This is a genomic window from Microvirga sp. P5_D2 (assembly GCF_054049475.1).
On sequence record NZ_JBFUMH010000035.1, the window covers coordinates 1 to 41,632 of the forward strand.

The window sequence follows — 41,632 nt, forward strand, 5'->3', positions numbered from 1 at the left end:
CGACAAGCTACGTGCTCAGACCGGCCAGCGCCCGCACGGCGAAGACATCCATCCGCGTCCGGAACCGCCGGCTCATCCGGCGGAGTGAGGTTGATTGCTCAAACAAAAACCCCGGCAGTGATGCCGGGGTTTTTGTTTGGATCGAGAAGTAGCAGCGATCTCAGGCGGCCGCCTTCGACGCAGCCTGCGTCACCGCATCCACCACATCGTCCACCACCTGCGTGACCAGATCGGCGTTGTCGCCCTCGCCCATCACGCGGATCACCGGCTCCGTGCCGGAGGGGCGAATGACGAGGCGGCCGGAGCCGCCGAGCTTTTCGCGTCCGGCCTCGATGGCCTTGATGACGGTGGCTTCCTGCAAGGGCTTGCCGGATTTGTAGCGCACGTTCTTGAGGATCTGCGGCAGCGGCTCGAAGCAGTGGCAGACCTCCGAGACGGTCTTGCCCATGCTCTTCACCACGGCGAGAAGCTGAAGCGCCGCGACGAGGCCGTCGCCGGTCGTCGTATAATCGGACATGATGATATGGCCCGATTGCTCGCCGCCGAGATTGTAGCCGTGGGCGCGCATGTGTTCGAGCACGTAGCGGTCGCCGACCGCCGTGCGCACGAGGTTGAGGCCCATGCCGCCGAGATAGCGCTCGAGGCCGAGGTTGGACATGATCGTCGCGACGATGCCGGGCTGCGCGAGGCGGCCGTCTTCCTTCCAGGAGCGCGCGACGACGCCCATCAGCTGGTCGCCGTCGACCTTCTGGCCCTTCTCGTCCACGATCAGCACGCGGTCCGCATCGCCGTCGAGCGCGATGCCCACATCCGCGCGCAATTCGCGCACCTTGTGGACCAACGCTTCGGGAGCGGTGGAGCCGACCTCGTGATTGATGTTGAAGCCGTTGGGCTCGACGCCGATGCTCACCACTTCGGCGCCCAACTCCCACAGAGTCTCGGGCGCGACCTTGTAGCCGGCGCCGTTGGCGCAATCGACCACGACGCGCATGCCTTCCAGATCCATCTGGCGCGGCAGGGTGCGCTTGGCGAATTCGATGTAGCGGGCGTGGACGCTCTCGATGCGCTTGGCGCGCCCGAGCGCGGCGGAGCCGGAGAGGCGCGGCGTGATATCGCCGTCGATCAGCGCCTCGATCGCCATCTCCACTTCGTCGTTGAGCTTGAACCCGTCGGGCCCGAACAGCTTGATGCCGTTGTCCTCATACGGATTGTGCGAGGCGGAGATCATGACGCCAAGGTCGCAGCGCATGGAGCGCGTGAGCATGGCCACGGCTGGCGTCGGCATGGGGCCGAGCAGCAGCACATCCATGCCCACCGAGGTAAAGCCTGCCACGAGCGCGTACTCGATCATGTAGCCGGACAGGCGCGTGTCCTTGCCGATGACCACCCGGTGGCGATAATCGCCGTTCTGCTGGAACATGAGGCCTGCAGCCTGTCCGACCTTCAGGGCGAGATCCGGCGTGATGATGCCGTTCGCCCGTCCCCGGATGCCGTCGGTCCCGAAGTATTTCCGCATGGGTTTCGTCTCCCCATTCCCTTGCGCCGATCTGCGCTTTGGTCTTGTCAAAGCAACCTCTTCCATCAGGGTCAAGACTTCGGGCCGGTTCAGCTCATCACAAGAAATAAGCGAATATTACAGAACGCCGAGTCTATATCTCCAAAGGAAGGTAGAAGCTTCAGGTAAACAAAAAAGAACGCTCGCCGAGATAGCGAGCGTTCCGGGTCATTCCTATGACTGGCTTTTAAGCCTGCGGCTGAGGCTCCATGCCCCCATCGTTCTCACGAGGACGGCCAGGGCGCGTGGTCGGTACGGCCGAGCCGCGCGCCGGATTGACCGGATCGCCGCCCGCATCCCTCACCGGCGGCTGGCCGTCGAGCAGGTTGCGGATCTCGTCACCCGACAGGGTCTCGTATTCGAGAAGACCGCGCGCCAGAGCCTCGAGCTCATGCTCCTTCTCGGTGAGAATACGGCGGGCGTCGATGAGGCCGCCCTCCACGAGACGACGAACCTCGGAGTCGATCTTCTGGGCGGTCGCCTCGGAGACGTTCTGCTGGCGGCCCATCTGCATGCCGAGGAACACCTCATCCTGGTTCTCGCCGTAAGCGACGGTGCCGAGTTCGGGCGAGAAGCCCCACTTGGTGACCATCATGCGGGCAAGACGCGTGGCCTGCTCGATGTCGGACTGCGCACCCGAGGTAACCTTCTCCTTGCCGAAGATCATCTCCTCGGCGATACGGCCGCCCATCATGATCGCGAGACGCGAGGTCATCTGCTCGTAGCTCATGGACAGCTTGTCGCGCTCCGGCAGCTGCATCACCATGCCCAGCGCGCGGCCGCGCGGGATAATGGTGGCCTTGTGCACCGGGTCGGTGGCCGGAACGTTGAGGGCAACGACCGCGTGGCCGGCCTCGTGATAGGCGGTCAGGCGCTTTTCGTCGTCGGTCATGACCAGCGTGCGGCGCTCCGCACCCATCATCACCTTGTCCTTCGCGTCCTCGAACTCCTTCATCGTCACGATGCGCTTGCCGCGACGGGCAGCCAGCAAGGCCGCCTCGTTGACGAGGTTCATGAGGTCGGCACCCGAGAAGCCGGGCGTGCCGCGGGCAATCACCTTCAGGTCCACATCGGGAGCGAGCGGAACTTTGCGCACGTGAACGCGCAGGATCTTCTCGCGGCCCATGACATCCGGATTCGGCACCACGATCTGACGGTCGAAGCGGCCCGGACGCAACAGCGCCGGATCGAGCACGTCAGGACGGTTGGTGGCGGCGATGATGATGACGCCCTCGTTGGCCTCGAAGCCGTCCATCTCCACGAGGAGCTGGTTGAGGGTCTGCTCGCGCTCGTCGTTGCCGCCGCCGAGGCCGGCGCCGCGATGACGGCCGACCGCATCGATTTCGTCGATGAAGATGATGCAGGGCGAGTTCTTCTTCGCCTGCTCGAACATGTCGCGCACACGTGATGCGCCCACGCCGACGAACATCTCGACGAAGTCGGAACCGGAGATGGTGAAGAACGGCACGTTGGCCTCACCCGCAACCGCACGGGCGGTCAGCGTCTTACCGGTGCCGGGAGGGCCTACGAGCAGCACGCCGCGCGGAATGCGGCCGCCGAGGCGCTGGAATTTCTGCGGATCGCGCAGGAACTCCACGACCTCCTGCAGGTCCTCCTTGGCCTCGTCGATGCCGGCCACGTCGTCGAAGGTCACGCGGCCATGGGCTTCGGTGAGAAGCTTCGCCTTGGACTTGCCGAACCCCATGGCGCGGCCAGCGCCGTTCTGCATCTGGCGCGACAGGAACACCCAGGCGCCGATGAACAGCGCGATAGGCAGGATGTTCATGAGAACCGCGATGAACCAGGGGGTAGAATCCGACTGCGGACGGGCCGTGATCTGCACGCCCTTCTGCTGCAGCTTCGTCACCAGGTTCGGATCGTCAGGAGCGTAGGTCGTGAAGGTGCGGCCGTCCGTATAGGTGCCGCTGATCTCGGGTCCGGAAATGACGACGCTCGTAATGCGTCCCGAATCCGCCTCGGTGAGAAGCTGGCTATAGGCGATGTCGCTGCCGCCGCCTCGTTGGCCGGGGCTCTGGAAAAGGGTCACGAGCGCCAGCACCAGGAGGAAAATGACAACCCACAAGGCGAAGTTGCGGAAATTTGAATTCATTTGATCAGGTTCTGCCCCAGAGGGAGATGATGCACGAGAAAATGGAAAGGCCTCCCCGCGCGGTTAAACTCAATGTAGGCACACCCTATCCCCTTGCCAAGGGAATGAGGCGCACATGCGGCATCATCCGAAAGGATTGGCTAAGAGATTTGGCTAACGACCGCGTGATCGGGGTGGCTCCCGGCTCACGACAAGCCGCCCGCTGCGATCGAGGGCAATCAGCGCGCCCGCCAGCGTCATCCGTGAGCCCTCCCCTGCCTGGAGCGCGCCGCGCAGGCGCTCGGTGCCCGTTTCCAGTCGGGCGAGGCGGGCATTGTCGAGGGGCAAGCCGATCCGCTCCAGCGCCTGCGCCAGCACCCGAAGGGCGATCTCGAAGGGCTCGTCGGCGAGGCAGGCGGCGTTGAAGGAGAAACCATTTCCATCCTGCTCGGGCCCTGCGCCCGCAAGCGCCTCCCGCGCCTTTGCGTCCAGCGCCTCGTCGGCCTGGGCCACACGCCCGGCCAAGCGGGCCAGCCGGGCGGCGGTGAGCCCCTCAGCGGCGAGAAGCGGCAGGAGCGCGCGCCAGCGGACGCGGGCGAAGCGGTCATTGGCGTTGGACGGGTCGGTGATGAAGGGCCAGCCGTTCTCCCGGCAGAGATCCAGCAGTGCCATCTTTGGCAAGTCGAGAAGCGGCCTTGCATGGCTGATCCCCTCCCTGTCGCGCTCGCGGCGCATCCCGGCGAGGCCCTTCAGGCCGGAGCCTCGGGCGAGGCGCATCATGATTGTCTCGGCCTGATCGTCCTGGGTATGGGCGGTGAGGAGATGGGAGGCTCCCGCCTCCTTGGCGCATTGGACGAGGAGGCGATAGCGCGCCTGGCGGGCGGCTTCCTGAAGGCCAGTCTGCGGCTTTTCGCCGGTCCAGGCGAGGGTATGATGGGGAAACCCGAGAGCGGCCGCCTCCCGGCCCACGAAAGCCGCCTCCTCGGCGGCCTCGGGGCGCAGGCCATGGTCGACGGTGGCAACGATGATTTGCGGGCGGCCCGGCACGTCCCATCGGGCGAGGAGGTGCATCAGGGCCATCGAGTCGGGCCCGCCGGAGACGGCGGCGACGATACCCTTGGCATCACTCAAATGAAAAAAAAGATGCCCCGGATCGGTGTCCAGGGCCGAATCGGCAGGAGGTGAAGGAGCGGCCACGGGGCGGGTGCTCGACTTCAAATTAGCTGCACTTGATGCGCTTCTGCTCGCGCTCGGAGCCTTGGCGCACACTGGCGGAGGCCTGTGGGTATTTACGGTCGAGCTCGGCGTAGACGGCGCAGGCCCGGTCGCGGGCGCCCATGCCGTTGAGGGCCATGCCGAGGCGCAGCAGGGCATCAGGGGCCTTCGCCGCATCGGGATGCTCGGAGGACACGTTCAGGAACTGCTCCGCGGCCTCGCGGTGACGGCCACGCTGGAGATAGGTCTCGCCGAGCCAGAACGTGGCTTCCGGCACCAGCCGGTCGCGGGGGTTCGATTGCAGGAAGCGGCGGAAGCCCATTTCGGCCTGGTCGTATTGCTTCTGGCTGAAGGAGGCATAAGCCGCATCGAATTCGGAGCGCGGGTTGGTCACGCTGGTGGCCGCTACGCTCGGTGCCGTGCGGGGCGGTGCGCCCTGTGGTGCCCCCTGCAAGGGCAGTGCGCCCTGTGGGATGGGCATGGCCGAAGGTCCGCCCGGAGCGGGAGCCTCGGCGAACTCGTCCTGCTCGATCAACTCGCCGATGCCGCCTGCCTGATGGCCGGGAGCATCCATGGGCTCCCCCTCCTCCATGGCGGCGAGCGGCGCGGAGGGTGGCGTCGCGCCCAAAGGACGCGGAGCGCCCGGGGCGCTGGGATCCTGCGAGGGATCGAACAGGTCGCTGCGCCGCTGGGGAGCCTGGGGTTGGGGCTGCGCCTGCGGCTGGGCCGGGCGGGACGGAGTCGCGGCCGGGGGGCGGGAGCCGCCGCGGCCCGAGTTTTCCTGGAAGCGGAATTCCACGTCCTCCTGGAACTTGCGGACTTGGTCCTTGAGCTGGCGGTTCTCGAACTGGAGCTGCTCGATCTGGCCCGACATCTGCCGCATCTGGCTCTCGAGCCGGTTGATACGCACGATGGCGTCGGAGGCATCCTGCGCAGCGGCGGGAGCGGCCAGAGCTAGGCTCAAGGCGAAAAAGACAAATAAGCGTCGAAACATGCTGGATACCGTGAAAGGTCTTGAACGACCGTGCCGATAACACAAAAGCGCCGCCACGGCGATAATGTGGCGGCGCTTTAAGGTGTCACGAAAGTGTGCCTGAGAACTTATGCCCCAGCGCCACCGCCCAATACGGTCACCGCACGACGGTTCTGCGACCAGCACGAGATGTCGTTGCAGACCGCGACCGGACGCTCCTTGCCGTACGAAACCACGCGGAAGCGCGAGGCATTGATGCCGCGCGAGACGAGGTAGTCACGCACGTTCTGGGCGCGGCGGGCCGAGAGCGAGAAGTTGTACTCGCGGGTGCCGCGCTCGTCCGCATGGCCTTCGATGATGAAGGTGTAGTTCGGATAGCGCTGCAGCCACTGGGACTGCTTGTCGAGGGTGGCGACAGCGGTGGGGTTGAGATCGGTCTGATCGGTCTCGAAGAACACGCGGTCGCCGACATTGACGACGAAGTCCTGGGCGCTGCCAGGAGTGGCGGCGCCACCGGCACCGAAACCGCCGGACCCATCGGCCATGCCATCTTTATTGGAAGAACAGGCGGCCGCTCCCAGGGCGAGAACCATAGCAGCGGCGAATTTGACGGCGCGCAGCGTCATCATGGCATTACTCCTTACACATACGTTTGCCGAACGTTGTGGTTTTTATATCGGGCGGATGGTTAAGGGAGGGTTCCGTCAACCTTAAGAGACGATGCCGGATCTAGGTGAATTATGGCCAAGTTGTGGAAGTTCGGGTTAAGGTAAATGAAGGGTGAATGGCTGTTGCGGAGGTAAAGGCCCTCCCGTTAACCAGAAATCCCAAGGTTTTCCTCACTTTCAGGGCTGAACGCCCCGCCGCCGCGCCGATAAGATTTTTTACTTAGCGATGTCCCTTGCCCACAAGCATCGCGGTTCTCCCCTCTGCGGGAGAGGGAATAGCGGCAGCGCTCCATTATGCAGGCTCCCAAGAATCAACCTCTGGCGATTCAGCGCTACGATCCTACCTTTCCAATAGAGCCCTCACTCATCCGATGAAACTTGGCAGCACCATGATGCCTTATGCCCTGCTCATGCGTTGAACGGACATGAATCTCCTCACGAACCAGCCCGGCCCCTCGGTCCTGCCCTATCGCGCCGCGTTGGACGACCTGCGCATGGAGCGCGCCTTCGCGCGCATCGCCGACAGCGACCTACGCTTAGGGAACAATGTGGCCCTGCTCCGCGACTCGAAGGAGAACTACCCGGCCTGGATCGAGGCGATCCAATCCGCCGAGCGGATCATCCATTTCGAGAACTTCATCATCGCCGACGACAAGACGGGCCACCTCTTCTCCGAGGCTCTCATGGAGCGGGCGCGGGCGGGGGTGAAGGTGCGCGTGCTCTATGACTGGCTCGGTTCCTCCTTCCGCGCCCTGCCCCCGTTCTGGCGTCGCATGCGGGAAGCCGGCGTCGAGGCACGGGTGTTCAACCCGCCTCGCCTCACGGACCCGTTCTGGATCCGCCGCAACCACCGCAAGCTGATCACGGTGGATGGCCGCGTCGGCTTCGTCTCGGGCCTTTGCATCTCCGACAGCTGGGTAGGCGGCAAGGAGGTGGAGCCCTGGCGCGACACCGGCATCTCCCTCGAAGGCCCCGTCGTCGCCGATCTCGATGCGGCATTCGCGGAAAGCTGGGTGCTGGCGGGCATGAAGCCCATTCCGAAAACCGAGCTGCCGGATGCTGATTCGATCGCTCCCCTCGGCTCCACGGCGGTGCGGCTGATCAGCGGCGAGCCCGGCATGTTCCGCACCTATCGGGTGGACCAGTTCATCGCGGCCACCGCCCAGCGCAATCTCTGGCTCACGGATGCCTATTTCGTCGCCACCACATCTTATGTGCAGGCGCTGGGTGAAGCCGCGCGCGACGGGGTGGATGTGCGCCTTCTCGTGCCTGGATCGAGCGACGTGCCGGCGCTCCAGCCTATCGTGCGCGCGGGCTACCGCTCTCTCATCGAGGCGGGCATCCGCGTGTTCGAATGGAACGGCTCGATGCTCCACGCCAAGACCGCGGTGGTGGATGGGCGCTGGGCCCGCGTGGGCTCTACCAACCTCAACATCGCGAGCTGGGCCACCAACTGGGAACTCGACGTTGTGGTGGAGGATGCTTCCTTCGCCGAGGCCATGGAGACGATGTATCTGGAGGATCTCGCCAACGCGACCGAGATCGTTCCCGGATGGCAATCCAGGCGGCGTCAGGCCAGACGCATGCGCTCGCGCCGGGACCGCCGTTTCAAGCGCGGTGGAGTGCGCCGCCTCGCCGCCGGCGCGCTGGCATTGTCGAGCAGCATCGGCAAGGCCATGGGCTCGCGCTCGCTCACCGCAACGGAGGCGAGCAGCATCGCGATTATCGGCTGCGTCGTGCTCGCGCTGGCGGTGCTGATCACATTATTCCCTGTGCTCATCATTTCGCCCATTGTCATCGGCCTCATCTGGTTCGGGCTTGCCCTGCTCATCCGCGCCTTCCGCCTGAAGCGGCGCGTGCGCCTGCGGCACCGCAAGCTCCAGCTCCGGCGCCGGTTGAGCCAGAGGAAGAAAACCGAAGCTACCTCCGGCGAGTAATGGACATCGTCTGCCACGCTTCTAATTGCGTCGGGGCCCTCTTCATCGAAGCCTGAACCAAGGAGACGACGATGGCCACCGGAACCTCCAGCCCTCCTTTCGGCACCCACGACCGCGTGGAAGCGATGAGCGCGCTTCTCGCGCAGAACTGGTGGGCCGTGGCGCTTCGCGGCGTCTTTGCCATCATCTTCGCGCTGATCGCCTTCTTCTGGCCCGGCGCGACGCTACTGTCCTTTGCGATCTTCTTCTCGGCCTACATGCTGGTGGACGGCGTGTTCGGCATCGTCTCCGGCATCCGCGCCGCATCCAACAACCAGCGCTGGGGCCTCTTGATCCTGGAAGGCATCCTCAACATCCTGGTCGGCGTCATTGCCTTCCTCATGCCGGGCCTGACCATCGTGTTCTTCGTCACGCTGATGGCGGTCTGGTCGCTTATCACCGGCATCCTGATGATCGTCGCAGCCTTCAAGCTGAACCCGGATTACGGGCGCGGCTGGCTCGTCTTCGGCGGCATCGTGTCGGTGCTGTTCGGAGTGGCGCTCCTGGTCGCGCCGCTCGTCGGCGCCGTGGTGCTCACTTGGTGGCTCGGCGCCTATGCGCTGTTCTTCGGCATCGCACTCGTCGTTCTCGCTTTCAAGCTGCGCAGCCACAAGGACGACGTCGTGGGCGGCGCTTCGCTACGGGCTTGATGGCCTTCTCCTCACCGTCATGGCCGGGCTTGTCCCGGCCATCCCGATCCGAAAGGCTCTGCGCTCCAATGCATCGGGATCACCGGCACAAGGCCGGTGATGACGTGTGGTGAATATCATCCGCTTCAACGAAAAAGGGGCGCCGTGAAACGCCCCTTTTCAATTCTTACTGTTTTGCCTCGCTCAGCAGCGGGGACCATGTCGGGTCCGATGCGAACGACGGTGTCGGGACGGGCTGTTCCACGCGGCCGGTGATGTCAACCATGTAGAGCTTGCCGCCTGACTGGCCGCCGGGATCGCGGAAGAAGATGATGTACTGGCCGTTGGGAGCCCAGACGGGGCTCTCGTTGTGGAAGCCTTCCGTCAGAATGCGCTCGTTCGATCCGTCCGGCTTCATGATGCCGATGGCGAAGCCCCCGGAATGCTGCTTGGTGAAGGCGATGTAGTCGCCGCGCGGCGACCATGCCGGCTGCGAATAGGCGCCGTCGCCGAAGGAGATGCGGCGCTGGTTCGAGCCATCGGCATTCATTGCGTAGAGCTGCTGCTTGCCGCCGCGATCGCTCTCGAACACGACCTGTGAACCATCCGGCGAGAAGGACGGGGACGTGTCGATGGCGTTGGTCGAGGTGAGGCGCGTGGTGGCCTGCGAGCCCAGGTTCATCATGAAGATGTTCGCGTTGCCGCCCTGCTGCAAGCTCATGACGATGCGCTGACCGTCCGGCCCGAAGCGCGGAGAGGACGTCATGTCGGGGAAGTTGCCGACGACCTGGCGTGAGCCGGTATCGAGATTGATCACCTGCACGCGCGGCTGCTGGCCTTCCGTCTGTGACATGAAGGCGATTTCCTGCGTCACCGGCGAGTAGCGCGGCGCCACGACGGTGTTTTCGCCTTGAGTCAGGTAGCGCACATTGGCGCCGTCCTGATCCATGATCGCGAGGCGCTTGCGGCGGTTTTCCTTGGGCCCGGATTCATCCACGAACACGATGCGCGTGTCGAAGAAGCCGCCGAAGCCCGTGACCTTGGTGTAGACCGCATCCGAGATGATGTGGCCGACGCGGCGCCAGAAATTGGCGTCCGTCACATATTGCTGGCCCGCCAGCTGCTGGCCGGATTCGATATCCCACAAACGGAACTCCGCACGCAGGCGGCCCGAAGGATCGCGCGAGACGCGGCCCGTGACGAGAGCCTGCGCACCCGCCATCTTCCAGGCATCGAAACGCGGAGCCGCGTCAAAGGAAGGACGCTCCGGGAAGCGCCCCTTGTCGAGCGGCATGAAATAGCCCGAGCGCTGCAGATTGTTGGCGATGATGCCCGAGACGCGCTGGCCGAGATCACCCTCGCCCGAGAAATCGGCGATAGCGATCGGCATGGGCTGGAACTGCCCACCGGGGCCGACGCGGAACGACAGCTGCGCGTGAGCCGCAGGCGCAAGCGCCGCCATCGGAAGGACAACAGCCAGGGCAACGAGAAGACGGGAGACGAGGCGAGTGATCATAAGGGTCATATCTCAAGCGTGATGGGCTTTAAGATCAGGAAACATCGAAGCCGACGTTCAGATGTTTCCAGTCGTTGAAGTACGGAGTGTACGTCGCGGGGATCTTGTAGGGAGCGCAGCGCCGCACGGCGCGAAGAGCTGCGTCGGCGACGGCGCGGTCCGTCGATGAATTTCCGGATGTGACGATGCTCGGCTGAGCGGCCAGGGAGCCGTCTGCGCTGAGCTTGATGTCGATGAGCGGTGGCGTCACCTCACCGCCCGAGGCGCTGATCGGCACCGTGTAGCACTGCCGCATCTGATCCTGCAGGAGGCCGATGAGACCATCGCGCATGCTGGGGCTAAGCTTCGCTGCCGTGCCGGTTGCGGTGCCGAGAGACGCAGTCTTCTGCGCTTCCGATCCGGTTGCGCCGCTGGACTGGTTCTTTTCCTTGTTGTCGAGGAACTGCTTCAGGTCGCCCATGTCGAGCTTCTTGGCGAGCTGAGCTTCCTTGCGCGCCTTCGCCTCGGCTTCCGCCTTGGCTTTGGCTTCCGCGACCTTCTTGGCTTCGGCCTCTGCCTGGGCCTTGGCTTCGGCTTCAGCCTTCGCTTTGGCCTTCGCCTCCGCAACGCGCTTGGCCTCCGCTTCGGCGTCGGCTTTCGCCTTGGCCTCGGCGCGCGCCTTGGCTTCGGCTTCGGCTTTCGCCTGCTCGGCGGCCTTGGCTTTTTCGATGGCTTCGGCTTCCGCCTTCTCGACGGCCTGCCTCTCGGCCTCGGCCTTGGCTTCGGCCTGAGCCTTTGCCGCAACAGCAGCCTTTGCGGCCGCGTCCGCCTTGGCCTGTTCTTCGGCCTTCGCTGCGGCCGCCTGAGCTGCGGCCGCTTCCTCGGCGACCTTCATGTCTTCAGGGCGTTTGGGTGGTGCGGGGGTGTCGCGCTTTTCTTCGCCGGCTTCGCGCAGCTCGACCTTATCGGCAACGCGGTCAACGCGGGGCTTCTGATCGGGCGTCACGGCCTTTGCAGTCTTCTCGCCCTTGGTGATCTGCGAGAACTGGTTGTCGGTGATGACCTCGACGGGAATGCCTTCCTGCGCGTCGGGGAATTCGGCAGCGGAGGAGAAGCCGATCATGGCAGCAACAAGCACCGCCGCATGCGCGACGCCCGAGACCCAGAAGCCCGGTTCGGAGGGGTTGAAATGATCCTTCAACGCCACTTGCTTCTCACCCCTTGCTCTCTCGCCTTACTGCTGCGTCACCTCGGTCACGAGCGCGACGCGCTTGTAACCGGCGGTGGTCACGATGGACATGACCTGGGCGACGCGGCCGTAATCGACTCTTTTGTCGCCACGCACGAAAATACGCTCGTCGAAGCCTGCCTTCGACACCTCGGCAAGCTTGCCGACGATGGCTTCGTCCGTCAGTTCCGACTCGCCTAAGAAGACTTGGCCCGTCTGCTTGATGGACAGGGTCACCGGCGTTGAATCCGAGTTCAGCGGCGCAGCCTTGGTCTGCGGAAGATCGAGCGGAACGCCCGCCGTCATCATGGGCGCTGCCACCATGAAGATGATGAGCAGCACCAGCATGACGTCGATGAACGGCGTCATGTTGATCTCGTTGATCGCGCCGCCGCGCCGTCCGCGCCTGCGGCGACGGCCACCTCCTGCTGCGCCTGCCATCATTGCCATCGCTTATCCCTCTCCGGCTCAGGCCGCCTTCGACGTATGCGCGATGCGCTCGTCGATCTGGCGGGACAGGATGGCGGAGAATTCGTCGGCGAAGCCTTCGAGACGCGATTGCAGCTTGCCCACTTCGGCCTGGAGCTTGTTGTAGGCGAGCACCGCCGGAATGGCCGCGAACAGGCCGATGGCGGTGGCGAACAGCGCCTCCGCGATGCCCGGCGCCACGACGGCAAGGCTGGTGTTCTTCGAAGCAGCGATCGAGGTGAACGAGTTCATGATGCCGATCACCGTGCCGAACAGGCCGATATAGGGACCGGCCGAGCCGATGGAGGCAAGAATCATGAGGCGGGAATCGAGACGCTCGACTTCGCGCTGGATGGTGACGTCGAGCACCTTGTCGATGCGCTGCGGCAGGCTCTGGAACGAGCGGCCCGAGCCTTCGAACGAGCGCTTCCACTCGCGCATGGCCGAGATGAACACGGCGGCAAGGCCGGTGGCCGGGCGGTTCTGAAGCGAACGGTAAAGCTCCTCCAGCGACTGACCGGACCAGAATACATCCTCGAAACGGTTCATGGCGCGCTTGGTGCGTGCGTAGAGCAGCGTCTTGTCAATGATGATGGCCCAGCACCAGACGGACGCCGCCATCAGGCCCAGCATCACCAGCTTGACGAGGAAATGGGCCTGCCAGAACAGGCCAAAGAAGGACAGGTCATGCGCTACAGGGGCAGCCTGGGCCACATCAGCCGGATTCATAAGTCACACCCTCGCTCTTCGAGCTGCCTTGAGGACCCCAAGGCTCACCGTATTCGGTTTTAGGAAAATTGTGTTTCGTATCCCTGCTCGTTCGCCCGCGAATCTGTCGAAAATAAGGGCGCAGGTCCCGAGGCATCAGATCGTCCCAAACCGTTGTCTTTTAAGCACAGAGTAAGGTTAAGGCTTGGTTTAAGAGAGGCTTGGCCCCTGATAATTAGGGGTAGATTACCTATGGGCATGGTTGTCATGGGGCTCGACAAGGGCCTTATGTCGCCCCTGATTTCTTTGCGAAACACGCGTTCATAAGATTTCGAGCCCTGCTAAGCCTGCAACCCTGCCCGGCGTGTTGGGACGGCCTTGAACCGGAAATGACGATGACAACGGATGTGAAACCCGCCGAGATCGTGGGCCGCCAGCTCGATGCCTATAACGCCCGAGACATCGACGCCTTCATGGCCTGCTGGGCGGAGGATGCGCAGTATTACGCCTTCCCGGACACCCTGCTGGCCGAGGGAGTGCAGCAGATCCGCGAGCGCCACGTCGTTCGCTTCCAGGAGCCGAATCTCCATGGCAAGCTCGTCGCCCGCATGACAGCCGGCACCATGGTCGTGGATCAGGAGATCGTGACCCGAACCTTTCCCGAAGGCCCGGGAACCGTCGAGGTGATCGCGATCTATGAGATCGAGGACGGATTGATCCGGAAAGCCTGGTTCAAGATGGGAGCGCCGATTCTCGACAAGGCGGCGTGAGGCCTATTCCTCACCGCCAGAGAGCGCGGCGCGAAGATTGTCGGGGATGCGCACGGCGCGCCCATCCCGCACAGCGGCCACCATCACATCGGCACGCACGAGCACATCATTGCCCCGGCGCACCTCCTGAGCCAACGTCATCGAGGCGCCGCGCATGTCCTTCGGCTTCGTCACCACGGTCAACACATCGTCCATGACCGCGCCGCCGAGGAAGTCGATGTTCATCTTGCGCACCACGAAGGCGAGACCACCCATCTCCGCATGAAGATTCGACTGCGCCACTTCCACCGCCCGCAGAATCTCCGTGCGTCCCCGCTCCATGAAACGCAGATAGCTCGCGTGATAAACGCGCGCTGAAAAATCGGTGTCCTCGTAATAGACGCGGATCGGCAGGATATGCGCGCCGTCCTGCATGGTGCCGGAGAGATGGGGGTAAGCGCCACCCTCCCCTTGAGGGGGAGGGTCGGAGCGCGTCAGCGATCCGGGGTGGGGTGGCAGCGCCGCGTTCCGAGAAGTCTCGCGTCCCACCCCCTCCCGCGCCTGCGGCGCGACCTCCCCCCTCGAGGGGGAGGTGTTAGCGGTGCGCTTGTCACTCATCCGCGTCTCCGTTGAACAGCCTGAACTGCGTGGTGTTCTCGCGGGTAGGCTCGGCGATGCCGAGGTGCTTGAAGGCGTGGGGCGTGAGGATGCGGCCGCGCGGGGTGCGCTGCACGAAGCCCTTCTGGATGAGATAGGGCTCGATAATGTCCTCGATGGCGTCGCGCGGCTCGGAGAGCGCGGCCGCAATCGTCTCGATACCGACCGGGCCGCCGCCGAAGGAGCTGGCGATCATGGTGAGGTACTTGCGGTCCATGAGGTCGAGGCCGATGGGGTCCACGTCGAGGAGGCGCAGCGACCGGTCGGCGAGATCGCGCGACACTGTCTGCACCCCTTCGACGATGGCGAAGTCGCGCACGCGGCGCAACAGGCGGCCTGCGATGCGCGGCGTGCCGCGCGAGCGGCGGGCGATCTCGTTGGCGCCCTCTTCGCTCATGCCGAGGCCGAGCACGCGCGCGCCGCGCCGGACGATCAGTTCCAGCTCGTCCACCGTGTAGAATTCCAACCGGATCGGAATGCCGAAACGGTCGCGCAACGGCGTGGTGAGCAGGCCCGCGCGGGTGGTGGCACCCACAAGCGTGAATTTCGGCAGCTCGATCTTCACCGAGCGGGCGGCCGGGCCTTCGCCGATGATAAGGTCGAGCTGATAATCCTCCATCGCCGGATAGAGAATCTCCTCCACCGCCGGGTTGAGGCGGTGGATCTCGTCGATGAAGAGCACGTCGCGCTCTTCGAGGTTGGTAAGCTGCGCCGCCAGATCGCCGGCCTTGGCGATGACCGGGCCGGAGGTCGAACGGAAGTTCACGCCGAGTTCGCGCGCCACGATCTGCGCCAGCGTGGTCTTGCCGAGGCCGGGCGGGCCGACGAAAAGCACATGGTCGAGCGCATCGCTGCGCGCCTTGGCGGCATTGATGAAGATCTGGAGGTTCGCCCGCGCGGCCTTCTGCCCCGTGAAATCGTCGAGCGACAGCGGCCGGATCGACGCTTCAGTGTCGTCCTCGCGCTTTTCCGGGCTGAGCAGGCGGGAATCGGTCAAAGAGGCTTACCTTCCAGAGGCTTCATATAGGCGAAGGGACACTAATACGCCATTCTTAACAGGATCAAAACAGGAACGTCGATGGGTCACGTGGTTTGCCTCAGCCGGTTGGCCCAGTTTCGGCTCAAATACCAGCAGATCAGGGTCGGGACGAGGCAGATAAGGATGTAGATCAGCGTCCCGAAATCAAAGAATTCACCCGGGCCTCGTCCCTTCAAAGGCATGATCGAGAAAGTGAACAGGATACCGACGGCAACCCCAACAAGCCCCACCCAAAGAAGCTCAGGCTTGGCCTTTTTGATCTGAAAGATCCGAGTGGCAAGTGCAACAAGAAGAGCTGGGATCAGCCCAAGCGCGTAAGACAGAGGCAATCCGATCATCAACGTGTCTAAAATGACCTCTGTTCGAATGCTTCCGCTTAGGATCGCGCCTGTGGCGAGGAGGACAAGGAAGCCAAGAGGTGGCCCCAAGAGAGCAAAGATAACCCAGTGTCCCATAGCATAGCTCTTTTGTTCCGATGACGGAGATGCTCCCAACCTCCACGAAAGAAGCCAGCAGACCAGGGTCGGAACGAGGCATGTAGGAACATACACGAGAAAGGCTTCTTTTGGGGTTTCGAAGACGCTCCGTCCGCTTAGGAGAAGTGCCTCAAGCACTGCGCCGAAAGCCACAACAAAGATGAAGCCCACAACTGTTCCGATCAAAGTCACCCAAAGCCATTCAGGTCTGAATTGCCTGATTTGGACCTGTCGAACGGCCCCTCCGGAGACAAGGGCAGGCAGCAAGCCGAAGACGTAGGCGAATGGGGTTAACCAAGCCGTGCCCGAAATCATGTCCGCTAGCTTGCCATCAAAGGGATTTCCGTCGCCGATCGCGATTGCCGCAAAAACGGTTACCAATCCGATCGGCGGCCCGAGACCTGCGAAGATAAGCCATTTGGCCATCGGCTTTACCGCGCCAATTCCCGCAACCCCAACCGGATCAGCGTCTTCGCCTCGGCCTCGTCACCGGCCTGCTTCATGGCGGCAGCAACCGCTGCGGAGGCCTGGACTTGCGGGTAGCCGAGGTTGACGAGGGCTGAGATGGCATCGGCCACAGGCGCAGGTGCGCTCCTGTCGTCCAACGCGCCGGTGAGGCGGATGAGGGCGGGATCGACGCTTGAGAAGGCCGGGGCCTTGTCCTTGAGTTCGGAGACGATGCGCTGGGCGAGCTTGGGGCCGACGCCGGGGCCGCGGGCCACCGAGGCCTTGTCGCCGGTGGCGATGGCGGTCGCCAGGGTGCCGGGGTCGAGCACGGAGAGGATGCCGAGCGCCACCTTGGAGCCCACGCCCTGCACGCTCTGGAGCAGGCGGAACCACTCGCGCTCCGTATCAGACTTGAAGCCGAACAGGCGGATCATGTCCTCGCGCACATGGGTTTCGATGGCGAGTACCGCCGCCTCGCCTACGGGGGCTAAGTTCTGGAGCGTGCGGGAGGAGCAGTGAACCACGTAGCCGACGCCATGCACGTCGAGGATCACGAAATCCTCGCCATAGGAATCCACCACGCCTTTGAGTTTGCCGATCACGTTCGTCTCTGCTCCTCATGGTCATCCCGGAGCTGCGGAGCAGAACCCGGGATCGTGTGCAGGATAAAACACTGTTTCTCTTGAAAGGGAAGCCTTTGGTCGCGCTTTGTTCTCACAGCGATCCCGGATCTTCGCTTTCGCTCCGTCCGGGATGACGCCTTCTCAGATGATCTCAGAAGCTCGCCGCCAAAGCGCGGGCCTTGCGGTGGTGAGCGTGGGCGATGGCGATGGCGAGGGCGTCGGCCGCGTCGGCCTTCTTGAACTCGGCCTTGGGCAGCAGGATCTTCACCATGGCCTGCACCTGTTCCTTTTCGGCGTGACCGGCGCCGACCACGGTCTTCTTCACCTGGTTGGCGCCGTATTCCGCCACGGGCAGGTTATGGAGCGCGGGCACCAGCAGCGACATGGCGCGGGCCTGGCCGAGCTTGAGGGTCGCCTGGGCGTCCTTGTTGACGAAGGTTTCCTCCACGGCCACCTCGTCGGGCGTCCAGGTGCGGACCACCTCGGTGATGCGGTCGTGGAGCTGCTTGAGGCGAAGCGCAAGGTCGAGATCGCCGTCGGAGGTTACGACGCCGCAGGCCACATAGGAGAGCTTCGTCCCCTCCACCGTGATGACGCCCCAGCCTGTATTGCGCAGGCCAGGGTCCAGGCCGAGGATGCGGACGCGTTCGCTCACTGTTTGTTCTCCACCGTCATGGCCGCAACAAGTGGGGCCATGAGGTTAACATGGCCTTACCCGGCCATCTTCTGCATGAGCGCCTCGGACAGCTCGAAGTTGCCATAGACGTTCTGGACGTCGTCGTGCTCTTCCAGCGACTCCATGAGCTTCATGAGCTTCTCGCCGGTCTCGTCATCGACGGGGACGGGGGTCTGCGGCTTCCAGACCAGCTTGGAGGCCTTCGGCTCCCCGAACTTGTCCTCGAGAGCCTTGGTCACCTCGTTGAGTGAGGTCTGCTCGCAATAGACCTCGTGGGCATCCTCGGTGGAGGAGACATCCTCCGCGCCGGCCTCGATGGCGGCCTCCAGCATGGTGTCGGCATCGGTGACATCGGCCCCGAACTCGATATAGCCCACCCGGTCGAACATGAAGGAGACCGCGCCGGTCTCGGCAAGGTTGCCGCCGCTCTTGGTGAAGTAGGAGCGGATGTCGGACGCCGTGCGATTGCGGTTGTCGGTCATCGCCTCGACGATGATCGCGGCGCCGCCGGGACCGTAGCCCTCGTAGCGGATCTCGTCGTAGTTCTCGCCTTCGCCGCCCGACGCCTTGTTGATGGCGCGCTGGATGTTGTCCTTGGGCATGTTCTCCGCGCGGGCCGCGAGGATGGCGGCGCGCAGGCGTGGGTTCATGTTGGGGTCGGGCATGCCCATCTTGGCCGCCACGGTGATTTCGCGGGCGAGCTTGGAGAATACCTTGGACCGCACCGCGTCCACCTTGCCCTTGCGGTGCATGATATTCTTGAACTGTGAATGTCCGGCCATCGGGGCCTCCGAATGTGCGGCCGAGAGCGGCTTGGATCACAAGCGCCCGTCAGGCCGAGGAAGTTGACGATGGCAGGCTTATAAGGCGGCGAAGGGCCGGAGGCCAAGCCCCCCGCTACACTCTTCCTTAAAACCCGAGCCAGCCCGGCACGTTGTGAATGGCTGCCAGAATGAGGTGATAGGAGGCCCCGAGCACTGTCACCGTATAGGCCAACCCCGCGAAGCCGATGAGATAGCCTAAGATCAGCAGGTAGCCGTCCTCCTCCATCACCGCGATGGAGGCGATGACGAGGGCGATGGAGGGCGGGAAGTTGGTGCCGGGAAAGGGAATGAGCACCGACACGGCGACCAGGAAGGCGAAGAGGCCGACCATCCGGTCGCCGATGGGGCCGAAAAGCTGGGTCATGCGCGGCTTGCACCAGCTCTCCAGCTTCTGGAGCTTCGGCTCGGCGATATCGATCAGCCGCTTGAACTTCGAGACCGAGACGGTCTGGCGCAGGATGAAACCGGGGAGCCAGGGGCGCTTGTGGCTCAGCATCATCTGGATGCCGAAAATGAGTACCGGCGTGCCTACGATGCCCGCGATGCCGGGTACATTGGGCACGCAATTGGGCAGGGAGAACAGGATCAACACGAAGCCGAAGGCGCGCTCGCCGAAAGCCTCGATGATCTCGCCAATGGAAATGGTCTCGCCCTTGGCCTCGTCGATGACGGCTCGCAGGACGGCGGAAGCACTTTGGTGCTCATGCGCCTGATGAAACTCGCTGTCTTCGCGATAGCGCCGCTTTCTGACGCTCACAGGCTCTGTCTTGACGTCCACCTTCGTCCTCCGTGGCGCAAAGATGGGAATGATTTTTGTCCAAGCCAAGGCTCGGAGGGACAGAATGCCTCTCTAGTCCCAGAAGCGGGGCCAGGTTTCCTCCAGGTTCGGCCCGAGCCGAACCGCCGCGACTCGCACCGCGAGGCCCGTCCGGTCATCCGTCTCGACCGCGATGCCGGAGAGCGTGCCTTCCCCAAGGCCGGGCTCCATGCGGGGACCTGGGGTCTTCTGGAGGAAGCGGCGGATCGATTCCTCCTTCTGCATGCCGAGCACCGTATCGTAATCGCCGCACATGCCCGCATCCGACATATAGGCGGTGCCGCCGGGAAGAACCCGGTGGTCGGCGGTGGGCACATGGGTGTGGGTGCCGACGACGAGGCTGGCGCGGCCGTCGAGATAATGGCCCATGGCCTCCTTCTCGCTCGTCGCCTCCGCATGCACGTCCACGATGATGGCGTCGGCCACCTGCCCAAGCGGGCAATCCTCAAGCGCATGATCGACGGCGGCGAAGGGATCGTCGAGAGGATCCATGTAGAGGCGCCCCATGACGTTGATAACGAGCACCCGGTGCCCGGAGCGGGTATCGATGAGGTTGGCGCCGCGCCCAGGCGTGCCGAGCGGATAGTTCACGGGACGCAGCAGCCGGGGCTGGCGCTCGATGAAGACCAGCGTCTCCCGCTGGTCCCAGGAATGGTTGCCGAGGGTGACGGCGTCCGCGCCCGCGTTCAGGATCTCGTCGCAGATGGCCTCGTTGATGCCGAAGCCGCCTGCCGAGTTCTCGCCGTTGATCACCACGCAGTCGAGGTTCCAGCGCTCGCGAAGCCCTGGCAGCCGTTCGATGACGGCGTTGCGGCCGGGCCGCCCGACGATGTCGCCGAGAAAGAGGAGACGCATGGTAGTCTTTCTATAGAGGCTTGGTCCGAATGAGCTCGGTTTCCGTGATGACGATATCGAGCAGGCGGTCATGATCTTCGATCGGAACCTGCTCGATCTCCTGAACCGCATAGCTGAGACCGATGGTCAAGACCGGATGTTGAGCTTCGAGGGCTGCGATGGCCCGGTCGAAGTGGCCCTTGCCGTATCCGATGCGCCCTCCCCTGCGATCAAAAGCGACAAGCGGCACGATGAGGCATTTCGGGAAAACCTCCGGCGCGTCCGGGCCGGGCTCACGCACGCCGAAGCCGCCCTTGATCAGCACGTCGCCGGGCTGCCAGAGGCGCCAACTGAGATGAGGGTGGATGATCTGGGAAAGGGCCACGTCCCGACCGCGCGCCAGGAGCGCCTCCATGAGGGGGCGCGGATCGACCTCGCTGCGGATGGGCCAATAGCCCCCGACGGGGGTGATTTCGGACAAGTCGGGCAGGTCTAGAGCTTGGGCGGTGATGGCCCGGGCCGACTCCTCGCGGAATGCCTTGTCGAGCCCGTCACGGCGGGCAAGCGCCTCGTTGCGAAGCTGTTCTTTCAAGGCGGGAGGGGTCAGAGAATGCATGAAGTGCGGAGCCACAAAAGCCGTCGGAGAAGCGATCCCGGGAACCTACAAAGTAGGTGGGCGCCATATGTTCCGGTCCAAGGGACCGGGCAGGGACAGCTCCCGTTGGGATCGATAAGGCCCCGGGGAATATGAACTCCTAACGCGCCCCGCAGCCCCGCATTCCCTATGTAGGGACTGGAGCCTCCGAGGGGAAGGGGAAAGTTGAAGCTGAGCCACGATCTTTGTCCCACATGCGACAGGTCCGCCACTACCCACAAAGAGTTAAGTATCGAGTTCCGTTATCTTACGGATGCCCTAATCCTGCGCCTTATGTGAAATTTCTACAGCGGAACACGCCAGCCGCTGAAGGGAGGAACCATGGCATCGAACGAACTCAAGTATTTTAAAACCTACGAGAGCCAGATCACGATCCAGACACCCAGCATCAATTCCATGATGCGCGAGGTGCTGCATCTTCTGGGCAACATCGATTTCGAACATGACATTCAATTGCAGAAACTTGAGAACAGCAGCACCGACCAGGAGCTGAAAAGCCATATCGTCAAGAAGATCAGGGCCGCCCACCGGGAACGGCGCGAGCCCTACCTGGAACTTCTCGCTACGCTCCGCCAGCGCCAGCAGCGTTTGTCGCTGACTCATTGATCTAAAAGGCAGGCATCCCGGGCGGCATGAGCCGCCCGGGATCGTTTTCTGAACTACGCATCTTCACCTCTCACGTCATCACCGGCCTTGTGCCAATGATCCCGATTTGTGGAGCGCAACGCTTTTCGGATCCGGATGGCCGGGACAAGCCCGGCCATGACGCGTGGGGAACCCTACCCCTGCCCCGCCGTATTCAGGCTCCTCGCCAGCTCCTCGATCCGCTCGGCAGCCTTGTAGAGACCCTCGGCAAACCGCGCCTCGATGGCCTGGCTGCGCTCATCCCCCGTAGAGGCGAAGGATTTCAGGCCCGCAAGTTCGGTCTCCAGCGCCGCGATGCGCCGCCGGGTCTCGTGCAGTTCGTCCGCTTGGGTGATGGCCGCCATGACGTGAAGGCGCATGTCGCCGATTTCGCCGAAGGCTTGGCGCATTTCCTCGATCTTCGCGTCATAGGATGCGGCAAGGCCTTCCAGATGCGGCTCCTCGCCCTCTGCACAGGCGATGCGGTAGGTTTTTCCGGCGATGGTGACCGTTACCTGGGGCATGCGTCAGGCGTCCTCACGCTCGAGACGTCCTGCCTGGGCGAGAACGCTCTGGACGGCGATGATCGCCAGCTGCACGCGCCGGCCCACATCGTCCGTCGCGACCTCGAAGCGCTGGAGGCGGGTGAGCGCTCCGTCGAGTTCCTCGGCGAGGCGGGCCCGGTCGTCCTGCATGAGCTGGAGCTCGGTTTCCAGGCCGCCTTTACGCCTTTCCGTTTCGAGACGACGGGAGACCGAGGCTTCGAGCAGGCCCAATGCCCCATCGAGCCGTTTGAACGCGTCGTCGAGAATGGACGTCATCACCCCTCCAGGAATCGCCGCTGAGACTAGCGCAAACTTCACAAAAGTGGACCCGGTTTTCCAAGCCGGCTGAAAAAGGCGGCGCTTGGAGCATAAGGGGATTACGCGGCGTGAGTCTTTGACTCAGCCACCCCCCGTGTTAAGGAGCCAACGCCTTTTCCAGACAGACCCGCCCCTTTGCGGGCTTCAAGATTTGTGGATCACGCCGTGCTGAACACCGTCCCCGCCGATCGCGTCACTCATTCCGATCTGGCGAACGCCGTGCGCGTCCTCGCCATGGATGCCGTCGAACAAGCCAAATCCGGCCATCCGGGCTTGCCCATGGGCGCGGCCGATATCGCCACGGTGCTGTTCACCAAGTTCCTGAAATATGACGCCACCGACCCGACCTGGCCGGATCGCGACCGTTTCATCCTCTCCGCCGGCCACGGCTCCATGCTGCTCTACGCGCTCCTCCACCTCACGGGCGTGAAGGGCATGACCATCGACGAGCTGAAGAACTTCCGTAAGCTCGACTCGAAGACCCCGGGCCATCCTGAGAACTTCATGACCCCCGGCGTCGAGACTACTACGGGTCCGCTGGGTCAGGGCATCGCCACGGCTGTGGGCTTCGCGCTCGCCGAGCGCATGCTCAACGCCGAATACGGCAGCGATCTCGTCGATCACTTCACCTATGTGCTGGCCTCGGACGGCGACCTGATGGAAGGCATCAGCCAGGAGGCGATCGCGCTTGCGGGCCACCTGAAGCTCAACCGCATGATCGTCCTGTGGGACGACAACGAAATCTCCATCGACGGCCCGCTCTCGATCTCCGACTCGGTCGATCAAGTGAAGCGCTTCCAGGCCTGCGGCTGGAATGCGGTGCGCATCGACGGCCACGACGAGAAGGCGATCCAGCGCGCCATTTCCCGCGCTCAGAAGTCGGACAAGCCGACGCTGATCGCGTGCAAGACCACCATCGGCTACGGCGCTCCCAAGAAGGCCGGCACCTCCAAGGCCCACGGCGAGCCGCTGGGCGCCGAGGAACTGGCCGGCGCTAAGACCTCTTACGGCTGGAGCCATGAGCCCTTCGTGATCCCGGAAGGCATCCAGGCCGCCTGGGCGAAAGCCGGCAAGAAGAGCCGTCGTGTGCGCAAGGCCTGGGAAGATCGCCTGAAGGCCTTATCCCCCGACAAGCGCGCCGAGTTCGAGCGCCGCGTGAAGGGTGTGCGTCCGCAAGGCCTCGCCGACGCCGTCGCCAAGCTGAAGGACAAGCTCGTCGCCGAGCCGCAGAACGTCGCCACCCGCAAGGCCAGCGAGATCGCGCTCGAAGTCCTCACCGAGGCCGTGCCGGAGCTGGTTCTGGGCTCGGCGGACCTGACGCCCTCCAACAACACCAAGACCAAGAACCTCACCGCCATCTCGCCGGGCAACTACGCGGGCCGTTATATCCATTACGGCATCCGTGAGCACGGGATGGCTGCGGCCATGAACGGCATCGCGCTCCATGGCGGCTATGTGCCCGCCGGCGCGACCTTCCTGGTCTTCACCGATTATGCGCGCCCCGCCATGCGCATCGCCTCGCTCGCCGGCATCCCGGCGATCTACGTCATGACCCACGATTCCATCGGTCTGGGTGAGGACGGCCCGACCCACCAGCCGGTGGAACACCTGGCAGCGCTCCGCTCCATGCCGAAGATGCGCGTGTTCCGCCCGGCGGACGCCATCGAGACGGCGGAGGCCTGGCAGATGGCGCTCGAGCGCACGGACGGTCCGACGACCCTGGCCCTGACTCGCCAGAACCTCCCGCAGGTTCGCAAAGACGGCGGCGCGAAGAACCTCTCCGCGACCGGCGCTTACGAGCTGTCACCGGCGAACGGCAAAGCCCGCGCCTCGATCTTTGCCTCGGGTTCCGAGGTCGAGATCGCGCTGGCCGCCCAGAAGCTGCTGGCCGATAAGGGCTTCGAAGCCCGCGTGGTTTCGGTTCCGTCCCTCGACCTGTTCTTAGGCCAGCCCGAGAAGGTGCGCCACGAGATCATCGGCGATGCGCCGATCAAGGTCGCGGTGGAAGCCGCCGTGCGCTTCGGGTGGGATTCGGTTATCGGCCCGGATGGAATTTTCGTCGGAATGCATGGGTTTGGCGCGAGCGCGCCCTACAAGGACCTCTACAAGCATTTCGGCATCACGCCCGAGGCAGTGGCGGAAAAGGTCCTCCGGACGCATAATCTGTAAGACGGTTACGAACACAAGCCTCATCACAAGGGAGCTATGACTATGACGGTGAAGGTCGCGATCAACGGATTCGGTCGCATCGGACGCAATATCCTCCGTGGCATCGTGGAAAGCGGCCGCACGGATATCGAGGTGGTTGCCATCAACGATCTCGGTCCGGTCGAGACGAACGCTCACCTGCTCCGCTTCGACTCCGTCCATGGCCGCTTCCCGGCGGACGTGCAGGTCGAAGGCGAGTTCCTCGTCATCAACGGCAAGAAGATCCGCGTCACGGCGATCAAGGATCCCGCGACGCTGCCGCACCGCGAGCTCGGCGTGGACATCGCGCTTGAGTGCACCGGCATCTTCACATCCAAGGAAAAGGCCTCCGCGCACCTGACCGCCGGCGCCAAGCGCGTCATCGTCTCGGCTCCCGCCGACGGCGCTGATCTGACGGTCGTGTACGGCGTGAACCATGACAAGCTCACCAAGGACCACCTGGTGATTTCGAACGCCTCCTGCACCACGAACTGCCTCGCCCCTGTGGCGAAGGTGCTTCATGACACGGTGGGCATCGAGAAGGGCTTCATGACGACGATCCACTCGTACACCAACGATCAGCCGACGCTCGATCAGATGCACAAGGATCTGTACCGCGCCCGTGCTGCGGCCCTGAACATGATCCCGACATCGACCGGCGCCGCCAAGGCCGTCGGCCTCGTGCTGCCGGAACTGAACGGCAAGCTCGACGGCTCGTCGATCCGCGTGCCGACCCCAAATGTCTCCGTGGTCGATTTCAAGTTCGTGGCCAAGAAGAACACCTCGGTGCAGGAGATCAACGACGCCATCAAGGCTGCGGCCAACGGCCCGCTCAAGGGCGTTCTCGGCTACACCGACCAGCCGAACGTCTCCACGGACTTCAACCACGATCCGCATTCCTCGGTCTTCCACCTGGACCAGACCAAGGTGATGGAAGGCAACTTCGTGCGCGTGCTGTCCTGGTACGACAACGAGTGGGGCTTCTCGAACCGCATGGCGGACACCGCCGTCGCCATGGCGAAGCTCATCTAAGGGAGGCTGCTTCAATGACCGCCTTCCGCACGCTCGACCAGGCCGACGTCAAGGGAAAACGCGTTCTTCTCCGGGTGGACCTCAACGTCCCCATGGAGAACGGCAGGGTGACGGACGCGACGCGCATCGAGCGCGTCCTTCCCACCATCCGCGAGATCGCGGACAAGGGTGGAAAGGTTATCCTTCTCGCCCATTTCGGACGCCCGAAAGGACGCGATCCGAAGGAATCCCTGAAGCCGGTCGCGGAAGCGGTCTCGAAGCATCTCGGAAAAAACGTGGCCTTCGCCGATGACTGCATCGGCGAGGCTGCCGCCAATGCCGTCGCCGCTCTCAAAGGCGGCGACGTGCTCCTCCTCGAAAACACCCGCTTCCATGCGGGCGAGGAAAAGAACGATCCGGCCTTCGTGAAAGAACTCGCGAAGCTCGGCGATCTCTATGTGAACGACGCGTTCTCTGCCGCGCACCGCGCGCATGCCTCGACCGAGGGCCTTGCCCGCGTGCTGCCCGGTTATGCCGGCCGCACCATGCAGGCGGAACTCGATGCGCTCACCAAGGGCCTGGAAGCTCCCAGGCGCCCGGTCGTCGCCATCGTCGGCGGCGCGAAGGTTTCCTCGAAGATCGACCTGCTCGAAAACCTCGTGACCAAGGTCGATGCGCTCGTCATCGGCGGCGGCATGGCCAACACCTTCGTGCACGCCACGGGCCTCGGCGTCGGCAAGTCGCTCGCTGAGAAGGATCTCGCGGCGACAGCCATGCGCATCATCGAGAAGGCGCGCGAATCCAACTGCGCCATCATCCTGCCCGTCGACGGCGTGTGCGCCTACGAGTTCAAGGCCGGCGCGCACAACCACACCTACGGCATCGACGCGATCCCCGAGGACCAGATGATCCTCGACGTGGGTTCGCAATCGGTCGAGCGCATCAACTCCGCGATCAACGACGCGGCGACGGTTGTGTGGAACGGCCCGCTCGGCGCCTTCGAGATCGCGCCCTTCGATCAGGGCACGGTTGCGGCCGCGCGCCATGCAGCGCAGCGCACCAAGGAAGGCAAGCTCGTCTCGGTGGCAGGCGGCGGCGACACGGTCGCTGCGCTCAACCATGCTGGCGTTGCTGAGAACTTTACCTATGTATCCACAGCAGGCGGTGCTTTCCTCGAATGGCTCGAGGGCAAGCCGCTGCCCGGCGTGGAAGCTCTGAGAGCCTGACGTCTTCAGCGCGGAGTGGGAACGCCCACTCCGCTCAAACGAACGGCGCGAGGATCGCTTAAGCTGCGGTTCAGCTTCCAAGCCTTTTATACGTTTCAAGATCAACACGGAGGACGAGATGGCCCGCATCACCATGAGGCAGCTTCTGGATCACGCAGCCGAGCAAGGCTATGGCGTGCCTGCCTTCAACATCAACAACATGGAACAGGCGCTCGCGATCATGGCGGCAGCCAATGAGGTTGATGCGCCGGTGATCATCCAGGCGAGCCGCGGCGCGCGCTCCTATGCCAACGACGTCATGCTCAAGCACATGATGGACGCGGTCACCGAGATCTACCCGCACATTCCCGTCTGCGTGCACCTCGATCACGGCAACGAGCCCTCCACCTGCATGACCGCCATCCAGGCCGGCTTCACCTCGGTGATGATGGACGGTTCGCTGAAGGCCGACGGCAAGACCCCGGGTGACTGGGACTACAATGTCGGCGTCACCAAGAAGGTGGTCGAGATGGCCCATCTCGGCGGCATCTCGGTGGAAGGTGAGCTCGGCGTTCTGGGCTCTCTTGAAACCGGTGAGGGCGAGGCCGAGGACGGCCACGGCGCCGAGGGCAAGCTCTCGCACGATCAGCTGCTGACGAACCCCGACGAGGCCGTGAAGTTCGTGGCCGAGACGAAGGTCGACGCGCTCGCCATCGCCATGGGCACCTCGCACGGAGCCTACAAGTTCACCCGCAAGCCCGACGGCGCGATCCTCGCGATGAACATCATCGAGGAGATCCACCAGAAGCTTCCGAACACGCACCTCGTGATGCACGGCTCGTCTTCCGTGCCGCAGGACCTGCAGGACATCATCAACCAGTACGGCGGCCAGATGAAGCCGACCTGGGGCGTGCCGGTGGAAGAGATTCAGCGTGGCATCAAGCACGGCGTGCGCAAGATCAACATCGACACCGACAACCGCATGGCGATGACCGGCCAGATCCGTAAGGTCCTGACCGAGAACCCCGGCGAGTTCGACCCGCGCAAGTATCTGAAGCCCGCCATGGAAGCGATGACGCAACTCTGCAAGCAGCGCCTGCAGGAGTTCAACACCGCCGGCCAGGCCTCGAAGATCAAGCGCGTGTTCACCCTCGCCGAAATGGCCAAGCGCTACGCTTCGGGCGAGCTCGACCCGACCTTCAGCGCCAAGCGCCAGGCCGCCGAATAACCAACCGGGCTTTCGCCTCAATCATCATCGACAAGCGGGGCCTCGCAAGATGGCCCCGTTTTCGTTATGGGAATGCCAGTCTTCTCTCTTTCGTGAACCGTGAACCATGGCCGAGTCCGCCGCCCGCCTCTATCTCATCACCCCTCTCCTGCAGGACGATTCGTTCGCTCCCAAGCTGGCGGAAGCCTGCAAGGGCGGCGCGGTCGCGGCCGTTCTGGTGCGGCTGGACGCCGGAGACGAGCGCAGCCTGATCAATCTGGTAAAGGCGCTTGGCCCCTCGGTGCAGGAGCATGGCACCGCCCTGATCGTGACCACCGAAACCAAGGCGGACCTCGCGAACGTTGCCGCCCGTGGCGGCGCTGACGGCATCCACGTAAGCGCCATCGACCCGCGCGAGGTTCGTGAGCTTCGCGAGCGCCTTAAAGGGGAGCGCGCCATCGGCGTCGGCCATATCCGCACCAAGGACGAGGCCATGAGCTTCGGTGAGGCCGGGGTCGATTACCTGCTCTTCGGCGAGCCTCGCGCGGACGGCTCCCTCCCCTCCCTGGAAAGCGTGGTGGAGCGCGCCGCATGGTGGGCCGAGATCTTCGAGACGCCCTGCGTGGCTTATGCGCCGACCCTGGAGGCCGTGGAGTCCCTGGCGGCGACGGGAGCCGAATTCGTCGCCCTGGGTGATGCTGTATGGTCGCATGCGCAAGGCCCGGCGGTCGCCGTGAAGGCTGCGTCGGACACTCTCGAGCGGCAGGAGGCTTCGCGCTGATGCGCTTCTCTTCGGCTCTCGGCGGCCTGTTGCTGGCCGCCTCCATCACCTGCGCGCAGGCGGCAGAGCCCGATCTCGCCTATGGCGCCTATCAGCGCGGCCTCTATCAGACGGCCTTCCGCGAGGCGAACCTGCGCCTGGAAAAGAACAAGACCGACGCCGCCGCCATGACCCTGCTGGGCGAACTCTACAACCAGGGCCTCGGCGTCGCGGTGGACCCCAAGAAGGCCTCCGATTGGTATCGGCTGGCCGCTCAACGCGGCGACCCTCATGCGCTCGCGGCGCTGGGCCTGATGGCCATGGACGGGCGCGGAATCCAGAAGAACCCGGTCCAGGGCAAGGCTTGGCTTGAACAGGCCGCCGCCAAGGGCAACGCCGTCGCCGCCCATAACCTTGCCCTGCTGCTGCTCACGAGCGGCTCCGACATGGACCTGGAACAGGCGGTCGCGCTTCTCCGTCAGGCCGCTGATGCGGAAATCCCGGATGCGCAGCATGCGCTCGGCGTGCTCTATCTCCAGGGTCGCGGCGTCGCCAAGGACGCCTCGGAGGCCGCCCGCCTGTTCGAGCGCGCCGCCAGGAACGGCAGCTCCGTGGGCGAGGTGGAATACGCCATCCTGCTCTTCAACGGCGAGGGGGTGACGGCGAGCGAATCCCAGGCCGCCCGTTATTTCCGCCGGGCCGCCGCCAAAGGCAGTGCCATCGCCCAGAACCGCCTCGCCCGCCTGCTCGTGGCGGGCCGGGGTGTGCCCGCCAACAGGATCGACGCCGCCGCCTGGCACATCCTCGCCGCCGCTCAAGGCCTCGCCGATCCATGGCTCGACAATGCCCTGAAAGACCTCAGCCCCGACGACCGTAAGCGCGCCGAACGCCTCGCGGCCGAACGGCTGGGGATCCGGTGACCCATCGAATTCCCGAAAACGCGGGATCAATTAAGCATCGGCCCTGTTGATCCCACGCTTGACGCCAACCCTCCCGTGGTCCATCGACCACATCATCTTTTCGCTCTTTGCCAGGACTTAAGCCCATGATCCGCTCGCCCCTCATGACCGTCATGACCGATGCCGTGATGAAGGCTTCACGCTCCTTGAAGCGCGACTTCGGCGAGGTGGAGAACCTGCAGGTCTCGCGCAAGGGCCCCGGCGATTTCGTGTCGGCCGCCGATCGCAAGGCTGAGAAGATCCTGCGCGAGGCGCTGGAGAAGGCTCGCCCCGGCTACGGCCTCGTCATGGAGGAGCAGGGCGTCGTCGAAGGCACCGATACCAGCCACCGCTGGCACATCGACCCGCTCGACGGCACCACGAACTTCCTCCACGGCCTGCCGCAATTCGCCATCTCCGTGGGCCTGGAGCGCGACGGCCAGATCGTGGCCGGCGTGATCTATGATCCCGCCAAGGACGAGCTGTTCATCGCCGAAAAGGGCAAGGGTGCCTTTCTCAACAACCGCCGCATCCGCGTGGCCGGCCGCGACGAGGTGGCCGATGCGGTGTTCGCCTGCGGCCTGCCCCATATCGGCAAGGGCGACCACGGCCTCTTCATGCGCGAATGCGTGTCCGTGATGGCCAATGTGGGCGGCATGCGCCGCTGGGGCGCAGCGTCTCTCGACCTCGCCTACGTGGCCTGCGGCCGCTTCGATGCCTATTGGGAGCGCGGCCTGAAGACCTGGGACATGGCGGCGGGCATCCTGATGGTGCGCGAGGCCGGTGGCTTCGTCTCCGATGCCGACGGCACCCCTAACCCCATGGCGACGGGCTCGATCGCCTGCGGCAACGAATTCATGCAGCGCGAGCTGCTCAAGCTGCTGAAAAAAGCCAAGGCCTGATATAAAGCCCCATATTCCTGTTCGTGCAGCATCAAGTGTCGATGGTCGTGCTTGATCCATCGGTCCGGGACGGCTCTAATGCGACCGTCCCGAAGCACGAAGACGCAGGATAACGATGGCGGACCAACCCCTTACCCCACCGCGGATCTACCTGATCCGCATGGCGGTCTTTCTGGTTCTGGCGGGGTTAATCGCCTTCATTCTCTATGGTCAGATCTGGGAGGCCTTCCAGGCCAATCCCGGCCTGAACGCCTTGATCCTGAGCGTGATGTTCATCGGAATCGGGCTTGCCATTCGGCAGGTCTGGCGCCTTTTCCCCGAGGTGCGTTGGGTCAATACCCTGCGCCAGACCGAGGAAGGGCTGGTCGCCCCCACGCTTCCCGTGCTGCTCGCCCCCATGGCGGCCTTCATCGGCAACCGGTCGCACCAGTCTCTTTCCGTCGCCGCCACCCGCTCGCTGCTCGATTCGGTGGGCGCGCGCCTCGACGAAGGCCGCGAGATCCTGCGCTACATGGCGGGCCTGCTGGTCTTCCTCGGCCTGCTCGGCACCTTCTGGGGCCTCATCGACACCGTGGGCTCGGTGGGCCGCATCATTTCCTCCTTGAGGACCGGGCAGGATTCAGCCGTTCTCTTCGACGAGCTGAAGAACTCGCTCGCCGGCCCTCTGCAAGGCATGGGCCTGTCCTTCTCCGCCTCGCTCTTCGGCCTCGCCGGCTCCCTGGTGCTCGGCTTCCTCGATCTCCAGGCAGGCCAGGCGCAGAACCGCTTCTACACGGAGCTCGAGGATTGGCTCGCCACCTCGACCATGGACACGCCGGCCGACACCTCCCTGCGCTCCACCACTCCGCACGACCTGACGGTGGCCCTCAACCGGCTCACAGCTGCCGTGAACGACGGCGCCGGCGGGCGCGCTGCGACGCAGGCCATGGCCAACCTCGCCGAGGGTGTGCAGGGCCTCGTCCAGCACATGCGGGCCGAGCAGCAGATGATCCGAGACTGGGTCGAGGCTCAGGCCGCCCGCGAGAAGGAGCTGAAGCAGGTGCTCGACCGCATCTCCCGTGAAAGGCTGCCCTGATGCCGGTTTCCAGCTCAGGCGGACGCAGGCGCGGGCGCAGCAGCCAGATCAATTACTGGCCGGGCTTCGTGGACGCCCTGTCCACGCTGCTGCTCGCCATCATCTTCCTGATCTCGGTGTTCACGGTGGGCCAGTTCTTCCTGTCCCGAGAGCTGTCTGGCCGCGACACGGTGCTGGACCGGCTCAACCGCCAGATCTCCGAGCTGACCGATCTTCTCTCCCTGGAGCGCTCGGGCCGCCGCACATTGGAAGAAAACCTTGCTTCCCTCACGACCACGCTTCGCGCCAACGAGGCCGAGCGGGCGCGCCTGCAGGGCCTTCTGGAATCGGGCGGTGCGGTGCAGGCCCAGGCGAGCGAACTCACCACCGCCCTCGAATCCGAGAAGCAGGCGACGGGCCGGGCGCTGAGTCAGGTGGAAATCCTCAACCAGCAGATCGCCGCCATGCGCCGCCAGCTCGCAGCGCTGGAAGAGGCACTCTCGGCTTCCGAAAACCGCGACAAGGAAAGTCAGGCCCGCATCGCCGATCTCGGCAGCCGCCTCAATGTGGCGCTGGCCCAGCGCGTGCAGGAGCTGGCGCGATATCGCTCCGATTTCTTCGGCCGCCTGCGGCAGATCCTCGGCAACCGTCCCGATATGCGCATCGTGGGCGACCGTTTCGTGTTCCAGTCGGAAGTGCTCTTCCCCGCAGGCCAGGCCTTCCTGCGCCCGGAAGCCTCGGGCGAAATCGACCGCATCGCCGGCGCTCTCGTGGAGCTCGAAAAACAGGTTCCCCCCGATATTCCGTGGGTGATACGCGTGGACGGTCACACCGATCAGCGCCCCATCAACACCCCGCAATTCCCCTCGAACTGGGCACTTTCCTCGGCGCGCGCCATCGCGGTGGTTCAGGCGCTCATCGCAAGGGGTGTGCAGCCCCAGCATCTTGTCGCTGCAGGTTTCGGCGAGTTCCAGCCTCTCGACAACGGTACATCAGAAGAATCCTACGCCCGCAACCGGCGCATCGAGCTGAAACTGACGGAGCGGTAAACTCCGCCGCTCAAATATCCTTGCCGAGCGCCCGGGCCACATCCTTCACCTGGACGCCGACGCGCCTGACGGTGGCGAGTAGCTCCTTGCGCGGCACGTTCCAGCGATCGGACCAGTAGCGGAGGTCCCAATCCTCATAGGCGTTGATATGAGGCGAATCCTGAGGATGCCGTCGCGAGCAAGCCGCCATGCCCAACCTCCCTGCTGGATGAGCCCGGTCTGACGCCGGGTTTACCTACCGTTAAGAAAATTGGGGAGAATCGGTTCGCGGAAAAGTGCCTATTCCGCAGCGATCGTGTGCTCTTCCGAAGCAGTGAACTGGAGCCGCGCGAGCCTTGCATAGAGGCCACCCTCGGCGAGCAGGGTCTCGTGAGTGCCCTCCTCCACGATGAGGCCCTTGTCCATCACCAGGATGCGGTCGGCGGAGCGCACTGTAGCCAGCCGGTGGGCGATGACGAGCGTGGTGCGCCCTTCCATGAGGCGGTCGAGGGCTTCCTGCACCTTGCGTTCGCTCTCCGCATCGAGCGCGGAGGTCGCCTCGTCGAGGAGCAGGATCGGCGCGTCCTTCAGGATCGCGCGGGCAATGGCGAGGCGTTGCCGCTGGCCGCCCGAGAGCGTGACCCCACGCTCACCGATGGAGGTTCCATAGCCCTGCGGCATGGCCTGGATGAACCCGTCGGCCGAGGCCAGTTCGGCCGCACGGCGTACCTCGTCCTCGCTAGCCTCCGGCCGGCCATAGCGGATGTTGTCGAGAACGCTCGCGGCGAAGATCGTGGGCTCCTGCGGCACCAGGGCCATACGGGCGCGAAGCGCGAAGGGATCGGCCTCGGTGACAGGCACTCCATCGACTCGAATCGTGCCGCTTTGCGGATCGTAGAAGCGCAGCAACAGCTGGAGGATTGTGCTCTTGCCCGCCCCCGACGGCCCGACGATGGCGACCCGCTCGCCCGAGGCTACGGAGAAACTCAAGCCATGGACGGCGCGCTGCTCGGCGCGGGTGGGGTAGGCGAAATGTACATCCTGAAAAGCCACTGTGCCGGGCGATGGCTCCGGCAGGGGCTTGGGATTCTTGGGTGCCTCGATGGCAGGCTTGGCCTCCAGAATCTCGCCCAAACGCTCGGCCGCGCCGGCGGCCTGCGCCAATTCGCCGTAGACCTCCGAAAGCTGGCCCAGCGAGCTTGCGGCAAAGACCGCGTAGAGCACGAATTGCGAGAGCCGCCCACCGGTCATGGCGCCTGCGAGCACATCCTGTGCGCCGTACCAGAGAACGCCGACCACGCTGGCCGAGACCATGAAGATGCCCGCGCCCGTGAGGAAAGCCCGCATGGTGGTGGAGAGCCGGGCCGCGTCGAAGGCCTCCTCGGCGGCGAGGGAGAAGCGGGAGGCCGTAAGCCTTTCCATGCCGAAAGCCTGCATGGTCCTGACCGCGCCGATGGCCTCCGCCGCATAGGCCGAGGCGTCGGCGAGCCTATCCTGCGCTGCCCGCGAGCGCTTCCGTACGGCCCTCCCCGACAGGACGAGGGGCAGCACGATGAGCGGAATGGCGAGAAGCACCAAGGCCGAGAGCTTGGGGCTCGTGATGATCATGAGCGTCACGGCGCCCATAAACAGGAAGATATTGCGCAGCGCGATCGAGATGCTAACCCCGAAGGCCGCCTTGACTTGGGTAGTGTCGGCGGTGAGCCGGGACACGATCTCCCCGCTCCGGGTCTGGTCGAAGAAGGCTGGGTCGAGGGAGGTCAGGTGCCGGAACACGGCGGCGCGCAGATCCGCCACCACCCGCTCGCCCAAGGTGATGACGAGGTAGTAGCGCAGCGCGCTGGAGACCGCGAGCACGGCCACAACCACGAGCAGCAGGATGAAATAGGCATTGATGTAGGCCCGCCCGGAATCCGAAAACCCGAAATCCACCACCCGGCGCACGGCGATTGGCACCACAAGCGTGGCCGCGGAGGCCATGGTCAGCGCCGCCAGCGCGCCCGCGATCCGGCCCTTATAGGCGAGGCCGTAGGGAACGAGCGGCCTCAGGGCGCCGAGCGCGGCTTTGGGGCGGGATTGGGCAGACGGCAGATCGGCCATGGCATCCTTCGTTTCGGGCATTCTAGAACTGAGCTTTTTCTAATGGCATGGAAATCAGCTCATTTCCTTGAGATGCCGCAATTTTTGACGGCAACCCGGATCGACTTCGCCAAAAATGCTCCAGGGCCGTTTAACACCTTTGCCCCGGCTTGTTTCAAGACCGCAAGTGAGGTATAGGCGCGCATTCATCAATTCAGGCTCGATCTTATGCTGCGGGCTGACCAGATGTGGCTGGCCGCAAGAAGGACTATGGCAATGGCGCGCAAAGAAACCGATCATCCCGACTACCACTTCATCAAGGTGGTCATGACCAACGGCACCGAGTACACCACTCGCTCGACCTACGGCAAAGAGGGCGACACCCTCAACCTCGACATCGACCCCAACACCCACCCGGCCTGGACCGGCGGTACGCAGCAGCTGCTCGACCGCGGTGGCCGCGTGTCGCGCTTCACGTCGCGCTTCGGTAACCTGGGCGCCAAGAAGTAATCCGGCTTTCGCTGGACGCTTCATCAGGAATGCAAAAGCCCCGCTTTGGCGGGGCTTTTTCTGTTTTGGGCTTAACACACTTCGCCTTCATCCTGAGGAGCAGCAAAGCTGCGTCTCGAAGGAGGTTCCAGCGAACACTGGAGACGCCCTCGTCCTTCGAGACACCGCCTCCGGCGGCCCTCAGGATGAGGGCTATGTTTTGGTAAAAGCTATTTATTCCGCTGGCGCGAAAGCGCGCTGGAGCATGCCGAGCTGGAGCGCGACCGGGTTCAGGCCTTGCGGCCGAGGGGCGGATTCCGTTTCTGTGAGCAGGCGCTCGAGATGCAGGATGCGGGCGTGGAGGCGCGTGGCGAGGCCGATCAACTCGCGCAGGCGGGCGGGAAGCGCCTCGTATTCGCGGATGGTTGTCGTGGTCTCGTGGGAGTTGAGGCGCACGCGGGCCTTTTCAGCTTGGGCCTGATCGGGCGTGATCTCCCCTTCCGCCAGCGCCCGCTGGAGCAGGAGCCAGGAGGCGATCTGCATGAGGCGGGTGGTCAGGCGCATGCTCTCGCTGGCATAGGCGACGCTCTCCTCCCGGGGCAAGCGGCGGGATTCCTCCCGGCCGGCGCCGTCGAGATAGGCCGCCGTCTCCTCGATCAGCTCCATGCCCTCCTGGAACAGGGCCTTGAAGGCCTCGGATCCCACGAAGTTCTGGCCGAAACGGACAGGATCGACGTCAAGTTTGACCACGTCGGGCTCGTTCAAGAGGCCGTCTCCCAAGGAATTGGTCCGGCCGCATGCACCGGAGAAGCTCGATATGGGAGGAGTATAGAACGTGCCTGAGGGAGATGCCTCGGTAACCTCTTCTTAAGGTTAAGCCGGCTCAGAGCAGGGAATCGATCCCAAACAGCGCACAAAAAGCGAGCCGCGAGAAGCGGCTCGAGTCTAACAGGGATGCATCGATCAAGAGTGGGAGGAAGACCACTCTCAAATCCGGTGGGAGAAAACCGGACGCCTCCATGAAGCTCCCGAATTCCTTAAAGAGCCGTTAACCCTGACCGAGCTTGAAGAAGGCGCTCGCGGCCTCGCGGGAGTTCTCCTTGGAGGCTTTCGCCTCCTTCAGGCGGGCAATTTCCCGCTCCAGCATAGCTACGCGCTCATCGAGCTCGTCGACGGAAAGCATCGACAGGTCCTGGCCGATCTGGTGCCCGCTGACCACTGGGCGGGGTTCGTCGGCGAAGGGATCGAGGGCCATGGCATTCTCCTCCTCGAGTGATTTGTTTTCGAAACTTAATCCGGCATGCACGCCTTGCCAACTTTGCCCTATATGGGCGGAGCTTGACCAAAGGAGGGAAAAATGACGCCGATTCCAAGCACGATGCGCGCGGTGATCGCGGAAGGCAGCGGCGGCCCGGAAGTCCTGAAGCTGGTCGAGCGGCCTGTGCCGCAGCCCGGCGAGGGCGAGATTCTGGTCAGAATCGAGGCCGCAGGCATCAACCGTCCCGACGTACTCCAGAGGCAAGGCGGCTATGCGCCGCCTCCCGGCGCGTCGGATATTCTCGGCCTGGAACTCGCAGGTGAGGTGGTGGCGCGGGGCCCGAACGCGACGCGGTTTACCGAGCGCGACAGGGTCATGGCCCTTGTGGCGGGCGGCGCCTATGCGCAATACGCCGTGGTTCACGAGACGAACGCCCTCCCCGTCCCCGATGGCCTCTCCTGGGAGGAGGCGGGCGCAGTGCCCGAGACGTATTTCACCGTCTGGACCAATGTGTTCGAGCGTGGCGACCTGAAGCCCGGCGAGACGCTTCTGGTCCATGGCGGCACCTCCGGCATCGGCACTACGGCGATCCAGCTCGCCAAGGCTTTCGGGGCCAGGGTCATCGCAACGGCAGGCTCGGCCGACAAATGCGACGCCTGCACCCGGCTCGGCGCGGACGTGGCGGTGAATTATCGCGAGCAGGATTTCGTCGCAGCCGTGAAGGAGGCCACGGGCAGCCGGGGCGCGGACGTGATCCTCGATATGGTGGGTGGCGACTACATCCCCCGCAACCATGAGGCCGCCGCCCAGGACGGCCGGATCGTGCAGATCGCCTTCCTCAAGGGCAGCAAGGTCGAGCTTGATTTCCGCCGCCTCATGCTCAAGCGCCTGACACATACGGGCTCGACGCTGCGCTCCCGCACGGTGGCGGAAAAGGCCACCATCGCCCAGGCGTTAGAGGCCAAGGTTCTGCCGCTGCTGGCGAAAGGCCTCGTCAAACCCGTGATGGATTCCACCTTTGCCTTCGAGGACGTGGCCAAGGCCCATGCCCGCATGGATGGTGGCGAGCATATCGGAAAGATCGTTCTTAAACTCTAGCGCATCGGAGGGCCCCGAGGTCGGGAACAACTTTCGGGGCCGATGCGTAAAAGTTTGCAACATCGCCCCTCGCTCCCTATAATCATCTCGTTTCCCTCACAATGTGAGACGAGATGCTCCGGGCCCACCGGTTCGGAGCGCGAGAGAGTTTTGCCGTGCGGCGCCAGAGGTTTGGCGCCCGGCTTGAAGGAGGTTCGCCCCATGTCCCAGGGACCGCTGATGCCGAAGGCGACGGCCGTTTGGCTCGTCGAGAATACATCGCTGTCGTTCGATCAGATCGCCGATTTCTGCAAGCTCCACCCGCTCGAGGTGAAGGGCATCGCGGACGGTGAAGTCGCGGCCGGCATCAAGGGCATGGACCCGATCACCAGCGGCCAGCTGACCCGCGAGGAGATCGAGAAGGCGCAAGAAGACACGAAGCATCGCCTGCGCCTTGCCGAGTCCCGCGTGAAGCTGCCCGAGCAGAAGCGCGTCAAGAAGGGCCCGCGTTATACCCCAGTGTCGCGCCGCCACGACCGCCCGAATGCGATCCTCTGGCTCGTGCGCAACCATCCGGAGCTAAAGGACGCGCAGATCATGCGCCTCGTGGGCACCACCAAGACCACGATTCAGCAGGTCCGCGAGCGCACCCACTGGAATTCCGCGAGCCTCTCCCCGATGGATCCTGTCACGCTCGGCCTGTGCTCGCAGATCGACCTGGACTTCGAGGTGCAGCGCGCTGCCAAGGACCGTCCGCATGTGGAGCCGCACGAGCAGGGCGGCACCCTGATCCCCGCCGAGATCACCACGGCTCCCGAGCCGGAGCGCGCCGAGCCCTTCGCGGATATGAGCCGCCCGAAGCCGCAGGAAGAAAAAATCGACGTCAACTCCGTCTTCGCCAAGCTCAAGCAGCTGAAGCGCGACGACGAAGACGAGGAATAAGGTTCAAGACGAAAAGGCCCGGATCGCTCCGGGCCTTTTCATTTGTGCTTCCTTCAAGGGTGTCGGGCGCTCCCTCACCCGGCCAATCCTCTGCCCTTCAGCGCATCGCCGATTTCTTCGAGGATCGTGGGGTCGTCGATGGTGGCGGGCATGCTCCAGGCGTCGCCGTCTGCGATTTTCTTCATGGTGCCGCGCAGGATTTTTCCGGAGCGTGTTTTCGGCAGGCGCGGCACGGTGATGGCGAGCTTGAAGGCGGCGACGGGGCCGATCTTGTCGCGCACCAATCCGATCAGATCCTTCTCGATCTCCTCAGGCGTTTCCTCGACGCCGGATTTCAGCACCACAAACCCGCAGGGCACCTCGCCTTTGAGCGCATCCTTCACGCCGATCACCGCGCATTCGGCGACCGCCGGATGGGAGGCGAGGACCTCTTCCATGCCGCCTGTCGACAAACGATGGCCGGCGACGTTGATGATGTCGTCCGTGCGGCCCATCACCCACACATAGCCGTCCTCGTCGATGTAGCCGGCATCCGACGTGTTGTAGTAGCCGGGATAGGTGGTGAGGTACGATTCCTTGAAGCGCTCATCCGCGTGCCAGAGCGTCGGCAATGCGCCAGGCGGCAGCGGCATCTTGATCACGATGGTGCCCATGGTGCCCGCAGGCACAGGCTTTCCGCCTTCATCCAGCACATCGAGCTCGTAGCCCGGCATCGCGACGGTGGGCGAGCCGTGCTTGACGGGCAGCGCGCCGAGGCCCAGCGGATTGCCCGCGACAGGCCAGCCGGTTTCCGTCTGCCACCAATGGTCGATGACGGGCACGTGCAGGATGTTCTCGGCCCATTGAATCGTGTCGGGGTCGGCGCGCTCACCTGCGAGAAACAGCGCGCGGAACGCGGAGATGTCGTAGCCTTTCAGCAACTTCGCCTGTGGATCTTCCTTTTTGATTGCGCGAAACGCGGTGGGTGCGGTGAACAGCGTCACGACGCCGTGCTCGGCGATGACGCGCCAATAGGCGCCCGCATCCGGCGTGCCCACCGGCTTCCCTTCGTACAGGATCGCGGTGCAGCCATGCAGCAGCGGGCCATAGACGATGTAGGAATGGCCGACGACCCAGCCCACATCGGACGCGGCCCAGAACACTTCGCCGGGCTCCACGCCGAAGAAATGATCCATCGACCATTTGAGTGCGACCATGTAGCCGCCGTTGTCGCGCACGACGCCTTTCGGCTTGCCCGTGGTGCCGGAGGTGTAGAGCACATAGAGCGGATCGGTCGCCGCCACCGGCACGCATTCGGCTTGGCGATTTTCAGCTTTCGCGTTGGCGATTTCCTGCGACCAGTCGCGGTCGCGGCCTTCGATCAGCGCACATGACAATTGCGGGCGCTGATGAACGAGACAGAAGTCAGGCTTGAAGGCGGCGAGTTCGATCGCCCCGTCCAGCAGCGGCTTGTAGGGTACGACCTTCGCACCTTCGATGCCGCAGGATGCGGAGAGGATCGCCTTCGGCTTGGCATCGTCGATGCGGGTTGCGAGCTCCTTCGCCGCGAAACCGCCGAACACCACGGAATGGATCGCGCCGATGCGCGCGCAGGCGAGCATCGCGAACACCGCTTCAGGGGTCATCGGCATGTAGATGATGACGCGGTCGCCCTTCTCCACGCCCATGCCCTGCAACACGGCCGCGAGCGTCGCCACTTCGTCCTGAAGCTCGGCGTAAGTGATCGCGCGCTTCGTGCCGGTGACGGGGCTGTCGTAGATGATCGCGGCCTGATCGCCGCGCGTCGCCACATGCCGGTCCACCGCGTTGTAGCAGGTGTTGCACAGCGCGCCCTTGAACCAGCTGCCATAAGCGCCGGACGATGCATCGAAGATCCGATCGGCGGGCTTGTACCAGTCGATGGCCTCAGCCGCTTCTTTCCAGAACCTCTCCGGATCGGATTTCCAGCGGGCATAGACTTCGCGATAGCGGCTCTGGGTTGATGGCATGGCGTTCCCCCATTGTTGTGACCGCATGGGACATATCTGGAGAGGTGTGGTAGCAGGCTGCCGGGCTGCGGTCAGCGCGACTTTCGGCCAGCCCTCGAGATTCCCGATGATCACCGATCCGCTTTTCTATGCCGCCGCCATCCCAGCCGTCACGATGCTGGGCTTAGGGAAAGGCGGCTTCGCGGGCCTTGGGCTTCTCTCGCTTCCGCTCATGGCGTTGGTCGTCTCGCCGGTGCAGGCTGCCGCCATCACCCTGCCGATCCTGATCGTGCAGGATGTGGTCTCCGTCTGGGCCTATCGCTACACCTGGGACATGCGCAACGTAGTGCTGCTCGTGCTGGGCGGGCTGTCCGGCGTCATCACTGGCTATCTTCTCGCGGCCAAGGTGTCCGACGGGGCCATCGAGCTGGCGGTGGGCGTGATCTCTGTTACCTTCGCCATCCGCAGGCTCCTGCTGGAGCGTGGCCCGGTGGCGCCAGACCCTGTACCCAGCACCACGCCGCGCGGGCTGTTCTGGGGATGGGTGACGGGCTTTACCAGCATGATCGCCCATGCGGGCGGGCCGCCTTTCCAGATTTACGTCATGCCGCAGAAGCTGCCGCGCGATGTGTTCGTCGGCACGGGCTCCGTGGTCTTCGCGATCATCAACTGGATCAAGGTGCCGCCTTATCTCGCACTCGGGCAATTCACCGCCGAGAACATGGCGACCGCAGGGGCCCTGATACCGCTCGCCATCGCCTCCACCTGGGCGGGCGTACTGTTGGTGCGGCGCGTCTCGGGGCAGAGCTTCTACACGGCGGTTTATATTCTTCTGATCTTCGTCGGCGGCAAGCTGATCTATGACGGGGCGCGGGCGCTGCTTTGAGACCGCGAAAATGGAAAAAGCCGCCTTTCCCGAAGGAAATGACGGCTTTCCTTGGGATTGTTGGTGATACGGGGCTAATGCAACCCCGAGTCGGAGCTTCTCAGTCGCGTAATTTCGTCCTTAAGCTGCAATTTCCTCCGCTTTAATTGCGCCAGCCTCATGTCATCAAGGGATGGTTTGTTGAGGGTATCCTGGATCTCCCGTTCAAGAGCCCGGTGCTTACGCTCGAGTTCCACCAGATGATTCTGCAGCGGCATGTCAGTTCCTCCTGTCCAATTACTGACCCGGATAATGTGACTGCGGGACTGTGGCGAGTCGAGGGCAAAGCCGGCAAAATTACGCAACATAATATGC

General features: G+C 64.0%; 43 protein-coding genes and 1 other RNA gene. 17 read left to right on the forward strand and 27 right to left on the reverse strand.

The genetic code is table 11. The features are described 5' to 3' along the window. Nucleotides 1-160: 160 nt before the first annotated feature. The 5 genes from glmM to pal all read right to left on the reverse strand — a co-directional run bounded on the left by glmM (nucleotide 161) and on the right by pal (nucleotide 6,461). Nucleotides 161-1,516 (reverse strand): phosphoglucosamine mutase, encoded by a 1,356-nt coding sequence (glmM, locus tag ACXJKO_RS11920; protein WP_457091309.1) that lies wholly within the window; start codon nucleotides 1,514-1,516, stop codon nucleotides 161-163. A 226-nt stretch (nucleotides 1,517-1,742) separates the two neighbouring features. Further along, nucleotides 1,743-3,665, reverse strand: coding sequence for an ATP-dependent zinc metalloprotease FtsH (gene ftsH / locus ACXJKO_RS11925; RefSeq protein WP_457091310.1), 1,923 nt, complete (start codon nucleotides 3,663-3,665; stop codon nucleotides 1,743-1,745). Between the two features lie 153 nt (nucleotides 3,666-3,818). After that, nucleotides 3,819-4,841 (reverse strand): tRNA lysidine(34) synthetase TilS, encoded by a 1,023-nt coding sequence (tilS, locus tag ACXJKO_RS11930; RefSeq protein WP_457091311.1) that lies wholly within the window; start codon nucleotides 4,839-4,841, stop codon nucleotides 3,819-3,821. A gap of 22 nt (nucleotides 4,842-4,863) precedes the next feature. Then, nucleotides 4,864-5,853: a tol-pal system protein YbgF gene (ybgF, locus tag ACXJKO_RS11935; RefSeq protein WP_457091312.1), complete on the reverse strand. Its 990-nt coding sequence runs from the start codon at nucleotides 5,851-5,853 to the stop codon at nucleotides 4,864-4,866. Nucleotides 5,854-5,960: 107 nt separating this feature from the next. Then, entirely contained in the window at nucleotides 5,961-6,461 is a 501-nt protein-coding gene (gene pal / locus ACXJKO_RS11940) for a peptidoglycan-associated lipoprotein Pal (protein ID WP_441984992.1), read from the reverse strand. Between the two features lie 464 nt (nucleotides 6,462-6,925). Here pal and ACXJKO_RS11945 point away from each other — a divergent pair, with 464 nt between their 5' ends. Beyond that, nucleotides 6,926-8,437, forward strand: a complete 1,512-nt coding sequence (locus ACXJKO_RS11945; protein WP_457091313.1) for a phospholipase D-like domain-containing protein — start codon at nucleotides 6,926-6,928, stop codon at nucleotides 8,435-8,437. 71 nt (nucleotides 8,438-8,508) lie between these two features. Next, nucleotides 8,509-9,126, forward strand: a complete 618-nt coding sequence (locus ACXJKO_RS11950; RefSeq protein WP_457091314.1) for an HdeD family acid-resistance protein — start codon at nucleotides 8,509-8,511, stop codon at nucleotides 9,124-9,126. Nucleotides 9,127-9,292: 166 nt separating this feature from the next. On the opposite strand, the gene tolB is transcribed toward ACXJKO_RS11950, so the two are convergent. The 4 genes from tolB to tolQ are packed head-to-tail and all read right to left on the reverse strand — an operon-like array spanning nucleotide 9,293 to nucleotide 13,025. Continuing rightward, complete coding sequence (gene tolB / locus ACXJKO_RS11955; protein ID WP_457091315.1) at nucleotides 9,293-10,621, reverse strand: Tol-Pal system beta propeller repeat protein TolB; 1,329 nt, start codon at nucleotides 10,619-10,621, stop codon at nucleotides 9,293-9,295. Between the two features lie 34 nt (nucleotides 10,622-10,655). After that, nucleotides 10,656-11,807 carry a cell envelope integrity protein TolA gene (tolA, locus tag ACXJKO_RS11960; RefSeq protein ID WP_457091316.1) on the reverse strand — a complete coding sequence of 384 codons (1,152 nt, stop codon included), beginning with the start codon at nucleotides 11,805-11,807 and terminating at the stop codon, nucleotides 10,656-10,658. A gap of 27 nt (nucleotides 11,808-11,834) precedes the next feature. Continuing rightward, nucleotides 11,835-12,278, reverse strand: coding sequence for an ExbD/TolR family protein (locus ACXJKO_RS11965; RefSeq protein ID WP_457091317.1), 444 nt, complete (start codon nucleotides 12,276-12,278; stop codon nucleotides 11,835-11,837). An 18-nt stretch (nucleotides 12,279-12,296) separates the two neighbouring features. Further along, nucleotides 12,297-13,025, reverse strand: coding sequence for a protein TolQ (gene tolQ, locus ACXJKO_RS11970; RefSeq protein ID WP_457091318.1), 729 nt, complete (start codon nucleotides 13,023-13,025; stop codon nucleotides 12,297-12,299). A 374-nt stretch (nucleotides 13,026-13,399) separates the two neighbouring features. On the opposite strand from tolQ, the gene ACXJKO_RS11975 reads away from it, so the two are divergent. After that, nucleotides 13,400-13,774, forward strand: coding sequence for a nuclear transport factor 2 family protein (locus ACXJKO_RS11975; RefSeq protein WP_457091319.1), 375 nt, complete (start codon nucleotides 13,400-13,402; stop codon nucleotides 13,772-13,774). A 3-nt stretch (nucleotides 13,775-13,777) separates the two neighbouring features. On the opposite strand, the gene ybgC is transcribed toward ACXJKO_RS11975, so the two are convergent. The 10 genes from ybgC to ssrS all read right to left on the reverse strand — a co-directional run bounded on the left by ybgC (nucleotide 13,778) and on the right by ssrS (nucleotide 20,923). Next, nucleotides 13,778-14,188: a tol-pal system-associated acyl-CoA thioesterase gene (gene ybgC, locus ACXJKO_RS11980; protein ID WP_457091347.1), complete on the reverse strand. Its 411-nt coding sequence runs from the start codon at nucleotides 14,186-14,188 to the stop codon at nucleotides 13,778-13,780. A 175-nt stretch (nucleotides 14,189-14,363) separates the two neighbouring features. Then, on the reverse strand, nucleotides 14,364-15,407 hold the full coding sequence (ruvB, locus tag ACXJKO_RS11985) for a Holliday junction branch migration DNA helicase RuvB (RefSeq protein ID WP_457091320.1): 1,044 nt from the start codon (nucleotides 15,405-15,407) through the stop codon (nucleotides 14,364-14,366). An 86-nt stretch (nucleotides 15,408-15,493) separates the two neighbouring features. Then, nucleotides 15,494-16,351, reverse strand: coding sequence for a hypothetical protein (locus ACXJKO_RS11990; protein WP_457091321.1), 858 nt, complete (start codon nucleotides 16,349-16,351; stop codon nucleotides 15,494-15,496). 5 nt (nucleotides 16,352-16,356) lie between these two features. Continuing rightward, nucleotides 16,357-16,974, reverse strand: a complete 618-nt coding sequence (ruvA, locus tag ACXJKO_RS11995) for a Holliday junction branch migration protein RuvA (RefSeq protein WP_457091322.1) — start codon at nucleotides 16,972-16,974, stop codon at nucleotides 16,357-16,359. A 172-nt stretch (nucleotides 16,975-17,146) separates the two neighbouring features. Beyond that, nucleotides 17,147-17,650 carry a crossover junction endodeoxyribonuclease RuvC gene (gene ruvC / locus ACXJKO_RS12000; RefSeq protein WP_457091323.1) on the reverse strand — a complete coding sequence of 168 codons (504 nt, stop codon included), beginning with the start codon at nucleotides 17,648-17,650 and terminating at the stop codon, nucleotides 17,147-17,149. Between the two features lie 56 nt (nucleotides 17,651-17,706). Beyond that, complete coding sequence (locus tag ACXJKO_RS12005) at nucleotides 17,707-18,453, reverse strand: YebC/PmpR family DNA-binding transcriptional regulator (protein ID WP_457091324.1); 747 nt, start codon at nucleotides 18,451-18,453, stop codon at nucleotides 17,707-17,709. A gap of 127 nt (nucleotides 18,454-18,580) precedes the next feature. Further along, nucleotides 18,581-19,273, reverse strand: coding sequence for an exopolysaccharide biosynthesis protein (locus tag ACXJKO_RS12010; protein WP_457091325.1), 693 nt, complete (start codon nucleotides 19,271-19,273; stop codon nucleotides 18,581-18,583). Nucleotides 19,274-19,345: 72 nt separating this feature from the next. After that, a complete protein-coding gene (locus ACXJKO_RS12015; RefSeq protein ID WP_457091326.1) occupies nucleotides 19,346-20,167 on the reverse strand; it encodes a TIGR00282 family metallophosphoesterase in 822 nt (273 codons plus the stop codon). 10 nt (nucleotides 20,168-20,177) lie between these two features. Next, the gene (locus tag ACXJKO_RS12020) at nucleotides 20,178-20,762 is read right to left on the reverse strand and encodes a 5-formyltetrahydrofolate cyclo-ligase (protein ID WP_457091327.1); all 585 of its coding nucleotides are present in this window, start codon (nucleotides 20,760-20,762) and stop codon (nucleotides 20,178-20,180) included. 4 nt (nucleotides 20,763-20,766) lie between these two features. Then, nucleotides 20,767-20,923, reverse strand: a non-coding RNA gene (ssrS, locus tag ACXJKO_RS12025) — 6S RNA. 199 nt (nucleotides 20,924-21,122) lie between these two features. Here ssrS and ACXJKO_RS12030 point away from each other — a divergent pair. Next, nucleotides 21,123-21,407, forward strand: a complete 285-nt coding sequence (locus tag ACXJKO_RS12030) for a hypothetical protein (protein WP_457091328.1) — start codon at nucleotides 21,123-21,125, stop codon at nucleotides 21,405-21,407. A gap of 173 nt (nucleotides 21,408-21,580) precedes the next feature. Here ACXJKO_RS12030 and ACXJKO_RS12035 read toward each other — a convergent pair whose 3' ends face one another. Beyond that, nucleotides 21,581-21,949: a cell division protein ZapA gene (locus ACXJKO_RS12035; RefSeq protein WP_457091329.1), complete on the reverse strand. Its 369-nt coding sequence runs from the start codon at nucleotides 21,947-21,949 to the stop codon at nucleotides 21,581-21,583. 3 nt (nucleotides 21,950-21,952) lie between these two features. Further along, entirely contained in the window at nucleotides 21,953-22,246 is a 294-nt protein-coding gene (locus ACXJKO_RS12040; RefSeq protein ID WP_457091330.1) for a DUF4164 domain-containing protein, read from the reverse strand. A gap of 276 nt (nucleotides 22,247-22,522) precedes the next feature. Between ACXJKO_RS12040 and tkt the strand changes: the two genes are divergently transcribed. The 9 genes from tkt to ACXJKO_RS12085 all read left to right on the forward strand — a co-directional run bounded on the left by tkt (nucleotide 22,523) and on the right by ACXJKO_RS12085 (nucleotide 32,601). Further along, nucleotides 22,523-24,457 (forward strand): transketolase, encoded by a 1,935-nt coding sequence (gene tkt, locus ACXJKO_RS12045; protein ID WP_457091348.1) that lies wholly within the window; start codon nucleotides 22,523-22,525, stop codon nucleotides 24,455-24,457. Between the two features lie 42 nt (nucleotides 24,458-24,499). Continuing rightward, nucleotides 24,500-25,507 (forward strand): type I glyceraldehyde-3-phosphate dehydrogenase, encoded by a 1,008-nt coding sequence (gene gap, locus ACXJKO_RS12050; protein ID WP_457091331.1) that lies wholly within the window; start codon nucleotides 24,500-24,502, stop codon nucleotides 25,505-25,507. A gap of 14 nt (nucleotides 25,508-25,521) precedes the next feature. Then, nucleotides 25,522-26,712: a phosphoglycerate kinase gene (locus tag ACXJKO_RS12055; protein WP_457091332.1), complete on the forward strand. Its 1,191-nt coding sequence runs from the start codon at nucleotides 25,522-25,524 to the stop codon at nucleotides 26,710-26,712. Nucleotides 26,713-26,830: 118 nt separating this feature from the next. After that, the gene (gene fba / locus ACXJKO_RS12060; protein ID WP_457091333.1) at nucleotides 26,831-27,919 is read left to right on the forward strand and encodes a class II fructose-bisphosphate aldolase; all 1,089 of its coding nucleotides are present in this window, start codon (nucleotides 26,831-26,833) and stop codon (nucleotides 27,917-27,919) included. Nucleotides 27,920-28,025: 106 nt separating this feature from the next. Next, entirely contained in the window at nucleotides 28,026-28,679 is a 654-nt protein-coding gene (locus ACXJKO_RS12065) for a thiamine phosphate synthase (protein ID WP_457091334.1), read from the forward strand. Further along, on the forward strand, nucleotides 28,679-29,578 hold the full coding sequence (locus tag ACXJKO_RS12070) for a tetratricopeptide repeat protein (RefSeq protein WP_457091335.1): 900 nt from the start codon (nucleotides 28,679-28,681) through the stop codon (nucleotides 29,576-29,578). Before ACXJKO_RS12065 ends, ACXJKO_RS12070 begins: the two co-directional genes overlap by 1 nt. Nucleotides 29,579-29,703: 125 nt before the next feature. Next, a complete protein-coding gene (locus ACXJKO_RS12075; protein ID WP_457091336.1) occupies nucleotides 29,704-30,498 on the forward strand; it encodes an inositol monophosphatase family protein in 795 nt (264 codons plus the stop codon). Between the two features lie 115 nt (nucleotides 30,499-30,613). Next, nucleotides 30,614-31,573 (forward strand): flagellar motor protein MotA, encoded by a 960-nt coding sequence (locus ACXJKO_RS12080; protein WP_457091337.1) that lies wholly within the window; start codon nucleotides 30,614-30,616, stop codon nucleotides 31,571-31,573. After that, nucleotides 31,573-32,601, forward strand: coding sequence for a peptidoglycan -binding protein (locus ACXJKO_RS12085; RefSeq protein ID WP_457091338.1), 1,029 nt, complete (start codon nucleotides 31,573-31,575; stop codon nucleotides 32,599-32,601). The genes ACXJKO_RS12080 and ACXJKO_RS12085 overlap by 1 nt, the downstream gene beginning before the upstream one ends. 10 nt (nucleotides 32,602-32,611) lie before the next feature. Here ACXJKO_RS12085 and ACXJKO_RS12090 read toward each other — a convergent pair whose 3' ends face one another. Next, on the reverse strand, nucleotides 32,612-32,791 hold the full coding sequence (locus ACXJKO_RS12090; protein ID WP_457091339.1) for a DUF3606 domain-containing protein: 180 nt from the start codon (nucleotides 32,789-32,791) through the stop codon (nucleotides 32,612-32,614). Between the two features lie 89 nt (nucleotides 32,792-32,880). Next, nucleotides 32,881-34,701 (reverse strand): ABC transporter transmembrane domain-containing protein, encoded by a 1,821-nt coding sequence (locus ACXJKO_RS12095; RefSeq protein WP_457091340.1) that lies wholly within the window; start codon nucleotides 34,699-34,701, stop codon nucleotides 32,881-32,883. A gap of 234 nt (nucleotides 34,702-34,935) precedes the next feature. Between ACXJKO_RS12095 and rpmE the strand changes: the two genes are divergently transcribed. Next, on the forward strand, nucleotides 34,936-35,169 hold the full coding sequence (gene rpmE, locus ACXJKO_RS12100) for a 50S ribosomal protein L31 (RefSeq protein WP_175493957.1): 234 nt from the start codon (nucleotides 34,936-34,938) through the stop codon (nucleotides 35,167-35,169). A 213-nt stretch (nucleotides 35,170-35,382) separates the two neighbouring features. On the opposite strand, the gene rcdA is transcribed toward rpmE, so the two are convergent. Together rcdA and ACXJKO_RS12110 are read right to left on the reverse strand one after the other, a co-directional pair. Continuing rightward, the gene (gene rcdA, locus ACXJKO_RS12105) at nucleotides 35,383-35,913 is read right to left on the reverse strand and encodes a protease adaptor protein RcdA (RefSeq protein ID WP_457091341.1); all 531 of its coding nucleotides are present in this window, start codon (nucleotides 35,911-35,913) and stop codon (nucleotides 35,383-35,385) included. Nucleotides 35,914-36,196: 283 nt separating this feature from the next. Continuing rightward, nucleotides 36,197-36,403, reverse strand: coding sequence for a DUF1192 domain-containing protein (locus ACXJKO_RS12110; RefSeq protein ID WP_457091342.1), 207 nt, complete (start codon nucleotides 36,401-36,403; stop codon nucleotides 36,197-36,199). A gap of 102 nt (nucleotides 36,404-36,505) precedes the next feature. On the opposite strand from ACXJKO_RS12110, the gene ACXJKO_RS12115 reads away from it, so the two are divergent. Continuing rightward, nucleotides 36,506-37,504 (forward strand): NAD(P)H-quinone oxidoreductase, encoded by a 999-nt coding sequence (locus tag ACXJKO_RS12115; protein ID WP_457091343.1) that lies wholly within the window; start codon nucleotides 36,506-36,508, stop codon nucleotides 37,502-37,504. 201 nt (nucleotides 37,505-37,705) lie between these two features. Further along, entirely contained in the window at nucleotides 37,706-38,425 is a 720-nt protein-coding gene (locus ACXJKO_RS12120; protein ID WP_457091344.1) for a DUF1013 domain-containing protein, read from the forward strand. A 74-nt stretch (nucleotides 38,426-38,499) separates the two neighbouring features. Here the strand turns inward: ACXJKO_RS12120 and ACXJKO_RS12125 are convergent, their stop codons facing one another. Beyond that, complete coding sequence (locus ACXJKO_RS12125; protein ID WP_457091345.1) at nucleotides 38,500-40,413, reverse strand: propionyl-CoA synthetase; 1,914 nt, start codon at nucleotides 40,411-40,413, stop codon at nucleotides 38,500-38,502. A gap of 106 nt (nucleotides 40,414-40,519) precedes the next feature. Between ACXJKO_RS12125 and ACXJKO_RS12130 the strand changes: the two genes are divergently transcribed. Continuing rightward, entirely contained in the window at nucleotides 40,520-41,278 is a 759-nt protein-coding gene (locus ACXJKO_RS12130; RefSeq protein WP_457091346.1) for a sulfite exporter TauE/SafE family protein, read from the forward strand. Nucleotides 41,279-41,352: 74 nt separating this feature from the next. Here ACXJKO_RS12130 and ACXJKO_RS12135 read toward each other — a convergent pair whose 3' ends face one another. Beyond that, nucleotides 41,353-41,535 carry a YdcH family protein gene (locus ACXJKO_RS12135; protein WP_457091349.1) on the reverse strand — a complete coding sequence of 61 codons (183 nt, stop codon included), beginning with the start codon at nucleotides 41,533-41,535 and terminating at the stop codon, nucleotides 41,353-41,355. Nucleotides 41,536-41,632: the final 97 nt, after the last annotated feature.

Excerpts from the sequence above, each read along its gene's own strand:
- glmM (WP_457091309.1), bottom strand. The coding sequence starts at position 1,516 with ATGCGGAAATACTTCGGGACCGACGGCATCCGGGGACGGGCGAACGGC.
- ftsH (WP_457091310.1), bottom strand. The coding sequence starts at position 3,665 with ATGAATTCAAATTTCCGCAACTTCGCCTTGTGGGTTGTCATTTTCCTC.
- ybgF (WP_457091312.1), bottom strand. The coding sequence starts at position 5,853 with ATGTTTCGACGCTTATTTGTCTTTTTCGCCTTGAGCCTAGCTCTGGCC.
- pal (WP_441984992.1), bottom strand. The coding sequence starts at position 6,461 with ATGATGACGCTGCGCGCCGTCAAATTCGCCGCTGCTATGGTTCTCGCC.
- ACXJKO_RS11945 (WP_457091313.1), top strand. The coding sequence starts at position 6,926 with ATGAATCTCCTCACGAACCAGCCCGGCCCCTCGGTCCTGCCCTATCGC.
- ACXJKO_RS11950 (WP_457091314.1), top strand. The coding sequence starts at position 8,509 with ATGGCCACCGGAACCTCCAGCCCTCCTTTCGGCACCCACGACCGCGTG.
- tolB (WP_457091315.1), bottom strand. The coding sequence starts at position 10,621 with ATGATCACTCGCCTCGTCTCCCGTCTTCTCGTTGCCCTGGCTGTTGTC.
- ACXJKO_RS11965 (WP_457091317.1), bottom strand. The coding sequence starts at position 12,278 with ATGGCAATGATGGCAGGCGCAGCAGGAGGTGGCCGTCGCCGCAGGCGC.
- tolQ (WP_457091318.1), bottom strand. The coding sequence starts at position 13,025 with ATGAATCCGGCTGATGTGGCCCAGGCTGCCCCTGTAGCGCATGACCTG.
- ACXJKO_RS11975 (WP_457091319.1), top strand. The coding sequence starts at position 13,400 with ATGACAACGGATGTGAAACCCGCCGAGATCGTGGGCCGCCAGCTCGAT.
- ybgC (WP_457091347.1), bottom strand. The coding sequence starts at position 14,188 with ATGCAGGACGGCGCGCATATCCTGCCGATCCGCGTCTATTACGAGGAC.
- ACXJKO_RS11990 (WP_457091321.1), bottom strand. The coding sequence starts at position 16,351 with ATGGCCAAATGGCTTATCTTCGCAGGTCTCGGGCCGCCGATCGGATTG.
- ACXJKO_RS12005 (WP_457091324.1), bottom strand. The coding sequence starts at position 18,453 with ATGGCCGGACATTCACAGTTCAAGAATATCATGCACCGCAAGGGCAAG.
- ACXJKO_RS12015 (WP_457091326.1), bottom strand. The coding sequence starts at position 20,167 with ATGCGTCTCCTCTTTCTCGGCGACATCGTCGGGCGGCCCGGCCGCAAC.
- ACXJKO_RS12020 (WP_457091327.1), bottom strand. The coding sequence starts at position 20,762 with ATGCATTCTCTGACCCCTCCCGCCTTGAAAGAACAGCTTCGCAACGAG.
- ACXJKO_RS12030 (WP_457091328.1), top strand. The coding sequence starts at position 21,123 with ATGGCATCGAACGAACTCAAGTATTTTAAAACCTACGAGAGCCAGATC.
- ACXJKO_RS12035 (WP_457091329.1), bottom strand. The coding sequence starts at position 21,949 with ATGCCCCAGGTAACGGTCACCATCGCCGGAAAAACCTACCGCATCGCC.
- ACXJKO_RS12040 (WP_457091330.1), bottom strand. The coding sequence starts at position 22,246 with ATGACGTCCATTCTCGACGACGCGTTCAAACGGCTCGATGGGGCATTG.
- tkt (WP_457091348.1), top strand. The coding sequence starts at position 22,523 with ATGGATGCCGTCGAACAAGCCAAATCCGGCCATCCGGGCTTGCCCATG.
- gap (WP_457091331.1), top strand. The coding sequence starts at position 24,500 with ATGACGGTGAAGGTCGCGATCAACGGATTCGGTCGCATCGGACGCAAT.
- ACXJKO_RS12055 (WP_457091332.1), top strand. The coding sequence starts at position 25,522 with ATGACCGCCTTCCGCACGCTCGACCAGGCCGACGTCAAGGGAAAACGC.
- fba (WP_457091333.1), top strand. The coding sequence starts at position 26,831 with ATGGCCCGCATCACCATGAGGCAGCTTCTGGATCACGCAGCCGAGCAA.
- ACXJKO_RS12065 (WP_457091334.1), top strand. The coding sequence starts at position 28,026 with ATGGCCGAGTCCGCCGCCCGCCTCTATCTCATCACCCCTCTCCTGCAG.
- ACXJKO_RS12070 (WP_457091335.1), top strand. The coding sequence starts at position 28,679 with ATGCGCTTCTCTTCGGCTCTCGGCGGCCTGTTGCTGGCCGCCTCCATC.
- ACXJKO_RS12075 (WP_457091336.1), top strand. The coding sequence starts at position 29,704 with ATGATCCGCTCGCCCCTCATGACCGTCATGACCGATGCCGTGATGAAG.
- ACXJKO_RS12080 (WP_457091337.1), top strand. The coding sequence starts at position 30,614 with ATGGCGGACCAACCCCTTACCCCACCGCGGATCTACCTGATCCGCATG.
- ACXJKO_RS12085 (WP_457091338.1), top strand. The coding sequence starts at position 31,573 with ATGCCGGTTTCCAGCTCAGGCGGACGCAGGCGCGGGCGCAGCAGCCAG.
- ACXJKO_RS12090 (WP_457091339.1), bottom strand. The coding sequence starts at position 32,791 with ATGGCGGCTTGCTCGCGACGGCATCCTCAGGATTCGCCTCATATCAAC.
- ACXJKO_RS12095 (WP_457091340.1), bottom strand. The coding sequence starts at position 34,701 with ATGCCCGAAACGAAGGATGCCATGGCCGATCTGCCGTCTGCCCAATCC.
- rpmE (WP_175493957.1), top strand. The coding sequence starts at position 34,936 with ATGGCGCGCAAAGAAACCGATCATCCCGACTACCACTTCATCAAGGTG.
- ACXJKO_RS12110 (WP_457091342.1), bottom strand. The coding sequence starts at position 36,403 with ATGGCCCTCGATCCCTTCGCCGACGAACCCCGCCCAGTGGTCAGCGGG.
- ACXJKO_RS12115 (WP_457091343.1), top strand. The coding sequence starts at position 36,506 with ATGACGCCGATTCCAAGCACGATGCGCGCGGTGATCGCGGAAGGCAGC.
- ACXJKO_RS12120 (WP_457091344.1), top strand. The coding sequence starts at position 37,706 with ATGTCCCAGGGACCGCTGATGCCGAAGGCGACGGCCGTTTGGCTCGTC.
- ACXJKO_RS12125 (WP_457091345.1), bottom strand. The coding sequence starts at position 40,413 with ATGCCATCAACCCAGAGCCGCTATCGCGAAGTCTATGCCCGCTGGAAA.
- ACXJKO_RS12130 (WP_457091346.1), top strand. The coding sequence starts at position 40,520 with ATGATCACCGATCCGCTTTTCTATGCCGCCGCCATCCCAGCCGTCACG.
- ACXJKO_RS12135 (WP_457091349.1), bottom strand. The coding sequence starts at position 41,535 with ATGCCGCTGCAGAATCATCTGGTGGAACTCGAGCGTAAGCACCGGGCT.